This is a genomic window from Gluconobacter roseus (assembly GCF_046058915.1).
GTDB classification, from domain to species: Bacteria; Pseudomonadota; Alphaproteobacteria; order Acetobacterales; family Acetobacteraceae; genus Gluconobacter; species Gluconobacter roseus_A.
In genome coordinates this window covers 688,989-744,491 of the sequence record NZ_CP175538.1, presented here as the reverse complement: position 1 = coordinate 744,491, position 55,503 = coordinate 688,989, and the positions used below count along the sequence as shown (strand labels likewise).

Here is a 55,503-nt window from a genome sequence, read left to right as displayed (position 1 = left end):
CCCGGATGTCGGCGTCGTTCTGACGTCAGGTACGCGTGTTCAGGATCTGGGCCGATTGCCAGGTGGCACGATGTTTCTGGCCAAGCCCTATGAATGGGACGAGGTCTATCGCTGCCTGGAGCGGGTCAGGCACTGAATTGCCGACAGATTATAGAGAGGGGAAAGCAATGTGGTGCACCCGAAAGGACTTGAACCTCTAACCCCCAAATTCGTAGTCTGGTGCTCTATCCAGTTGAGCTACGGGTGCGGACACATTGTATAGGTCTTCATCAGGAGAAGACTGGTGCACCCGAAAGGACTTGAACCTCTAACCCCCAAATTCGTAGTCTGGTGCTCTATCCAGTTGAGCTACGGGTGCGCTGTGAGGCGGGGTTTTACAGAGGCTTAACTGACCTGACAACCCCGCTTTCGAAAAAATTTCAGTTTCGCGTCATGGTGATATGAGCCCGGCACGAAGGCGAGCCGAAAATGCCGCCAATGGCTTGTCCAACAGGGTAGCCGTTGAAGACGACGGCGGTCTCGTGATGGTTCATGTCCGTCATGGCAAGCTCGGCATGATAGTGATGATTTCCGGGCGTATAGGTTCCGTGCAGGACCTGTGAGCCGTCAGCGGGCGTAAAAAGAATTTCCTTGCCGCGGATGCGGAGCGTCGAGGGGCGCTCGGTCGGGCAGGTTCCCTGATCGGCAACGAGCGCGCCAACCCATGAGCCGGTTGGGTCATTGCCGGGGTCCGGAGTTCCGGCACAGGCCGCAAGCAGAGCCGTGGCGGAGAGGGCGAAAAGTGCTGGCAGGCGCATGTTGGTCCTGTTCCTTGTTGCAGAATGGATGACGCAGACGACACAACACCTTATAGGAGAGCCTCAAAAGGCACCATGAAACCGGAACGCGAGGCCATGACATTGACCCAGCAGGACGCCAGCACCGTCGAAAAGCTCGACGAAACCCTTCACGAAGACCGTATCCTCATTCTGGATTTCGGCAGCCAGGTGACGCAGCTTATTGCGCGCCGCGTCCGCGAAAGCGGCGTTTACTGCGAGATCTGGCCGTTCACGGCGACCGAGGAAAAGATCCGCGCATTCAATCCGCGCGGCATCATCCTGTCCGGCAGCCCGGCCAGCGTGCATGACGAGAATGCACCGCCGATTCCGGATGTGGTTTTCGCGCTGAACCGCCCCGTGCTGGGGATCTGCTATGGCCAGCAGGCGATGTGCCAGATGCTGGGTGGTAAGGTCGAGAGCCACGAGCACCGTGAATTCGGTCGCGCCTATATCGATATTGCCGAGGACTGCTCGCTGTTCCGGGGTGTCTGGGCGCGCGGCAAGCGCGAGCAGGTCTGGATGAGCCATGGCGACCGCGTCACGCAGCTTCCGCCGGGCTTCCGCGCCGTTGCTCATTCCGAAGGGGCTCCGTTCGCGATTATCGCGGATGAGGGGCGTCGTCTTTATGGCGTGCAGTTCCATCCGGAAGTCGTGCATACGCCGCATGGCGCTGCGCTGATCCGCAACTTTACGCACAACGTGGCCGGTTGCAGCGGAACCTGGACGATGGCGGGCTTCCGTGATCTGGAAATCGCCCGTATCCGCAAGCAGGTTGGTTCAGGTCGTGTGATCTGCGGTCTGTCCGGTGGCGTGGACAGCTCTGTTGCTGCCAAGCTGATCCATGATGCGATCGGCGATCAGCTGACCTGCATTTTCGTCGATCCGGGTATCATGCGCACGGGCGAGGCGGATGAAGTCGTCAAGACGTTCCGTGGCCGCTTCAATATCCGCCTTGTCCATCGTGACGCTTCCGAGCTGTTCCTGAAGGAACTGGCTGGCGTGACGGACCCCGAGGTCAAGCGCAAGACGATCGGCCGTCTGTTTATCGAGGTCTTCGAGGAAGAAGCTGCGAAGCTGGGCGGTGCGCAGTTCCTGGCGCAGGGCACCCTGTATCCGGACGTGATCGAGAGCGTGAGCTTCTCGGGTGGTCCGTCCGTAACCATCAAGTCCCACCACAATGTCGGCGGTCTGCCGGACCGCATGAACATGGAACTGGTCGAGCCGCTACGTGAGCTGTTCAAGGACGAGGTCCGCATGCTTGGCCGTGAGCTGGGTATTCCGGAGAGCATCGTCGGGCGGCATCCGTTCCCGGGCCCCGGACTGGCGATCCGTATTCCGGGAGACGTCACCAAGGAAAAGCTGGACCTGCTGCGCAAGGTGGACGCGATCTATCTTGAGGAAATCCGTCGCGCCGGTCTGTACGACGCGATCTGGCAGGCTTTTGCGGTTCTGCTGCCTGTGCGCACGGTCGGTGTCATGGGCGATGGCCGGACCTACGATCAGGCTTGTGCCCTGCGTGCCGTAACCAGCACGGATGGCATGACGGCGGAAGTCTATCCGTTCGACTTCGCATTCTTGAACCGGGTGGCCGGGCGTATCGTCAACGAGGTCCGCGGTATCAACCGCGTGACTTACGATATTACGTCCAAGCCGCCAGGCACGATTGAGTGGGAATGATCCTGCATTCAATCGGTCGATAGAAACTTTTGGGAACCCCGCAGCGATGCGGGGTTTTTCTTTGCCGTGATTTCCGAAGGGAGATGTCGGACTTGTCCGGATCTTCGGGGAGTGACAGTGTGAAATCTTTCAAAACAAGGATGATCCTGATGTCGATCCGGTTTCTTTCTTTTTCTGCTTCGCTGCTCGTGGCGGGTGTGGTGCTGATGCCGACGGCCATGGCGGCTGACGCTGCCGAGAAGCCCTGTGAGACCGATCTTTGCCGCAGCGTGCGTCAGTCCTGGGCTTCGGTCCGTCATGGGACGTCCGATGCTGCCGACTGGACGAAAAAGCAGAGCGTGAAGGGCTGGGATGCCACGAAGAATGGTGTCTCCCATGCAGCGCATTGGACGGGCAAGGAAGGCGAAAAGGGCTGGAAGGCGACCAAGAACGGCACCAAAGAGGCGGTTCATGCTACGGGCGCCTGGACGAAGAAGACGGCTCATGACCTTGATCCAGGACCTTCGGACAAGGCGCCGGACGCTAAAACCGACGCGTCAGGTCAATAAGGATATTTGTTTCGGGGTGAGAGGTTCATCTCAAGCTCCGGTCACGAAAAAGGCCTGCCCCGCAAGGGACAGGCCTTTTTTATGCGCGTGAGAAAAGCGCTTATTCCATGTGATGCTTGTGGCCGGTCATTTCGGTTGTGAGCTGGGCGCGGGCTTCTCCGTCCGGGTATTTCTCGGTGTGCAGGTTGATGTAGGTCTGCCCGGCTTGGACTTCCTTGACCTGATCGGGCGTGAGCTGGAGCGTGCCGGTCATGCGGGTTGTGTAAGGGCCGTTGATCGGGGCGAGGACGCCGGCGTCCTGACCGTCCGGAGCCGGGCCATGCAGATGGGCTGCCGTCACGGGACCAGAGAGGCCGTTATCTTCGAAACGGTAGGTCAGGGTATTTTTGGTGGTATCCAGCATTGCGGATGCCGAGCCCTTGATCGGGGCGGTCGCACCATGTTCGCCCTTGAACGGGCCGAAGAGATGCAGCGTTTCCGCAGAAGCGGGCAGGGCAGTCACCGACAGGCCGAGGGCCAGTGTCGTCAGCAGAAGTCCAGTACGCATGGAAGTCCATCCTTGCAGAAGTTGGACTGACTGAACGTGTGCTCAGGTTTCGAGTTCGGTATTCCAGTACAGATAATCGCGCCAGCTTTCGTGAAGATAATGCGGCGGGAAGGTCCGGCCGTTTTCCTGAAGGAGGCGGCTGCTGGGCTGAACGGGTTTGCGGTGCGGGTGCATGCCCAGTTCGCTTGGCAGTTTTGAGCCCTTGAGCAGGTTGCAGGGGCTGCAGGCAGTGACGACATTTTCCCAGGTTGTGCGGCCTCCGCGGGCGCGGGGGATGACGTGATCGAAGGTCAGCTCGTGCGTGGGCAATCGGTCATGGCAGTACTGACACGAAAAATTGTCCCGCAGGAAGACGTTGAAACGGGTGAAGGCCGGTTTGCGGGCTGTGGGAATGTAATCCTTCAGCGCGATAACGCTGGGCAGACGCATGCTCTGGCTGGGGGAGTGGACGACGGCGTCTTCATATTCGGAGAGGACCGAGACGCGGTCGAGGAAGACGGCCTTGACGGCTTCCTGCCAGGACCAGAGCGAGAGTGGGAAATAGGACAGCGGACGGAAATCCGCGTTCAGGACAAGAGCCGGAAAATGCTGACCGCTGACGGACACCACACGCATCCTTTCTGCAAGGACGACACATGCGGGGATTACGGCGCCGAATGAAAACGGGACAAACAGCGGGAAAACACGTGTCGTCGGCTTCTTTGAGAAAACTATTCCAGTAAACTGCGCGGACCGCAAGCAAACGCTGGTGACACATTCATGACTCCTCCCGCCACGACACGATTTGCGCCGAGTCCCACGGGATTCCTGCATCTGGGGCATGTGGTCTCGGGACTGTATTCGCGGATCATGGCCGGAGAGGCTGGAAAGTTTCTGATTCGTATCGAGGATATTGATACGACACGCTGTACGCCGGAACTGACACAGGCTTTGCGTGAAGATCTGGACTGGCTTGGGTTGTCGTCAGATGGGTCGGTCCGGCAGCAGTCGGAGCATCTGGCGGAGTATCATGTCGTGCTGGCCAACCTGCGGGAGCGGAGGCTGCTCTATCCGTGTTTCTGCACGCGGCGGGAGATTGCCGAGGCTGCAACACAGGTCGCGCCGGATGGGAGCCTTGTTTATCCCGGAACCTGTCGGCACGGCGCGGCACGGGAAGGGCAGGAGCGTGATCCGGTCTGGCGGCTCGATATGGGGCGGGCGCTTAATGTGTTGCAGGACGTGCCGGGCTGGCATGAGGTCGGGCATGGGCGTATTGCCGGGAAGGCTGATGCGTTCGGCGATATTGTTCTGGCGCGGCGGGATACGGGTGTGTCGTATCATCTGTGCGTCACGCATGACGATGCGCTTGAGGGCGTGACGACCGTAACGCGGGGGCGGGATCTGTATGAGGCGACGTCAGTTCAGCGTGTGTTGCAGGACCTGATGGGGTGGCCGGAGCCAGCTTATGCGCATCATGCGCTCATTCTGGATGCGGACGGACACAAGCTGTCCAAGCGGGATGGCGCGGAAGGTGTGCGGGTTCTGCGGGAGGCGGGCTGGACGGCCCGGCAGGTGCGGGAACATCCGCTGGTGCGGCAGGCTCTGGAGGCGAGCCTGCCGACAGGGGCTTATTCCGGCGGATAGACGCCCGGATATGTGATGTCCTGCGACGGGCCAGGGGCGTGCGGGGCGCCTTTCTTGCCGCAGGCGGTCAGGCCGAGAGCCATGACTGCCATGCTGACGAGCAGCAGTGTTTTCATGCGGTTTCTCCGAGTTTGGCGAGCCAAGCTTCGGCCTGATGCTTCACATTGGCCGGGGCGGTGCCGCCTTCGCTGGTGCGGGACGCCAGAGACGCCTCGACGGTCAGGACATCGAAAACGCCCTTGTTAATCTGCGGTTCGACGGACTGCATCTCTTCAAGCGACAGATCGGCCAGGTCGCAGCCTTTCTGCTCGGCCATTCCGACCAGACGGCCGGTGACATGATGGGCAGTGCGGAAAGGAACGCGCAGTTCGCGGACCAGCCAGTCGGCGAGGTCCGTGGCGGTGGAGAAGCCCATGCCCGCGACTTCGTGCATCCGGGCCGTGTTGGCTTTCAGGTCGCGGATCATGCCGTCCATGGCGGCTAACGAGAGCGTCATGGCCTCGGTGGCGTCGAAGACGGGTTCCTTGTCTTCCTGTGTGTCCTTGGCATAGGCGAGGGGCAGGCCCTTCATGACCGTCAGCAGGCCTACGAAATCGCCCATGATGCGGCCGATCTTCGCGCGGACGAGTTCGGCGGCGTCAGGGTTGCGCTTCTGCGGCATGATGGACGAGCCGGTCGTGAACGCGTCCGACAGCGTGATAAAACCGAAGGGGGCGGAAGCCCACATCACGATTTCCTCGGCCAGACGTGACAGGTGCATGGCCTGTAGCGACAGGGCGGAGAGGAACTCGAGCGCGAAGTCACGGTCCGAGACAGCATCGAGCGAATTGGCGGTCGGGCGGTCGAAATCCAGCGCTGCGGCCGTCATGCGGCGGTCGATCGGGAAGGACGTACCGGCAAGGGCGGCCGAGCCGAGCGGGCATTCGTTCAGACGGGCGCGGGCATCACGCAGGCGGCCGCGGTCGCGCGACAGCATCTCGACATAGGCCAGAAGGTGATGGCCGAACGTGACCGGCTGGGCGACCTGCAGATGGGTGAAGCCCGGCATCGGTGTGGCGGCATGTTCCAGCGCACGGGTGGCGAGGGAGCGCATCAGGGAGGCGGTCTGCTCCTGAAGGCCGTCGATGGCGTCGCGGACCCAGAGGCGGAAGTCAGTGGCGACCTGATCGTTGCGCGAGCGCGCCGTGTGCAGGCGCTTGCCGGCCTCGCCAATCCGCTCGGACAGGCGCGCCTCGATGTTCATGTGGATGTCTTCGAGGGCTGGAGAGAAGTCGAAGCGGCCTTCGCCGATTTCCTGTGCGATGTCGCCCAGGCCCTGACGGATTTCGGCCAGTTCGGTCTCGGTCAGCAGGCCGACTTTCTGGAGCATGGTAGCATGGGCGAGGGAGCCGCGGATGTCCTGTCGCCACAGGATCTTGTCAAATCCGATGGAGGCGTTGATCTCGCCCATGATGGCGGCCGGACCCGAGGCAAAGCGGCCACCCCATTGCGGATTGGCGGCTGTGCCTTCAAAGGATGTAGCGGCATCTGATTGTGTGTCGACAGGAGCGTTTTTCATGGGAACCGTAAACAGATGATTCGGAAGCAGATCGACCGGCGAACCCTTCTTGGAAGAGCCGCCAGCCTAGCCGCGGCGGCTTCCCTCTGCAATTGCGGGCTGGGAAATGTCGCCCGCGCCGCTGAGACGGAGGGCGTGCATCCGATGCTGCCCTCGCTCACGCCCGGCGCGCCGAAGCTTGAGCCCGTGAACTTTCAGTTCGTGGGTCCAGGTGGGACGTCTCTTGCGTTGTCCACGATGCGGGGGAGACCATTCATCCTGCATCTTTGGGCGACATGGTGCCCGCCATGCAGGCTCGAACTGCCTGCACTGAATGCGTTTCTTGAAAAAACCGGGGCAGCGGTTCCTGTGATCCCGGTCGCCGTGGCCAGTCCGCTGCCGAAGGTCATGATGTTTCTGGCGCAGGGCAATCTGCCGCATATCGCGCCATGGACGCTGGGGCAGCATGAGTTTTCCCAGTGGTTCACTTCCGGTGAGCCGAGCCTGCCCATGACCTGTGTGATTGATGCGCAGGGCCGTCTGCGGGCCAGCGTTGAAGGGGAAATGGCCTGGAATGCGCCGGACGCCCAGGCTGCACTGGAAAAAATCCTGTCCGGCCTTCAGGCGTCCAAGCCTGCATGAAAACGGCACCTGTCAGCCGGCGGAATGTTGTCTGGGGGACTGTGGGGCTGGCTGTTCTGGCGGGTTTCGGGGCGTCACGGCTGGCGGGTCTGGTGGTGCGTCATGGTGCGCCGGTCGCCAGTCTGGTTCCGGGGCGACCGATGCTGGAGCCTGTCGGGTTCGGTCTTGCCGGCCCGGACGGCGCGCGGGAATCGCTGCTTTCCCGTCGCGGGTCGTCTTTTCTGCTGCATGTCTGGGCGACATGGTGTCTGCCCTGTCGGCATGAGCTGCCGGCTCTGGCTGCGTTCATGCACGCATGGGGCGTGAACTGTCCGATCGTTCCGGTTGCGGTTTCCAGCGGTTCTCCTGAGGCGGTCCGGACGTTTCTGGTTAAAAACGATGTGCCCGGATTTCCTGCCTGGACGGTGGATGACAGCGCTCTGAAAGCATGGATGGGTCACGGGGAACTTGCCATACCCGTAACAATCCTGATTGATGGAGCAGGCCGCGTTCGGGCATCGGCCGCGGGATCTCTGGACTGGGCCGGTTCTGGTGCGGCGGCCGCCCTTCACAGGATCCTTGCCGAAACGCGTGGCTGAATTCTGCTGCCAATGAAAGAATGGACTTCCAACATGAGTTTTCCCCTGACGCGTCGTCATCTTCTGGGCGGGGCTGGAGCCCTTCTGGTTTCGGGGCGGGCCATCGCGGCAGCCGAGAAGGAAGAGGCTGGCAAGGGGCTGGCATTTGAGCCGAACTCTTTTGGCAAACTGGTCACGCCAAAGGTTTTGCCGTCGCTGAGCGTGCAGAACGAGCAGGGGCAGGACGTGCCGCTGTCGCACTGGTACGGCAAGCCGTTCATCCTGCATCTCTGGGCAACCTGGTGCCCGCCCTGCATCCGGGAACTGCCTTCGGTGAATGCAACGGCCAAGGCTCTGGGTGCAGATGGACCGCAGATCGTGGCCGTGGCTGTGCGTGGCAGTACGGTTCCGAAAGTCCGGGCGTTCTATGACGCGCACGGGATCGACGCCCTGCCGCTGCTGGTTGATCCGGTGTCTGGCGTGATGATGGAGACGGCGGATCAGACGGCTTTAGTGCAGTCCGTCCGGCAGGTTCGCCCGGATGACCTCAAGGAACTGACACCGGATATCATGTCCCTTCACGGTGTGCCGCGTTCGCTGATCCTGAACGGCAAAGGCGAGGTCGTGGCAGAGTCCATCGGGAACATGGACTGGTCTGCGGACGCTGTGAGGCATACTGTGCAGGCTCTGGCTGGATAGTAAGAGTGTGAAGTCCTGATGTCTGCTCCCCTTCTTGGCGCCCATGATCCGGCGCCCTTCCTTCTTTTTCCTGAAAAGACGCCGTCCCCGTTTGTGTTCGTGAGCGACCATGCCGGGCGGGCGGTTCCGGATGCGCTGGGAGACATGGGGGTGCAGTCCGAGGACTGGGAGCGGCATATCGCGTGGGATATCGGCATCGTGGGCGTGGGACGTATCCTGCACGAGAAGCTGGGTTCGGCGCTGATCGAGCAGGTCTATTCCAGGCTTGTGATCGACTGCAATCGCGCGCCGGGCCATCCGACGTCCATGCCTGTCATGAGCGACGGAACGCCTGTGCCGGCCAATCAGGCAGCGCAGGCCACATGCCGGGCCCGACGGGAACAGGAAATCCTGCATCCCTATCATGATACGATTGCCGAGGTTCTGGTGGAGCGCGGACCGCGTCCCACGGCGCTGATCGCCCTGCACAGCTTTACGCCGCAGATGAACGGGCAGGACCGGCCCTGGCAGATCGGGATTTTGCATAATCAGGACAGCCGCATGGCAGCCATTGCGCTGGATCTGCTGCGTGAGGATACGAGCTTGTGTGTCGGGGATAATGAGCCCTACGTTCTGACGGATACCTCCAACTACACGGTGCCGCGCCACGCCGAGGCGGCAGGATTGCCGTATCTGGAAATCGAGATCCGGCAGGATCTGATCGTCGAAAAGGCCGGGCAGCGGGACTGGGCCGAGCGTCTGGCGGTGCTTCTGCCGAAAGTCTGGGAGAGGCTGACGGAAGGAGCGGGCGCATGATTGACGGGCATACGAAACTCGCAGGCGTCATGGGATGGCCGGTGGAGCATTCCCGCTCTCCGCTGATGCATAATCACTGGTGCCGGGTGAATGGCGTGAACGGTGCTTATGTGCCGCTGCCAACGCGACCGGAAGGCTTCGATCAGGCCCTGCGTGGACTGGCTGCGGCCGGGTTTCAGGGCGTGAATGTCACCATCCCGCACAAGGAAGCGGCGATGCTGGCCTGTGATGAACTGACTCCGACGGCCAAGCGGGCTGGCGCGGTGAACACGATCTGCTTCGTAGCGGGGCGGATCATCGGTGACTGCACAGATGGGACGGGGTTCTGCGACAATCTGAGTGCGCATGACGTGGCGATTGCCGGTCGGGCCATGGTTCTTGGCGCAGGTGGTGCGGCGCGGGCCGTGGCGGCGGCACTTTTGGATCGGGGCTGCGAGGTCGTGATCGCCAACCGGACGCTGGAGCGGGCAGAAGCGCTGGTCGAGGCGCTGGGTGGTGGCGAGGCTGTGGCCTGGTACGAATGGCCGTCTTTGCTGTCGGGCTGTTCTCTATTGGTAAATGCCACGTCGATGGGTATGGGCGGCAAGGCTGGCCTGGACTGGGATGCGGCGCTTCGTGAGGCTGCGCCGGGGCTGTGCGTGACGGATATTGTCTATACGCCGCGCGAAACGCCGCTTCTGCTGGCCGCCCAGGCACGGGGGCTGCGGACGGTGGATGGTCTGGGGATGCTCGTTCATCAGGCGCGGGCCGGGTTTCGGGCATGGTTCGGCGTTGATCCGCAGGGGGACCGGACGACATTCGATCTGCTGGCGGCGAGCCTGCGCACTGACGCGTGAAAATCATTGGTCTGACCGGGGGGATGGCGGCCGGAAAAAGCACGGTCGCCGCGCTTTTCCGCAGGGAGGGCGTGCCGGTTTTTGATGCGGATGCGTGTGTCCGGGCGCTCCAGGGCGAACGGGGGAAAGCCCTGCCGCTGATCGGGCAGGCATTTCCCGGAACCGTGGCCGAGGGCCGTCTGGATCGTGCGGCACTTCGCGAGGCCGTGCGGGGGCGTCCCGAGGCGTTGAAGCGTCTGGAAGCCATCATGCATCCGCTGGTCCGGGCCGAGCGTGAGCGGTTTCTGAAGCAGTGCCGGGCGCGGCATGAACCGTTCTGCGTGCTGGATATTCCGCTACTGATGGAAATCGGCGAAGACCGCCGCTGTGATGTGGTGGTGGTGGCTGAAGCTCCGATGGGGACGCGTCTCTCCCGCATCCGGCAGCGCGGTCGCAGTGGGGGGCGCATGAGCGTGGCGGATGCCAAAGGATTGCTGGCGCGCCAGATGAGCGACCATGAGCGCAGACGCCGGGCCGACATCGTGATACGAACCGGCCTGTCGCGTGGTCAGGCCGTCAGGCAGGTCCATGCCCTGTTGCACCGGCTTCGTGAGGCGTCATGAAACGATCCATCCTGTTCGATACGGAAACCACGGGCTTTGACCCGGATATGGGCGACCGCATCATCGAGATCGCGGCCCTCGAACTGATCGATGATCTGCCGACGGGTGAGGCCTATCACGTCCTGATCCATCCCGAGCGCGATATTCCGACCGAGGCAACCAAGGTGCACGGGTTCCGGATCGAGGATCTGGAAGGAAAACCGATATTTTCCGAAGTGGCGGACAGGTTCCTTGAGTTCATCGGGGACAGTCCGATGATCGCGCATAATGCCCGGTTCGATTTCAAATTCGTCAATGCCGAGTTGAAGGCCTGCGGTCGCGAGCCGCTCGATTATGCCAGCCGGGCCATCGACACGGTGGAAATGGCGCGGAAGAAATACCCGGGTCTACCCGCCAGTCTCGATGCGCTGTGCCGACGCTTCGGCATCGACCTGTCGCAACGTGGAACCCATAACGCGCTTCTGGACTGCAAGCTGCTGGCCGAAGTCTACGTGGAACTGATGGGTGGGCGTCAGCGCGGACTGGGGCTGGCGGGGCCATCCCGCAGCCGCAGCATGACGGACGGGATCAACGCGCTCGCCAACCGAAAGCCGCGGAAAATGGCGCCTCCAACTGCGGAAGAGCTTCAGGCGCATGAGGCATTCGTCAGCACCATCAAGGATGCGGTCTGGCTTCGCGAATGATGCGGATCCTGTTCATCACGTCCAACCGTCTGGGCGATGCGGTTATTTCCACGGGTGTGCTGGATGCGTTGCAGAAGCGTTATCCGGCGGCGATGTTCACGGTGGTCTGTGGGCCTGTAGCGGCGGGGCTTTTCGAGGCTGATCCGCGTTGTGAGCGCATCATCACCATGGAAAAGCGCCGGCATGACCGGCACTGGATTGATTTGTGGCGTGACTGCTGCCGGACGCGCTGGTTCATGGTCGTGGATCTGCGCGGCTCGCTGATCGGACTGACGCTGCGGGCACGCCGTCGGATCATCGTGCGCGGTGGACGCCGTCCGGGTCGGCGGGTTGAGCAGCTTGGAGAGGCACTCGGATATCGCAGGACGCCCATGCCGCGTGTCTGGATCTCGGAAAAGCAGCGGGTGGAGGCTGTTGCGGTCTTGCCCGAGGGACGCTGGCTGGCACTGGGACCAACGGCGAACTGGGACGGGAAAATCTGGCCGCCCGAGCGGTTTGTGGAACTGGCTCAGGCGCTGAGGGGGGAAAATCTGCGTCCCGTCGTGTTCTATGGACCCGGCGAGGGAGAGCGCGCGCGGGCGGAGCCGGTGCTGAAGGCGCTGCCGGAGGCTCTGGACCTTGGCGGAGACAAATCGCTGGGCGAGGTTGCTGCTTTGCTTCAGCGCTGTGCGCTGTTTGTTGGGAATGATTCCGGGCTGATGCATCTCGCCGCAGCGGCGGGAACGCCGACGCTGGGGCTGTTCGGGCCGTCACGGGCCTCGGAATATGCGCCGGCCGGACGGCTCGCGCGGTTCGTGGAGACACCGGGGCCAGAGGGTCATGCGCCCATCGAAGGCTTAGGTGTTGCGGCTGTGCTGAAGGCTGCGGAAGAAATCCTGCGTGAAAAAGACGTGTGTGTTCCGGACAGGCGTTCGGACGGACTTGATGCCCTGTCGGTCATGGCCGATAGAAGAAAGATGAAGTCTGCATCGTCCAATGGATACCGGGGTCGTGTGGCCCATGTGATGGCTGGGGCTCCCAGGGGCGGCGCGGAGCTGTTCTTCGAGCGTCTGACAATGGCCCAGATGCGGGACGGCCGCCCCGTTCAGGCGCTGATCCGGCAGGATGAAGGCCGGGTTGCACGGCTTGAGGAAGCGGGCGTCGAGACGCAGTCTTTCCGGTTCGGTGGATTGCTGGATCTGCGGACCACACCGGGGCTGCGGTGCAGTCTCAAAGCGTTCAGGCCGGATGTTGTCGTCGCGTGGATGAGCCGGGCTGCACGGCTGGTGCCGTCAGGGCCGTGGCAGATCGCCGGGCGTCTGGGCGGCTATTACGATCTGTCGAATTATCGTCGCTGCGACCATCTGATCGGTAATACGCGCGGTCTGGCGGAGTGGATGCGGGCGCAGGGCTGGGCCGCTGACCGTGTGCACCATCTGCCCAATTTTGCGACGGATTTTTCGTCCGTGACGCCGCAGCGGCCTGCGTTCCTGCCGCCGGACGTGCCGTTTGCCCTTGCTCTGGGGCGCCTGCATGAAAACAAGGCCTTCGATGTGCTGATCCGGGCAATGAAGCATCTGCCGGGCGTGCATCTGGTGATTGCGGGCGAGGGGCCGGAGCGTGCTGCACTTGAGGCGCTGGCGAAGGCGGAAAATGTTGCGGATCGTGTCTATCTTCCCGGCTGGATCGCGCAGAGCGGGCCCTGGCTGCGAGCATGTGATGTTCTGGTCTGTCCGTCCCGTATCGAGCCGCTGGGCAATGTCGTGATCGAGGCATTGTCGGCCGGGGTGCCGGTTGTGGCGAGCAATATTCAGGGGCCGCAGGAAATCCTCGAAGGGACGCAGGACGGTCTGCTGGCCGAGGTCGAGAACGAGCGCGATCTTGCGGCGCAGATCGGCAGCGTTCTGGATGATGAGGCTGTGGCGCAGACTCTGTCCGCAAACGGGCGGGCGCGGTTCGAACGGGAGTTTGCCCAAGGCGTTGTCATGGCGCGATGGTCGGCTTTTCTGGACGGAGTGCGGGCCTGATGTGTGGAATTGCGGGTCTCTCCTGCCTGCCGGGACATCATCCGGATCAGGACGCGCTGGAGCGCATGTCGCAGGCCATTTTTCATCGCGGGCCGGATGGGGAAGGGCGGCTGGATCTGGGTGGCGCGGCCTTGCGTCACCGGCGGCTGTCCATCGTTGATATCGCAGGGGGCGCGCAGCCGTTCAGGCTCGGCGCGGCGGCCCTGATTGCGAATGGGGAAATCTATAACGATCCGGCTATTCGCAGGCGCTTTCCCAAAACCTGTTTTCAGACCCATAGCGACTGTGAACCGCCTTTGCATCTGTGGCTGCATGATGGTGCGGGATACACGCACGAATTGCGGGGCATGTATGCCATTGCGATCGTCGAGAACGAGCATGGGCGGCATGAGATGGTGCTGTCGCGTGATCCGTTCGGCATCAAGCCGCTTTATATCGCGGCGTATGAGGGCGGCATCGCGTTTGCGTCTGAGCCGCAGGCGCTGTTGGCGGGCGGGTTTGGCAAGCGCAGCATCCGGGATGGCGCGCGCGACGAGCTGATGCAGCTTCAGTTCACGACGGGGCAGGACATCATTTTCGACGGCATCCGCCGGCTTTTGCCCGGTGAGACGCTTCGGATCGTGGATGGACGAATTGTGGAATCGCGCCGGCGGCATGTTCTGCATGAAGCGCGGGATACGGTTCCGGCCCGTCTGACCGATGAGCAGGCGCTGGCGCGGCTGGATACGGCACTACTCGACAGCGTGTCGGCGCATTTGCGTGCGGATGTACCGCTGGGGCTGTTTCTGTCCGGTGGGATCGACAGTTCGGTCATTCTGGCGGCGGCGCATCGTCTGGGGCTACCGCATCCGCGGACCTGGACGGCGCGTTTTGATGCCGGGGCTGCGGATGAATCTGCTGATGCTGCAGCACTGGCGGCGTCTGTCGGGGCCGAGCATCATGTGCTGACCGTGACGGAAGACATGGTCTGGCGCGATTTGCCGTCCATCGTGGCGTGCATGGATGATCCTGCTGCCGATTATGCTGTCATCCCGACATGGTTTCTGGCGCGTGAGGCCCGGAAGGATGTCACAGTTATTCTCAGCGGTGAGGGCGGGGACGAGCTTTTTGCGGGCTATGGCCGCTATCGGCGCGTGATGAAGCCCTGGTGGAAGGGCGGTCGTGCGCCGTACCGGTCCGGGACATTTGGCAAGCGTTTTGCAGAGCATGGGCGGCAGTGGCGGCGCGGGATTGCCATGACGGAACTGGCTCTCGGGGTTTCGGGGCTGGAGGGGGCGCAGGCGCTGGATATTGCGGAATGGCTGCCTAACGATTTGTTGCTCAAGCTGGACCGGTGCCTGATGGCGCATTCGGTCGAGGGCCGTACCCCGCTGCTGGACCCGGTGGTCGCCAAGGCGATCTGGCCGCTGCCGGAGCACTTCAAGGTGCGGGATGGTTACGGCAAGTGGCTGCTGCGCCGCTGGCTTCAGGATGCGCTACCGCAGGCGCGTCCGTTTGCGCCGAAGCAGGGCTTTACCGTGCCGGTCGGGCCGTGGATCGAGAAGCAGGCGCACCGTCTGGGGCCACTGGTCGCACGCCAGCCCTGCATCCGGGCCATGATGCCCGCAGCCGACGTGGAGCGTCTTTTCGCCCGGGCCAGTCAGCGTGGTGTGGCGCGACAGGCCTGGACGCTGCTGTTTTTCGCGCTGTGGCATCGTCATCATATCGAAGGGGTTCCCGTGGACGGGGATACGTTCGAAACTCTCTCGCGCGCTTCATGAGTATCTTACTGATTTGCAAGGACGGAACATGCATTACGATCTGATCATCCGCGGCGGAATCTGTGTTTTTCCCTGGGGCGAGGCCGAAGCGGATATCGGTGTGCGCAACGGGAAGGTAGCGTCGCTGTCTGTCGGATCGGCGGATGAAGCGGACCGGGTGATTGATGCGCGGGGGCTGCATGTCCTGCCTGGGCTGATTGATGCGCATGTTCATCTGCGTGATCCGGGCAAGCCCGAGGTCGAGACGCTTGAGACCGGAACGCGGGCTGCGGCGCTGGGCGGTATTGCGACGGTTTTCGACATGCCCAACACGTCACCGAGTGTGACGGATGTCACGATGATCGACTGGAAACGCGATCATATCCGCAAGACGGCGCATGTGGATGTCGGCATCTATGTCGGCGCGACGCGGGAGAACACGCCGGATCTGGCAATGCTGGAGCAGCAGCCGGGTGTGTGTGCGGTAAAGGTGTTTGCCGGATCGTCCACGGGTAATCTGATGATCGAGGACGATGCGGGGCTCGAAGCGGTCATGCGCTCCGGGCATCGTCGTGTGGCCTATCATTCCGAGGACGAATATCGTCTTCAGGCCCGCAAGCCGATGTTCCATGAAGGTCAGCCTTACGAGACGCACAGCGTCTGGCGGGATGTGGAATGTGCGTTCCTCGGCACGCGCCGCATTATGGCGCTGGCCCGCAAGACCAACCGTCCGGCGCATATCCTGCATGTCTCGACAGCGGAAGAGCTGGATTATCTGGCGGATTACCGCGACATTTCTACCGTCGAGGTTCTGGTGAACCATCTCACGCAGGTGGCGCCGGAATGTTACGAAAAGCTCGGTGGGCTGGCCGTCATGAACCCGCCACTGCGGGACCGGTCGCACTGGGAAGCGAGCTGGCAGGCCGTGCGGGATGGCCGGGTGGACGTGGTTTCGTCCGATCATGCACCGCATCCGCTTGAGGCCAAAAAGCTTCCCTGGCCGAAATGCCCGGCGGGTCTGACGGGGACGCAGACGATCGTGCCGGTCATGCTCGATCATGTGAATACGGGGCGTCTGTCGCTGGCGCGTCTGGTGGATCTGATGGCTGCAGGGCCGGCACGGGTTTACGGCCTGCAGACGAAGGGACGCATGGCTGTCGGATTCGATGCCGATTTCACGCTCGTGGACATGAAGGCCGAGCGCGAGATCACCAATGACTGGATCGCTTCTCCGGCAGGCTGGACGCCGTTTGACGGGACGCGCGTGACGGGTTGGCCCATGGCGACGATCGTTCGTGGAACGGTCGTGATGCAGGACAATGAGGTTTCCGGTGGGCCGACCGGTGAGCCTGCCAAATTTGCGCCTTGATCTGGGCGTAGGGCGCGCAACGCTTCGAACAGGAAAGGGAGCTGTATGAGACGTTGCGTTGTCGCCATTCGTAAGGCGGCGCTGTTTGGTCTGGTGTTTGCAGGGATCGCCGGTGCCGGGTCGGCCAGTGCGGCCGAGGCGGCATGGACCGCGTCAAAATGTGGCGCCGAGCCGCAGGCGCCTGCGGTCAAGGCCGCGACGGTCGCGCAGTATAACGAGAGCGTGGATCGCGTGACGGCCTATGAAAAGGCAGCCCGCGTTTACAATGCGTGTGTTGCGGCGCAGGCCAACCGGGAAGAAACGGCCATCAGCCAGGAGGCGAGTGCGCGGATTTCCCACGTTCATGCAGGAAGCGCGGCCGTTCAGTCCCACATTGCGGCATCATTCCAGACGCTGTCTGCCAATCTGGCGGCTGCGGGACGCAAGCTCGGCCATCACTGAACGGTCAGCGCTGACAGGCTGTATCCTCATGGTACGGCCTGTGATCTTTACTGGCCCATGCGTTCCTGATTCTGGGCTGGGGTCAGGGTTGTGGGGCCGCCATAGGTCTGGCGGGCGACATTGGGCATGAGGTCGGGCCGCGCCCAGCAGGTCGTGCCCTCGAAACTTGTCGTGCAATATGGCTGGGGTGGGGGTGGCCCGACCGGCCGAGCACAGAAACTTTCATCATCGTACAGATAGGCCGTGTTGCAGTCCTTGCCCGTGACGGCGGACGCGATGCGGTCCGGCGCACAGCCTTCAAGCGCGCAGAACACCAGGGGAAGCAGCAGGAGCGGAACGGGCTTTTTCATGGCGTTCAGAATGCTTCCCGAGCCGTTAAGGAAGTCTGAATGTCGGCCGGTTTTTCTGCAGCTGTACTGTTTTTCACAGTTCCGGTCCGCTTTGGTGCTTCAATGATCGTGTGAAGCGTTTGCCGCGACGGTTCGGCACCTGTATGGTCAGGCAAAACAGTTTGAAGACCGATCCAGCAGGGGACCAGGTGGCAGACGATTTCATCACGCAGGTGAACGAAGAAATGCAGGCGCAGCGGTTGCGGGCCATGGCACGGCGCATTGGCGCCGTGGTGGGTGTCGTAGCCGTGATTGGAGCCATCGGGGGTGGCGTGTGGGGCTGGAACAGTCACGCCCGCCACGCAGCACAGCAGGCAGCGTCAGCGCGGTATTTTACCGCCACGACGGCCCTGACGGACCCCAAGCATGACGCCGCAGCCACCCAGAAGGCCACCGCGACCTTCCAGGATCTGGCGGAGCATGGCCCTGTGGGCGTGCGCTCCTATGCAGCGCTCCGTCTGGCCGATCTGCAGAGCCAGGCCGGTCAGACGGACGCGGCGCTGAAGACGTGGCAGGGTGTGGCAGATGATAACGCTGCCGAACCGGCCCTGCGGGATATGGCGCGCTATATGAGCCTGAACGCCCGGACCGCGACTGCCGATCCGAAGACGCTGCGTCCGGGGTATGAAGCCCTGGCGCAGGGTGGGGGTGCCTGGGCATCGCTGGCTCAGGAAGGCCTTGTTGCGCTGGATCTGCGTTCCGGCGCGACAGCCGACCAGCAGAAAGAAGCCCGGCGCATCCTGACGCAGATCGTTAGCAGTGAAAACGCGACCGAAGGGGTGCGTGCGCGTGCGCAAGCCCTGCTCGAGACATTTGGAGACGCCGGTTGATGCGCCGTCCTGTTCTTTCCCGCTCTTCCTTTTCCATGAACCGCCGTGGTCTTCTGCGGACGGCCTGCTCGGGTAGCGCGCTGGCCGTTCTGGGCGGGTGTAGCCTGTTTGAAGACGACAAGAAGCCGCCTCTGGCCGGGCATCGCGTGAATGTCCTCTCCACGGGGGCAGGACTGACGGTCGATCATGACGATCACACGCCGATCACGCTGGGCCCTGTCCAGCCGGTCCGCGAATGGCTGCAGGAGGGCGGACGTCCGTCCCATGTTGCCGTGAATGCGGCGTGGAATGGTCCGGATCTGGCCTGGAGCCATTCGGTCGGCGCGCAGACTGATCCGTCCAGCTTCCTGTCGATGATTGCCATCATGCCGACCAAACGTGGTGCGATCCAGTCGCCACCGGTTATCGGCAACGGCCATATCTTCACGACTGATGCACAGGGTGTGGTGAAGGCCTGGACATGGCCGGAGCGGCGTCATGTCTGGACCCGTCAGCCTGCCACGTCCAAAAGCCGTTCGACCAATATCGGTGGTGGCCTCGCTCTTGACGGGGACACGCTCTACATCGTGGACGGTGTGGCACAGGCTCTTGCCGTGGAAGCCCTGACCGGCAAGGTGAAGTGGCAAATCAGCACCGGGACGCCGGGCCGGTCCGCGCCGACGATCGCGGAAGGTCTGATGATCTTCGGCACGATTGACGAGCGTCTGATCGCGCTGAACGCCAATACGGGGCATCAGGTCTGGACGTATCAGGCCACGGCTTCCGATACGGTCATCTTCGGTCAGTCCGCTCCGGCCTTTGTGGATGGTGTCGTGCTTGCCGGTTTCGGCAGTGGCGATCTGGTGGCTCTCCGTGCGGCCTCGGGCGAGGTGGTCTGGAGTGACAGTCTCGGCGGCTCCAACGGCATGGGCGCCATGCTCGATTTCTCCTGCATCCGGGGTGCACCGGTCATTATGGATGGGACGGCCTATGCCGTATCCATGTCCCGCGTGCTGGTGGCGATCGACATGAGGTCGGGCCGTCGTCTGTGGGAACGTGAGGTCAGCGGGCAGAGTCCTATGGCGATCTGTGGCGACTGGATGTATGTCCTGTCCACGGATCAGCAGATCGCCTGTCTGGATCGTCTGTCCGGGCATGTGCGCTGGATCACCCAGCTGCGTCGCTTCATCCGTGAGGATGCGGAAAAGGACGCGATTGCCTGGGTGGGCCCGCTTCTGGTGAACGGCAAGCTGATCTGCTTCTCCACCTTTCCGAAAGAAGGCATGGCTGTCCTGAATGCCGTGACCGGGAAACTTGAACTGACCCGCAAGACCACCACCCCGTGTCAGGTTCAGCCGATCGTCTGTGACGGTCATGTGCTGACCCTGTCCCAGGATGCCGTTCTGCGGGCCTATGGCTGAACGAATGACCTCTGAGAACCTGCCCGTTGTTGTTATTGCCGGGCGCCCGAATGTCGGGAAATCCACTCTGTTCAACCGGCTTGTCGGCCGCCGTCAGGCGATCGTGTCCGACATGCCGGGTGTCACGCGTGACCGCAAGGAGGGCGAGGCCCTTCTGCGCGGCCGTCGTGTCCGGCTGATCGATACGGCCGGGCTGGAGGAAGCGGCACCGGATACGCTGTACGGGCGGATGCGGGTGTCTTCCGAATCCGCTGTTGCCATGGCGGATCTGGTGCTGTTCTGCATTGATGCACGTTCGGGCATTACGCCTGCGGATGCGCATTTTGCGAGCTGGCTGCGCCGTCAGAACCGTCCGGTCCTGCTGATCGCCAACAAGGCGGAAGGGCAGGCCGGGACGAATGCGGCTCTTGAAGCCTATTCGCTGGGCCTGGGAACGCCTCTGGCGCTGTCCGCCGAGCATGGTGAGGGCATTGCCGATCTCATGGGTGAGATTGCCGAGCGTCTGCCGCCTGCGGAAAAAACCCGCCGTCATGAGGCCCCGAAAGCTGAAGGTGAAGACGGGGAGGACGAGCGTCCTGCCGGACCGCTGCGTCTGGCCATCATCGGTCGTCCGAATGCGGGCAAGTCCACGCTGCTGAATTGTCTGCTGGGCGAAGAGCGGATGATCACGGGGCCTGAAGCGGGCCTGACGCGTGATTCCATCACCGTCGAACTGCGTGACGAGCAGGGCCCCATTCAGCTGGTTGATACGGCCGGGATGCGCAAGCGCGCCCGCGTCGAGCAGCATCTGGAGAAAATGTCCGTCTCGGCCTCCATCGAAGCCCTGAAAATGGCGGAAGTGGTCGTGCTGGTGATCGATGCGACGCTTGGCGTGCATGAACAGGATCTCCAGATCGGCCGTCTGATCGAGCGTGAGGGACGGGCCTGCGTTATCGCGCTGAACAAGTGGGATGCCGTCGAGGACCGGAACGCGACCAAAAAGGCGATCCTGGACCGGCTGGAAATCTCGCTGGCCCAGGTCCGCGGTATTCCGGTCGTGACGTTCTCGGCTCTGACGGGCGCGGGCGTGCATCGTCTGCTGCCTGCCGTGCGCAATGTTTACGAGATCTGGAACTCGCGTGTCTCCACGGGTGAACTGAACCGGTGGTTTGAGGATGCTCTTGAGCGTCATCAGCCGCCGCTCGTGGACGGCCGTCGTCTCAAGCTGCGTTACATGACGCAGGTGAAGGCCCGTCCGCCGACATTCCTGCTGTTTGGCACACGGGCGGAACAGTTGCCCAATTCCTACAAGCGCTATCTGGTCAACGGACTGCGCGAAACATTCCATATGCCGGGTGTTCCGGTGCGTCTGCAGCTGCGTGGAACGAAAAATCCTTACGCGGAAAAGTGATTTTCTGTTCGTTTGGATATAGACCACACCCCTGATGGATCATTAATACAGGACCAGCTACTTCCGGTTTCGGAACGTTTGGTCCTGTACCCCTCGATATGAAGAGGGACTGTGTTTCGGGTGAGGTGACTACGGGTATGGCTGAGATTGCTTCGTCTTCCAGTGAGGGGCTGTCCACGGAACAGCCCCGCAGCACGGCACGGGCGACAACCCTTGGTATTCTGGCAGCGCTGGCCGGGCTGATGTTCGGCCTTGATACCGGCGTCGTCGCGGGCGCACTGCCTTTCATTGCGACCGATTTCCATGCAGGTGACGCCCTGCAGGGTTGGATCGTCTCATCGATGATGGCCGGTGCGACGGTTGGATCACTATTCGCAGGACGGATTTCGGTGCGGTTCGGGCGTACGGGCGCCATGCTCGGGGCGGCCATTTTGTTCCTGATCGGGACATTGTTCTGCGCTTTGGCGCCGGGTGCCGCGATCATGATTGTAGGCCGTCTTTTCCTGGGACTGGCGGTCGGTGTGGCCGCCTTTGCTGCGCCGCTCTATATTTCCGAAATCACGGTTGAATCCGTCCGTGGCGCCATGATTTCATTTTACCAGCTCATGGTGTCCTTAGGCATTTTCCTCGCTTTCGTCTCCGACAGCCTGCTGGCTCCAGGCGGGCACTGGCGCTGGATGCTGGGCGTCATGGCCGTACCAGCCAGCTGTTTTCTCGGCATTGTTCTGATCCTGCCCCATAGCCCGCGCTGGCTCATGATGCGTGGTGAGAAGGACCGTGCGCGGCGCGTGTTGCAGAGCCTGCGGTCCGATGAGGAAGTGGCCGAAGCCGAACTGGTTGATATCCAGTCGCGCCTGCAGAAAAGCAGCGATGCGGGTGTGGGACTTTTCAAGAGCAATCCCAATTTCCGCCGGACGGTTTTTCTGGGGATGCTGCTTCAGATCATGCCAGCAGCTCTCGGGGATCAATGCGCTTCTGTATTATGCCCCGCGCGTCTTTCAGGCGGCGCATTTCGGAACGAATGCCTCGATCTGGGCCACGACACTCGTGGGGCTGACCAATATGGCGCTGACGGGTGTGGCGATCGCCTGTGTGGATCGGTGGGGGCGGCGCCCGCTTCTGATTCTGAGCTGCGCGATTGCGGCATTTTCGCTGGCCGGGGTCGGGACGTTGCTGGCTGTCGGGGCATCGAGTTTTGCCTCCCAGCTGCTGCTTTGCGGGTTTGTTCTCCTGTTTGTGGCGGGATTTGCCATTGGTGAGGGGCCACTGGTCTGGACATTGTGCTCGGAAGTTCAGCCGACGCGCGGGCGGGATTTTGGCATTGGCTGCTCCACGGTGACCAACTGGGCTGCCAACTGGGTGATTTCCAACCTGTTCCCACTGGGTATGGCCATGATGGGAGCCTCCACGACGTTCCTGATGTTTGCTGTCTTCAATGGTCTTTTCATTCTTGTGACCCTATGGTTCGTTCCGGAAACGAAAGGCGTCTCGCTCGAAAGGCTTGAGGCCAATCTTTTTGCAGGCACCCGCCTGCGTGATCTGGGACGCTGAGACGATGACGGCTACGACGGAAGACGGTCCACAAGAAGAATACGATCCGAAACGCCACGCCGGGCTGTACGGGGCCCAGCGTCTCAAGGCGATGTCGGCCGTATTGCTGGCCCTGCTTCTGTCGGTGCTGGATTATGCGATTGCCAATGTGGCCCTGCCGCTGATTGCGCAGGATCTGCATGCATCGTCTTCGCGTGCCATCTGGGTCGTCAATGCCTATCAGCTCGCCAATCTGTCCTGCCTTCTGCCGCTGGCGTCACTCGGGTCACGTGTCGGGTTTGCGCGACTGAGCCAGCTTGGAATTTTTCTGTTCCTGATCGCATCCGTGGCCTGTGCGCTGTCACAGAACCTGCTGGAATTGACGCTGGCCCGCGCCCTGCAAGGTATGGGCGGTGCCTGCATCATGAGCGTGAACATCGCGCTTGTCCGTTTCATCTATCCGCATAAGGAGTTGGGGCGAGGGATTGCCCTGAACGGGCTGTTCGTTGGGCTCGGTGTGGCGCTTGGCCCATCTCTGGGCTCGCTCATCCTGTCCGTGGCGAGTTGGCCTTGGATTTTCTGGATCAATCTGCCGCTGGCTCTGGCGGCTCTGGCGCTGGCCCATGCTGCACTGCCGCAGACACCTCGGAGCGATATTCCGACCGATATGGTCGGCTCTCTTTTGACGGTCGCGTCATTTGCTCTGACCGGCGTAGGGCTCGACGGGTTGATGCACGCCGATTTCCTCTCTGGTGGTGCAGTGACGGTTGCGGGTGTGCTGTGCTGGGCGATGCTCCTGCATTACCAGCGCGAGCGGCTGGAGCCGATCGTGCCGGTTGATCTGCTGGCGCGCCGACCGTTTCTTCTGGCCTGTCTGGTCGGATTTCTGGGCTTCGTGGCCTCCAATCTCTACATCGTGGCCATGCCGTTCACACTGGCATCCGCATTCCATCGTTGTGCGGGAACGATCGGGCTTCTGATCGCGCCCTGGGCTGTAGGTGTGGCGACGATGTCATTTGTGGTCAGTCGTCTGGCAGACCGTTTCCCGGCCTCGGTTCTGTCCTCCATTGGACTGGCGATCACGGCGAGCGGATTCTGTCTGCTGTGGTTCCTGCCGACGGATGCCAGCAACTGGGCCATTGCCTGGCGGACGCTGTTTGCCGGATGCGGGTTCGGGCTGTTCCAGCCGCCCAATAACCGCGCGATAATGGTCACGGCCCCTCCGGGGCGTGAGGGCGGGGCAAGTGGCATGCTTTCCGTTGCGCGTCTGGCGGGCCAGACGACCGGAGCCCTGCTTGTGGCGGGACTTTTCACGGTCTTTCCCCATCCGGCTTTCATTTGTCTGGGTGCTGCGATGGTTGCGGCGCTGACGGGTTCTGCGCTCAGTCTGGGGCGGAAATATCTCGCAGCCTGAAAAGGGTGGTGGCGCGCTGGTCCGCGCTTTCCAACTCCTGCGTGACGGGAACAATCTGTTGGGTCAGCACTTCGAGCGGCATTGATGGTGCGTAGTGCCGGCCCGGATCGCAGAGCCAGACTTCGCAGGTTTTCGAACATTCCAGCAGCCATGGCACGATCCGCGCCGCCATGGCCTCGTTGTAACAGACGTCTCCGATCACCAGCAGGTCACAATCGGGGAGTGTTCCGATCAGGTCTCCGGGAACGGGGGCGATAGTCACGCTGTTGAGACGCGCATTCAGAACCGTGGCTTCCAGCGCCATGGGATCGATGTCGTTGGCCTGCACATCGGAGGCTCCGGACTGGGCAGTGGCAATAGCGGCGAGACCGCATCCACAAGCGACATCCAGCACGCGGCGACCGCGAACGTATTCGGGATTATCGAGAATGAAGCGCGCAATGAGCTGGCTGCCTGGCCATGCAAAGGCCCAGAAGGGCGGTTCGATGCCAATCTGTTCGAGATAGGCTTCGCTGGCCTGCCAGATGGGTGTGATTTCGGTCGCCAGATGCAGGGAAATTTCAGGCACAAGCGTGGCCTGGGCGACGGTGGTATTGGCGCGGATGAAGCCGGATGGATCGTGCAGAGCCGTGCTCATCCGAAAAATCTTGCGGCGACGAATCCTGCGGCCAGCACAAATCCGATAGGCACGTTGCGGCGGAATTCCCTGAGACAGGCTGGGGCATCATACGGGTTCAGCACGCGGACCTGCTGGAGCAGCATAGCTGTCGCGACGGCGAGGAACGGCCAGAAGGTCCAGTGCAGATGTGCGTGGATCGCGACGAGGGCCAGTGCCAGCAGCATGAGGCTGTAGCAGGTGGCGATGAACGGGCGGGCGCTCTTTTCCATCAGGCGGGAGGTGGAGCGGACGCCGATGCGGGCGTCGTCGTCCATGTCCTGAAAGCCGTAGATCGTATCAAATCCGAGCTGCCAAAGAATGACGGCGCCATAGAGCAGCAGGCCGTTGCCATCCAGTGTGCCGGCGGCCGCGGCGTAGCCCATGGGGGCGCCGAATCCGAAGGTGAAGCCCATGACCAACTGCGGCCACCAGGTGACGCGCTTGGCTGCTGGATACAGGGCGACGAGCAGAAGCGCGAGCGGGGCGAGCGCCCAGCAGACGGGCGGCAGGCAGACGAGAACGCCCAGCCCGATCAGCAAAAGGACGGCAAGCAGGAGCAGGCCCTGTTTCAGGGAAAGTGCGCCGCTGGCGAGGGGGCGGCCTGCGGTGCGGGCGACTTTGGCGTCGATGTCGCGGTCCCAGATGTCATTCACCACGCAGCCGGCCGAACGCATGACGAGCGAGCCGAAGGCGAACAGGGCCGTGTCGATCAGGCGGGTCTGAAGCGACGCATGGGGTGCGAGGAACAGTCCCCACACGCCGGGCAGGAACAGGAGCCATGTTCCGACCGGACGGTCGAGACGGGCGAGCAGGGCATAGGAGCGCCATGGCTCGGGCAGGCGCGCAATGCGGCCGGTCAGCTGGATATCGGTATGGGCGCGGGTGTGGCTCATGGGAGATGTGATGCTGTGCGGACATGCTTCCGTCAATGGGCGAGGCGCGCTATCGGAAAAGGATGAGCCGATCCGACCCCCGTCTTTACGTCCCTGCGTCTGAAACAGCCTTCGCGGAAGGCCAGACCATCCCGCTTCTACCAGGGCAGGCGCATTATCTGGGCAACGTCATGCGGCAGGGTGTGGGAAGCGCCGTCCGGGTGTTCAATGAACGCGACGGAGAGTGGGCGGCGGAAATCGCGGCCCTGAAAAAAGACCGCGGAAGCGTGCTGCTCCAGCGTTGCGAACGGACTCCAGCACCGACACAGGGTGTGGAACTTCTGTTTGCGCCGCTCAAGCGGGATGCGACGGAGCTCGTCATCCGCATGGGGACCGAACTCGGCGTAACGCGCTTTCGGCCGGTCGTGACGGAGCGGACCAATACGCACCGGCTCAATCTGGAGCGACTGTCGGTCATTGCGACCGAAGCGGCCGAGCAGTGCGAGCGGCTGGATGTTCCGGAGATCCTGCCGCCGGAGTCTCTGAAAGTAGTGCTGGCGGTCTGGCCCGAAGACCGGCCGCTTTATGCGGCACTGGAACGACGACCGGGAGAAGAGGCGCGGCCGGAGGCGGCTGCGCTGCTGATCGGACCGGAGGGGGGATTTTCGGAAACGGAGGTCCGGACCCTGCGTTCCCATAAGGCCGTTCATCCGCTCAGCCTCGGGCCGCTGGTGCTTCGGGCGGAGACGGCGGTCTGTGCCGGACTGTCCCGTCTGGCGCTTGCCGGCGGCCGGTGAGGGTGACAGGACCGACGGACCTGCTACAGTTCAATCATTGTCGAACAACGAATTCAGACCGAGGCCAAACGCCATGTCCAATCCCGGCACGTCCAATACTGCGTCGATCGAAAGCCGGGCGCAGCTCGTCGAGGCTATCGCGCGTGGTTGCAAACCAAAATCGGAATGGAAGATCGGCACCGAACACGAGAAATTCGGTTTCGTCCTCCCCCATGCTGATGACGGCCGCGAACCCTTGTCGCCCCCGCCTTACGAGCCGCGCGGAATTGGCGCATTGCTGGAGAAGCTTCAGGGTCCGGACTGGGCGCCGATCATGGATGGTGAGAACCTGATCGGTCTGAAGGGCCAGAACGCACAGGCCGGACGGGCGATCTCGCTTGAACCGGCCGGGCAGTTCGAGCTTTCGGGCGCACCGGTTGTCTCGCTTCAGGATACGGAAGCGGAAATGCAGGCGCATTTCGATCAGGTGCGTGGTCCGGCTGCGGAACTCGGGCTTGGCTTCCTGCCGTTCGGCTTCCAGCCGCTCTGGCCGCGCGATGCAATGCCGTGGATGCCCAAGAGCCGCTATGCGATCATGCGCAACTACATGCCGAAGGTCGGTTCGCTCGGCCTCGACATGATGACGCGGACCTGCACGGTTCAGGTCAATCTCGATTTCAGCGATGAAGCCGACATGGCGCGCAAGATGCGCGTGTCGCTGGCACTTCAGCCTGTGGCAACAGCGCTGTTTGCGAACTCGCCTTTCGTCGAGGGCAAGGCCAATGGCCTGCTGTCCAACCGGGCCCGGATCTGGACCGATACGGACAACCAGCGTTCGGGGCAGCCTTCGGTGTTCTTCGAGGACGGGTTCGGTTTCGAGCAGTATGTGGACTGGGCGCTGGATGTGCCGATGTATTTTGTCTCGCGGGACGGGAAGAACATTGACGCTGCGGGCTGTTCGTTCCGGCGCTGGCTGGCTGGCGATGTTCAGGAACCCCTGAAGGGCCTGACGCCGACGGTCGGAGATTTTGAAGATCATCTGACGACGGTGTTCCCGGACGTGCGTCTCAAGCAGTTTCTTGAAATGCGTGGCGCGGATGCGGGCAAGCTGGAAATGATGGTGGCACAGTCGGCTCTGTGGGTCGGCCTGCTTTACGATCCTGCCACGCTGGAAGCGGCCGAGAAGCTGGTGCGTGAGCAGCCCTGGAGCGTGTATCAGCAGCTTCGCGCCGAGGTGCCGCGTTTGGGGCTGGATGCCGCGTTCCCGGGCGGTCTGAAGCCGTTTGCCAAGCGTGTGGTCGAACTGGCCGAGCAGGGGCTGCGGGCGCGTGTGCGCAATGAGGCCGGGTATCTCGATCCGCTGCATCTGATCGCGGATGGCGGTCCGAATCAGGCTCAGTACTGGCTGGATCTGTATAACGGCGCCTGGGGCCAGAGTGTGAAGCCGCTCTTTACCGAAGCCGCCATCTGATTTTACGAGACGGGATCTGCTGCCTACGTGACAAAACTTTCCGATCTGACCGAACGCGAAATCCTTGCGCTGGCCATCGCCAGCGAGGAGGAGGATGGTCATATTTACGCGGATTTCGGCCAGATGCTGGCGGAGGATTATCCCGACAGCGCCGCCATCTTCCAGGACATGGCGGAAGAGGAAAACCACCATCGCCGCGCGCTGATCGATCTGTTCGTCCGGCGGTTCGGTAATCATATTCCGCTGGTCCGCCGGCAGGATGTGCAGGGTTTTCCATCCCGCAAATCCGCCTGGCAGATACAGAATCGCGGGATCGAGGCGATCCGGGCGCAGGCGGCCGATATGGAGCGGCAGGCCGCGCGGTTCTATCGTCAGGCCGCCGGACAGACCAATGATGCGGAAATCCGCAAGCTGCTGGGTGATCTGGCGACCGAGGAAGACCGACACCAGCGTGAAGCGCGGCGGCTTGAAGACGCGCATCTGAATGATAACACCCGTGACCGGGAGGATGAGCACAGCCGTCGGGATTTCGTCCTGCGGGTCGTGCAGCCTGGGCTGGTCGGGCTCATGGATGGCTCGGTCTCGACGCTGGCGCCTGTCTTTGCCGCGGCCTTTGCAACGCATAGCCCGCATGCGGCTTTTCTGGTCGGGCTTGCGGCGTCGCTGGGAGCCGGGATTTCCATGGGGCTGGCCGAAGCGCTGGCGGATGATGGCAAGCTGTCCGGACGTGGCGCGCCGCTACTGCGCGGTCTGATCTGCGGCGCCATGACCTTCGGGGGCGGCATCGGGCATACGCTACCGTTCCTCGTGCCGGATTTCCGTCTTGCCTTTGGTGTCGCGATTATCGCCGTGGCGATCGAGCTTCTGCTGATTTCCTGGATCCGCTGGCGGTATCAGGACACGCCATTCGGCTCGGCTCTGGTGCAGGTCTTCCTCGGCGGGGCTCTCGTTTTTGCAACCGGTGTGCTGATTGGCAGTTCCTGAGACATGATGAACCGTTCTTTTTTCCGCGCTGCCGCTCTGGTGGCGCTGCTGCCCGTTGCACTGCTGTCCATGGCGTTTGCGCAGGCAACTCCTGCCCAGCTTCGTCCTGCGGATCAGGGCTGGATTTCACGGATCGAGGACGCGCTGGGGCAGGTCACGACCCTTCAGGCGCGCTTCAGACAGACGGCGGCGGATGGCAGCACGACGGTCGGAACAGCGACGCTCGACCGGCCGGGCCGGATGCGTTTCGATTACGACAAGCCGAGTCCGCTGCTGCTGGTCGCCAATGACGGGCGCGTGGTGTTTCAGGATCGCAGCGTCGATCAGGTCACGACCATTCCGCTGGACCGCACGCCGCTGGGGCTTCTGCTGCGTCCGGAACTCAAGCTGTCGGGCGATGTGACGGTGACGGGCTTCGAGCACAGCAACGGACAGATCCGGGTGCAGGTTGTGCGGACGCAGAGTGCGGGGGAAGGCACCCTGACGCTCGTCCTGTCCGATGCGCCGCTCGGGCTTCTGGGCTGGACGGTCGTGGATGCACAGGGCCGTACGACCACGATTGCCCTGTCCGATGTGCGACTGGGTGGGACCGTGCCTCAGTCCCTGTTCGTACTCCCCAAGGCAGACTGAGGCTTCAGTTTTTCAGTTCGCGTGAAAGCTCCAGCGCGCGCGCATAGACCGTGCGTTTGGGCAGCTTGACGATTCCCGCCACGAGAGCGGCGGCATCCTTGACCGAATGGGTCGTCAGGGCCTCGCGCAGATGCGTGTCCAGATCGGCGGCGCCACTGTCATCTTCGGCAGAGGGACCGATCAGAAGCGTGATTTCGCCCCGCGGTGCTGTGGTGCGGAAATGTTCCAGAACCTCTGTCAGCGTGCCGCGCACCATTTCCTCGAAACGCTTGGTGAGTTCACGGCCGACTGCGGCTTCCCGGTCCGGACCAAAAACGTCGATCAGGTCTTCCAGTGTTTCGATCAGGCGATGCGGGGCCTCGTACCAGATCAGGGTGGAATGCAGCCCGGTCTGTTCGGCGGCGCGCAGGGTGGCGAAACCGGTTTTGCGGGCTTCGCTTCGGGGTGCAGGAAAGCCCAAAAACATGAAGGGCAGGGGCGGCAGGCCTGATAGTGTCAGGGCTGTGACGACGGCATTCGGGCCGGGAATGGCCGTGACATGGATGCCGGCCGCGATGGCGGCGCGGACCAGCCGGTATCCGGGATCGGAGACCAGTGGCGTGCCCGCGTCGGAGACGACGGCATAGCGCGCGCCGTCCTGCAGCTTTTCGATCAGGAACGGAGTACGGTCCTGCTCGTTATGGTCGTGCAGCGTTCGGGTCGGTGTGGCAATATTGCGCGAAAGCAGGAGCTTTGCCGTGACGCGCGTGTCCTCGCAGAGGATCGCGTCCACGGTGTTCAGCGCCTCGATCGCGCGTTCGCTGATATCGGCCAGATTGCCGATCGGCGTTGCAACCAATATCAGACATCCACCTTCGGCCTGGCCCTGCGCTGGCAGGGGGGCGGCCGGTAACGTTTCAGCCGCATCGCTCAAGGGAGTTTCAGCGGAACATGACTTTTCGGACATCTGCATCCTCGGTGACAAACTCAGGGGGGCATTGTCGCCCGTTGAGCCGTCTGCGCAAGGGTGTAAGCACCGGCCTTGCCGCAGGAACCTTCCTGACCCTCGCTGCCTGCTCGGGTGGCGGGTCGTCTTCTGTACCGGGAGTGGGCGGCATTCCGGGCGTTTCCGAAGGGCCGGGCGCACATGATGTCGGACTGATCCTGCCCCTGACGGGACGCAATGCTGCCTATGGCGCACGGATGCGGGATGCGGCGAAACTGGCGCTCTCCACCAAGGGCTCCCCTGCGCTCGACGTGCATGACACGAATGGTCCGGGCGGTGCGGCGCAGGCGACGCGTGATGCTCTGGCGCGTGGGGATGCGATTCTGCTGGGGCCCCTGACGGCCACCGAGACCTGGATGGCGGCACCGCTGGCCATTAATGCAGGTAAGCCTGAACTGGCTTTCACCAGCGACTCCACGCAGGCCCGTCCGGGCGTCTGGGTCATGGGTCTGACGCCGGAGCAGCAGGTGCGCCGGATGGTGGATGCGGCGCGGGCGACGGGACGCAAGACTTTTGCGGCGTTCCTCCCGGACAATGCTTTTGGGCATGCGATGGGTGACGGGCTGGTGCGGGCCTGCCGGGATGCGGGTCTGACGGAGCCGCAGATCGTGTTCCATACGATGGATGCGCAGAACATTGATGACGGGATGAAGTCGCTTTCCGCCATCGAGACACGTCAGCCTCCTGCGGCACCGGCTGCAGATGTGCCCGCCGGGCCGTCCGCGATTGATCCGACGGGAGAAGCGGCACCTGATACAGCCACGGCGGGAGCGCCGGGAACCATCCCGCCCGCGACCACGCCGGGAACGCCTGCTGCGACACCGACGCCCGCAGCACCGCCCGCGCCGGTTCCTCCGCCACCATTCGACGCTCTGGTGCTGGCCGATACGGGGCTGGAACTCGGACGGATCATCACGGCGCTTCAGGCCGATCACATTGATTCGTCACAGGTCCAGATCATGGGACCGGCGCTGTGGAAGGCGTTTGATGGCAAGCTCGGCGCCCTGCATGGGGCCTGGTATGCGGCGTCTGATGCGCATGACCGCATGGGATATGTCGCGCAGTACCGGGCGCTGTACAAACAGGCGCCGTCTCCTGTTACGGATTTCGCCTATGATGCTGCGGCTCTGGCCGGCAGTCTGATCCGTCAGGGTGGCGTGACGACCGAAGCGCTGACGCGGCCGGACGGCTATATGGGTGTGGATGGTCTGTTCCGCCTGCGTCCGGACGGACATGTGACGCGGGCTTTGGCGATCTATCAGATCCAGCGTGGCGGCGGCGCACGTGTTGTGGTGCCGGCTTCCCGGGATGTGGCGATCCGGCCGAGCTGATCGTTACTTCTCAAGAAAAAAGCGCGTCCGTTCTTTGAACGGCGCGCTTTTTTATGTCAGATCGAGGAAATCCGGGCGCAGATTCAGGCGGCGCAGGTCTCGGCGAGGGGTAGGACCGGGCGGATGACGTGCAGGGCGAGTTCGAAGCTGGCATAGCTTCCAAGCTCGTGCTCGCGGATCTGGTCGATCAGCACCCAGCGCATTCCTTGCGGGCGCAGCATGTAAGCCGGATCGGGGTTTTCGCGCACCCAGACCAGAACGTGATCGACAGGCGCAGTACCATCCACATTGACAACGTCATGGGCAGCCGGAGCAATTTCCGCGTCGAACACGCCCATCCGCTGTCCGGCTTCCAGCCAGCGCAGAAGATACTCGCGGTGACGGGGCAGAAGGCCCTGGCGCAGAGGCACGATATTGCCTGCGCTGCGGCCATGAGGGAGGTCGTGAAGGTGAGTCACCTGCGCCATCAGGAAGTCCTCATCAAAAAGCCGGGCAAGACACCCGGGTCGTGGTGATGAGTTCAGGCTAGGGTCCGAAAGGGGCGATTCACAATCTTTAATAACGTCTGAAGCGGGTTTCGCGACACAAACCGTCCCCACTGTGACAAATCTGCCATGCTCTAAACGCATAGCTCAACATTATGTTGTCATATTCCGGTACAGTGATTTGTCCCAGCGCCGGTGCAGCCAGAGCCATGAGCCCGGGATTTCGCGGATCCATGATTCGAGGCGGTCATTGAACCGCTGCGTCAGGGCGTGGGTGTCTTTCGCGCGGTCGTCACTCTTCTTGGGCAGGAAAGGCGGGTCCACGACCAGCACGAGTTTGGCCGGGCCATCGCGACGGACGTGTCCGGTCACGATCACGGCGTCATGTCTCAGGGCGAACACGGCTGCGGCGGAGGCCGTCATGGCAGGGCGACCGAACAGCCGGGCCTCGATCCCGTCATTCATTTTCTGATCGCCCAGCACGCCCAGATGGCCGCCCTTGGACAGGTATTTCAGGGCCGAGCGTGCGCCTTTTGCGCCTTTGGGAAACATCGGGACGTCCTGTCCCATGGCATCCTGACGCAGTTGATGGATTAGTCTGTCAACGCCGGGGTTGCTGGCCGCACGATAGAAGGAGGCGAATGGCATACCGTAGCGGGCGACGACCGGCGGCATGAGCTCCCAGTTGCCGATATGGCCTGAAAAGAAGATGACCGGTCGGCCCGTAGCTTTTGCAGCCTCAAGGTGTTCGGCACCCTCAACGCTCCAGCCTGCGCCGGAAGGTGTGTCCTGTTCCAGATGGCCGATATGGGGAAACTCTCCAACGGTGCGGCCCAGATTTTCCCAGCAGTCGCGGACGATCTGCCTGCGGGCGGCGGCATCATATTCGGGAAGGGCCAGTTGCAGGTTCTGGTCGGCCACTCTGGAGACGGGCAGCAGCGGGCCGATCGTGCGGGCGACGAAGCCTCCGACATTGGAGGATGCTGCGGGGGGCAGAGCGCGGATTGCGGCAAGCAGGCTCCGGACGAGCAGGGTTTCAGCGCGGTACAGAAAAGATGTCACGAGGCGGCGAACAGCAGGTCGAGCAGGCGTTCGGGGGATTGCGGATCGGCCCAGAGCAGTTCCACGCCAATGATTTTGACCTGTGTCCGGAAGGGGAATGGCAGTTTCACGGCATCCTTTGCGGTTGTGACCAGCGTGGTGCCCGATTCCCGGCTGAGGGTCTCGAGGCGCTGGATGTCACGGGGCGTATAGAAATGGTGGTCCGGGAAAGGCAGGGCCCGGATGGGAGCGACGCCGGCGTCCCGCAGCATGTCAAAAAACTTTTCCGGCCGTCCGATCCCGGCGAAGGCGACAATGCGCCGACCCTGAAGTTTCCGGATTTCCGGCCCGGGAACCAGCCTTGCCTGTGCGGTCAGAAGACTGGGCGGGAAGCTTGGCAGCAGATTGTGTCTGTCCTCCCCGATGATGACGGCGGCCTGCGCGCGCGGAAGGGCATCGGCGAGCGGTTCGCGCAGGGGGCCGGCGGGCAGAACGCAGCCATTCCCGAAGCCGGAAGGTCCATCCACCACAAGAACAGAGACATCCTTGTGAAGCGTCGGGTTCTGGAAGCCGTCATCCATGATCAGGCAGTCGGCGCCCTGGGCGATGGCCAGACGTGCGGTTTCGGCGCGGTCCGCACCGATCCATGTGGGAGCAGCCTGGGCAAGGAGAAGCGGTTCGTCGCCGACATCGCGGGGCGTGCTGTGTCCGGGATTGACCGCGATGGGGCCACGTTCACGCCCGCCATGACCGCGGCTCAGGATGTGGGGATGATAGCCGCGATCCTTAAGACGCTGGACAAGATCGAGAGTGAGGGGAGTTTTGCCCGTTCCGCCAGTAGTGATGTTGCCGCAGCAGAGGACCGGGACGGAGGCATGAAAGGTTGGCTGTCTGAGACGGCGGCGGGTGAGTGTCGTGGCGATAAGCGAAAAGGGACGCAGAAGGCGGGCTGCGAGACCGGGGGCGGGACGAAGCCAGAAACGGGGCGGGCGACGTTTCATCGTTCAACCGTGTCCAAGATGCGATCCCGCAGAACGCTCACTACGGAGCGCTGCAATCCTTCTGTCCTGACGGGCGGGAGGGGGGATTCGAGCCATCGTGTCAGACATTCCACATCGTTCACGATCTGGAGTGTATCAGAAACAGCATCCATTGCCTCCCGCCAGTTCTCCATCCGGGGGCCTGTCACCGTCGGAAGACTCAGACGCAATGGTTCGAACGGATTGTGGCCGCCACCTTTTCCGGCAAGGGAATTGCCAAGGAAGCAGCGATCGGCCAGCCGGTAGAACAGGCCAAGCTCGCCGAGTGTATCCGCCAGCCAGACAGGGGTGTGTGGGGTCGGGTCCTGACCTATGGAGCGTCTGGGGAGGCTGAAACGGGCTGCCAGTTCCGCGCCCCGGGCCGGGTGGCGCGGGACGATGATGGTCAGCAGATCGGGCCGGAGCCTGCGGGCATTCCCGGCGGCCTGAAGCACCAGCTCTTCTTCACCCGGATGGGTGGAAGCGGCCACGAAGACCGGGCGGGTGCCGATCAGGGCCTTCAGGCGCGCATATTCGGCTTCATCACAGGGAAGGGGCGGTGCATCCTGTTTCAGGTCGCCGTCCTCATAGACCGGAGAGGCACCGAGCGCACGGAACCGGGCCGCATCTTCCGGTCCGCGTGCCGCAACCCAGGTCAGGCGCTTCATCATGCGTTGCGCCGGGCCACGCAGGTGGCCCCAGCGCCGGGCCGAGCGGTCTGACAGACGGCCGTTCACGAGCATGACCGGAATATCCCGGCGCGAGCACGCGGCGATGATGCCGGGCCAGAGTTCGCTTTCGACGAAAATGGCGCCTTCCGGCTGCCACAGATTCAGGAAGCGCCGGAGCCAACGGGGAACGTCATGGGGAATGAAGCGGTGAATGATCCGCTGTCCATACAGGGGATGCCGGGCCACGATCTCGCTGCCGGTGACGGTGGCGGTCGTGAACAGAAGGCGCATGTCCGGTCTGGCGTCCAGAAGGGCATCGGCCAGCGGCAGGGCGCAGAGGGTTTCGCCGACACTTGCGGCATGGATCCAGAGCAGTTGCCCGGTCGGACGGCGGCCACTGCCCAGCCCCATCCGTTCGCGCAGACGGCCGGGGAGTTCGCGCCCACGATGCAGGCGGATGCGCAGCATGACCGTAAGAGCCGGTGCCAGTACGGTGCCGGCGATACGCCATGCGCGATCGGCGAGATTGGACTGCCGGTGCCGGACAACGCTTTCGGCCCGTCGGGAGACATCATTCAATGCGCTCTGGAGAGCTGTCGCGTCAGGCTGGAACAGGGGTTCGCCCATGATCAGGGCACCGCGTCCGAAAGGGAGCGGGAAGATCAGTCCATCCCATGATGGCAGAGGCAGGCCCGTGCTGGCCAGTCCGACAGGAACAACCGCGCAGCGTGCAAGCCGCGACAGCGCGACGGCTCCGGGCTGCACTTCTTCCGCCGGGCCGCGGGGACCATCGGGGGTGATCGCGACCAGCGAGCCTGTTTCGAGTTCTTTCAGAGCCGTGCGAAGCACTGCCGCGCCGCCCTTGTTCTTGCCTTTTTTTCCGGATGACCCGTGAATGCCGATGATGCCCCATGGACGCACGACATCGGCGATCAGCATGCCGTCCGGATTGCGGGAGATCAGCACCCGAAGTGACAGGCGGGGCTCCAGTGTCCGGGCCCAGAACCACAGGGCCGGGCTCAGTGTCAGGGAGCGGTGCCAGAACGCGACAACCGTGCCCTGATCCGCGGTCGTCAGGGTCTCAAGGGCGCGGGGAGAGCCGCTGACCTGCCAGCGCGTGGAGCGCAGGCAGGCCCCCAGCCACAGGCGCAGGAGGCGCGGAAGCAGTGTCATGGCGTGTCGGGTAGCACGCGGCGTTACAGGCGGCAAAGGCTGTGCATGTTTTCACTCGGCGCTGCGGCCATCACGGCGCCGGATGACGGACATCAAGGGATGTGAAGGTCACGCGGGCCATGTCACCGTGACAGGGCATGTGCCATCCGGTCTGTCCTGCCACGGCCTCGAACCACATGACTGGCGCTGTTGCGGCGACGGGCATGGGAAGCATGTTGCGGGTTCCGTTGACGACAATCTGGAGCGTGCCGCTGGGGCGGGACGAAATCGTGTAGCTGATATGGCGGTCCGGATAGATCGTCCCGGCGATGATACGGCGCGTGCTGGTACCGTCATGGATGATGGCGGTCACCTGCGAATGATGGCCGTCTGCAACCAGTTCGGCGACGGGGCCATGCGGACTCTGGATACGCCCGATGATGACGCGCTGGTCGCTGGGCCAGGTGTCGATATGCAGGCTGGCGCTCATATCGGCTGGAGTCTGCTGGAAATACCAGGCCGTGCCTTCACGCAGGACCGTTGCAGGGGCCGTCTGTCCCTGAATGGAGGGCTGGAGCCCATCTGTCTGCAGGGTGATCGCACCTGTCGCGGTATTCTGTTGGTAGAACGGGCTGCGATACCCGGCTGCAAGCGTGTTGCCCGGAATGAGGCGCAGCTTCAGGCGCGCGGCCGGTTCCTGAAGGGTGAAATTGCCTGCCTGTGGAGGCTGCGGCGTATCCATGCCCCATGCGGGCGTCAGGGCTGGACCTGCCAGGGCAAGGGTCAGGCAGGTAGCACAGACGAGGCGGGACAGGGACATGATGGATCCTTCAGGAAAACGGGCAGGCGGGAAAAATATCTTCAGCGGCTCATGAGAACGGTCAGCTGAGCCTTTTCGAGAATGTGACGGGTCACGCCACCCAGAATCATCTGACGCAGGCGGGAATGGGAATAGGCGCCCATGCCCAGCATATCGGCATTGAACTCCGTGGCCGCTTTCAGCAGGCCGGCACCGATGTCGCGGTTGATAGCCCCGAACTCGCGGGTCGTGGCGGAAATGCCGTGCATCCGCAGATAGGTCACGACCTCGTCCGCACCCGGACCACGACGCTGATAATCCTGACAGGTCAGGACTTGCACGGCTTCGGCCTTGTGCGCCCAGGGCAGGATGCAGCGCAGGGCCAGCGAGGCTTCCGGTGTTCCGTTCCAGGCGATGGCTATCCGCTTGCCGACCGTCTTCGGCGGTGTCGGTGGTGCGATCACCAGCGGGCGTCCACTGTCAAAAAGAATGGCGTGCAGTGTTTCGGAAGCACGCGGATCACCGTCCTTGGCAAGGTTCGGGACCAGCGTCATGTCGGCCAGACGCGAACGCCATGTCAGGGAATCGTGCTCGGTCCCGTTGAGGACGTCGAGGCTGGCGCTGACGCCATCGCCTGCGGAGGAGCCGATCTTCGAGGGCTCGATGCGACGGATGCCGTGTTCATGGATGAAGCTGTCGAAAGCCTTGCGGATCGAGATCGCGCGGCGCTGGGCTTCGGTCGTCGCCGTGTCGATCATTTCATTGACCATGCCGGCCGAAATGCCTTCGCCTGCAAGTGTCGCGACCTCGGACGGGTCCGAGCCCACCACGACGGCCGACAGATGGGCATCGAAACGGCGCGCGAAATCGAGCGCGACCTGCATGACGGCTTCAAGGTCACCGGAGCCGTTCAGGGGGAGAAGGATATTCTTGATATCAATAAGCATGGGTAAAGGCTCCCCGGCCAAAATCTTTGTACGTCGTTCTGATGTATTTACGGATAAAGTCGCGTGACGTTCCATCCGTTTCCATCACGTGTCCACACAGCCCGGTCATGCAGGCGATAGGGCCGGTCCTGCCAGAATTCGATGGCCTCGGGGACCACGCGGAATCCGGACCAGTTGGCGGGGCGGGGGATCGGACCATCGCCATATTTTTCGTCCGCGGCCTTCAGGCGGTCCTCGAACGTGCTGCGATCATCCAGCGGGCGGGACTGGTCCGAGGCGATGGCGCCAAGACGGGACATGCGTGAGCGGCTTGCGAAATAGGCGTCGGCTTCTTCCGTGCTGACAGCCTCGACCGGCCCTTCGATCCGGATCTGGCGGCGCAGGGACTTCCAGTGGAACAGCAGGGCGACATGTGGGTTGGCCAGAAGCTCGAGCCCCTTGCGGCTTTCGAGATTGGTATAGAAGACAAAGCCCCGCTCATCCGCGCCCTTGAGCAGCAGCATCCGCACGGAAGGACGTCCGTCCGGCGTGGCGGTTGCGACAGCCATGGCATTGGGATCGTTCGGCTCGGACTTTTCCGCATCCGACATCCAGGCCGCGAACAGGGCAAAGGGATCGGCCTTGAGGTCAATCAGGGGAATGTCGGACATGGGAGTCTCCTTGGTAACAAGATCGGCGCGGCAGGACCGGGCCGCCACTTTCGCAGTCATAGCGCGTCCCGTCGGGTCCAACCATGTGGAGAGTTTAAGACCACCCTGCCGGTCATGCCTTGATCTGGGACAGTGCACGAAAAATAAGTACGGTCTGTTAAGACAGGTGCTTTCCGCACGTCCCAGTGATGCCTTAATGCCCAGTTTGCGGGCAAAAAACGGCGCAATGGTCGCAAAGTCTTGTCTGTAACGGGCGCTTGTGCAACCACGGCCCTCAATACGCCAACGCAATTCAGGAAATCACCATGTCTGAAACGGAAGACAATATCCCGGCTCCAGTGACCGGCACGCTCATGAAGGGCAAGCGCGGTGTGATCATGGGTGTTGCCAACAAGCACTCCATTGCTTGGGCCATTGCCAGCGCCTGTGCGGCACAGGGTGCGGAACTTGCATTCACCTATCAGGGCGAGGCACTGGGCAAGCGCGTCCGTCCGCTGGCCGAGAGCGTGGGCTCCTCGCTGGTCCTGCCCTGCGATGTGAGCAATGACGACGCCATCAACGCGACGTTCGACGAGATCGAAAAGAGCTGGGGCAAGATCGACTTCGTGCTCCACGCCATCGCCTTCGCCGACAAGCAGTATCTCCGTGGCCGCTATATCGATACGCCGCGTGATGCGTTCCTGCAGGCCATGGACATCTCCTGCTATTCTTTCGTGGCCGTTGCACGCCGTGCATCCGCGATGATGAATCCGGGTGGGTCGTTCCTCAGCATGACCTATCTCGGTGCCGAGCGCGTCATGCCGCATTATAATGTAATGGGTGTGGCCAAGGCTGCTCTGGAAGCCTCCGTGCGTTACATGGCTGCCGATCTGGGCCGTGACGATATCCGTGTGAACGGCATCTCGGCTGGTCCGATCATGACGCTGGCTGCCAACGGGATCAGCGATTTCCGCTACATCCTGCGCTGGAACCAGCTCAATGCTCCGATGGAGCGCAACGTGACCCTCAAGGACGTTGGCGGTTCGGGCATGTACCTGCTCTCCGACCTCTCCAGCGGTGTGACGGGCGAGATCCATCATGTGGATTGCGGCTACCACACGGTCGGCATGAAGAACCCGGACGCTCCGGACATCGCAGCGGTCGGTTCCGGGAACTGACATGTCGGACAACAGCTTCGGGAAGCTTTTTCGCGTCACAACCTGGGGTGAGAGTCACGGACCGGCCATCGGCTGCGTCATCGATGGCTGCCCACCCCGCCTGAAGCTGTCCGAAGAGGACATCCAGCCCTGGCTCGACCGTCGTCGGCCGGGTCAGTCCCGCTTTACCACGCAGCGGCGGGAGCCGGATCAGGTCCGGATCCTGTCAGGCGTGTTTGAAGGGCAGACGACTGGAACGCCCATTTCGCTGATGATCGAGAACACCGATCAGCGGTCGAAAGATTACGGCGATATCGCAACCCGCTATCGCCCCGGTCACGCCGACATCGCCTACGACATGAAATACGGCATCCGCGACTATCGCGGGGGCGGACGCTCCTCGGCGCGCGAGACGGCCATGCGGGTCGCAGCGGGTGCCGTGGCGCGTGTGCTGCTCAGAACGCTGGTGGGTGAGGGCGTGAAGATCCGTGCGGCCCTGACAGGAATCGGGGGCCAGACCATCGATCCGTCCCGCTGGGACTGGAACGAGGTCGAGCGTAATCCGCTGTGGTGTCCGGATGCGGAATCCGTGGGGCCATGGGAAGCTCTTCTCAACTCCATTCGCAAGGATGGATCGTCGATCGGAGCGACTGTCGAAGTCGTAGCGGAAGGTCTGCCTGCCGGACTCGGCGCGCCTGTCTATGGCAAGCTCGATGCTGATCTCGCCGGGGCCATGATGGGTATCAATGGCGTGAAGGGTGTTGAGATCGGGGACGGATTTGCCGTAGCCGCTTTACGCGGTGAGCAGAATGCTGATCCGATTGCGCCGGGGCCGCAGTTCGCGTCCAACCATGCCGGCGGCATTCTGGGCGGCATTTCAACGGGACAGCCCATCGTGGCGCGCTTTGCGATCAAGCCGACTAGCTCGATCCTTACGCCTGTTCCGAGCATCACGCGCGATGGCGAGTCTGTCGAAGTGATGACGAAGGGGCGGCATGATCCCTGTATCGGCATCCGGGCCGTACCAGTCGCCGAGGCGATGATGGCCTGTGTGCTGGCCGATCATCTGCTGCGCGATCATGCGCAGTGTGGCTGGGAGCGCTAAGGCCCCAGCCTTTCGATGTCAGGCGCCTCAGCCTTCGAAGGTGGCGTCCAGCGTGATCTTGGCCTTGATGACCTGTGACAGCGGGCAGCCTTCCTTGGCCTTGTTGGCAATGTCCAGAAACTGCGTTTCCGATGCGCCGGGAACCTTGCCTCGCAGCGTCAGGTGAGACTCCGTGATGGCAAAGCCTTCACCGGACTTGTCCAGAGACACCGTGGCTTTCGTCTCCAGGGATTCCGCCTTGAAGCCAGCCTGTTCGAGCATCATGGACAGCGCCATGGTAAAACAGCCGGCATGGGCCGCGCCGAGCAGCTCTTCGGGGTTTGTGCCGGGCTTGTCTTCAAAGCGCGTATTGAAGCCATAGGGTTGGTTCTGCAGGGCGCCGCTCTGCGTGGAAATCGTGCCTTTGCCGTCCTTGAGACCGCCACTCCAGTGTGCCGAAGCTGTCTTCTTGATCGTCATGATGGGCTCTTCCATGTTGTGGGCTCGCCTGTTCAAACGTGACATGTCATGGATCGTTGCCCGCGTCGGTGTTCACGAAATTTCCCAATCCTGTGACCGCCATCACACAGTGGAAAAAGCGCCTTGGGAAAACTCTTGGGATAACAGTCTGATAGGGGCGGTTTTCTGCGATCAGCACTATATCTAGGGGCATTCACGAAATCCTTCCCTAGATATAGGCGGGGTCAAATTCACAGCTCTTCCGATTTTGCAAGCGAACTTCGTGCTTGCGATCGGGTTCGGTCTGATGGAAATGAGAGCTCAAGAATTCAAAAAATAGATGCCCGGCGGAGAGAGCAATGACCCTTCATGACGTGACGATGGACGTGTCCGACAAGGCCCACCGCGCCCATGACGTGCGTCCGCCGCTCGACCATCCCATCGGTGAGGCGCCGCTTCCGGGCGATGCCGATTCCGCGGACATGTTCGATGATGTCGTGCAGCTTCCGGGCCATCATGCCGTACGAGTGGATCGTTCGCGCGACTCCCTGCTGACGGATTTTGGCAAGGCGACTCTGAACAACCGCTACCTGCTGCCGGGCGAGGATTATCAGGCGCTTTTTGCGCGTGTGGCCTCCTATTACGGCGCCGATGCGGGCCATGCGCAGCGGATTTATGACTATATTTCCCGCCACTGGTTCATGCCGGCCACGCCTGTGCTGTCCAATGGTGGCACCGAGCGCGGTCTGCCGATTTCCTGCTTCCTGAACGAGGCCGAGGACAGCCTTTCGGGAATCGTGGGGCTGTGGAACGAGAATGTCTGGCTGGCGTCCAAAGGCGGCGGCATTGGCTCCTACTGGGGCAATCTGCGTTCCATCGGCGAGAATATCGGTCGTAACGGCAAAACGTCCGGCGTCATTCCCTTCATTCGCGTCATGGACAGCCTCACGCTGGCCATTTCGCAGGGCTCGCTCCGTCGTGGCTCGGCGGCTGTGTATCTGCCGGTCTGGCATCCGGAAGTGGAAGAGTTTGTTGAGATGCGCCGCCCGACGGGTGGCGATCCCAACCGCAAGGCCCTGAACCTGCATCACGGCGTGCTCGTGACGGACGCCTTCATGCGTGCGGTTGAAGCGGACGAGGAATGGGCGCTGCTGTCCCCCAAGGATCACAGCACGATCCGCAAGGTGTCAGCCCGTGCGCTGTGGATACGCATCCTGACGGCGCGGATGGAGCAGGGCGAGCCCTACATCATCTATTCCGATCATGTGAACCGCGCCCGTCCGGAGCATCACAAGCTGGCCGGGCTGGAAGTGAAGACGTCCAATCTCTGCGCCGAGATCACGCTGCCGACCGGCATTGATCATCACGGCAAGAACCGCACGGCCGTCTGCTGCCTGTCCTCGCTCAATCTCGAGACCTGGGACGAGTGGAAGGATGATCCGCAGTTCATCGAGGACGTGATGCTGTTCCTCGATAACGTGCTGCAGGACTTCATCGACCGCGCACCGGACGATATGGCGCGGGCGAAGTATGCCGCCGCGCGTGAGCGTTCGGTCGGTCTGGGCGTGATGGGATTCCACTCCTTCCTTCAGGCCCGGATGATTCCGTTCGAGTCCGTGATGGCGAAGGTCTGGAACCGGAAGATTTTCGAACACATCCGCAAGCAGGCCGATGCTGCATCGAAGCATCTGGCGGAAGTGCGCGGTCCGTGCCCCGATGCTGCCGAATACGGCTTCATGGAGCGTTTCTCGCACAAGCTCGCCATTGCCCCGACGGCCTCGATTTCCATCATCACCGGCAATGCCAGCCCCGGCATTGAGCCGATCAGCGCGAATGTGTTCCTGCAGAAGACGCTTTCGGGCTCTTTCTCAGTGCGTAACCGCCACCTGAAGAAAATTCTGGAAGAGCGCGGTTATGACACGGACGAAGTCTGGTCGGCGATCACGCTGAACAAGGGCTCCGTGCAGAACCTCGACTTCCTGACGCAGGACGAGAAGGACGTGTTCAAGACGGCGTTTGAACTCGACCAGCGCTGGGTCGTCGAACATGCTGCCGACCGTGCGCCGTTCATCTGTCAGGCGCAGTCGGTGAACCTGTTCCTGCCGGCCGACGTTCACAAGCGCGACCTGCATCAGATCCATTTCCAGGCGTGGAAGAAGGGCCTGAAGTCCCTGTACTACTGCCGCTCCCTGTCCGTGCAGCGCGCGGATGCCGTGTCCAACCTCGCGGTGAAGAGCGACATTCTGGAAGACGAAAAATACGAAGCCACGGCTCAGGCCGCCCCGCGCGGCGAAATGAGCAGCGGCGATTACGAAGAGTGCCTGTCCTGCCAGTAATGGCGGGATGTGAAAGGACGCGATCATGAGCGATACGACCCCGACCACCGGTTCTCAGGCGGAGCAGCATTTCGACCTGATGACCGCCAATCCGGTCTACAAGCCGTTCCGCTATCCTTGGGCCTATGACGCCTGGCTGACCCAGCAGCGCGTTCACTGGCTGCCGGAAGAAGTGCCGCTGGCCGATGACGTGAAGGACTGGCACCGGACGCTGACGGAAGCCGAGCGTCATCTCGTGACGCAGATCTTCCGCTTTTTCACGCAGTCAGACGTGGAAGTGAACTCCGCGTACATGAAGTATTACAGCCAGGTCTTCAAACCGACCGAAGTGCTGATGATGCTGTCTGCGTTCTCAAATATCGAGACGATCCACATCGCTGCGTATTCCCATCTTCTTGATACTATCGGGATGCCCGAGACCGAGTATTCGGCCTTCCTGAAATACAAGGAGATGAAGGACAAATACGATTTCATGCAGTCGTTCAACATCGACAACAAGCGTGAAATCGCCAAGACCATGGCGGCCTTCGGGGCGTTCATGGAAGGGCTTCAGCTTTTCGCGTCCTTCGCGATCCTGCTGAACTTCCCGCGTTTCAACAAGCTCAAGGGCATGGGACAGATTGTCTCCTGGTCGGTGCGTGACGAGACGCTGCATTGCCTGTCCATGATCCGCCTGTTCCGCACCTTCGTGCGTGAAAACAGTGAAATCTGGACGCCGGATTTCCGCGAGGAACTGACGCAGATCTGCCGCACCACGGTCGAGCATGAAGATGCGTTCATCGATCTGTGCTTCGAGATGGGCCCGGTCGAGGGCATGTCCTCCGAGGACGTGAAGCGTTACATCCGCTTCATTGCCGACCGTCGCCTGACGCAGCTGGGTCTGGACCCGGTCTATGGGCAGGAAAGCAATCCGCTGCCGTGGATCGACGACATGCTGAATGCTGTCGAGCACGCCAACTTCTTCGAGAACCGCTCGACCGAATATTCTCGTGCATCCACGTCCGGGACCTGGGAAGAAGCGTTCGAAGGTAACGTCTTCAGCTAAGACCCTTCATGTGGAGAAGCTCTAGCCTTCGGGCAGGGCTTCTCCGTCACGCAGGACACGTTCGGCCGCAGCGGTAAAGCGGCCGTCTGCTTCATGCAGAATTAATCCGGCCCGCAGCCGGAAAATCCCGCGGCCTCCATGCACCGTGCGGACCAGAACCAGCTTCGCTTCACGTCCCTGACGGGGCCAGAAGGGATAGAACTGGATCGAACCACATCCGTTTTCCAGCAATGTCTGACATGCCCGGTCCGCAGCGGCAGCGGAGAGGACAAATGTCAGTGTTCCGCCCGGTAGCACCCATTTCGTCAGGGTTCGGATCCACTCCTCCGGCGCAGTCGTCTCCGCACTCAGGGCAAGCCGTCGTCTGGTATCGGGCGAGGGCGTTCCATGCGGGCTGTGCCAGGGCGGATTGGCCATGACATGATGAAAACGGCCGTTTGCGGTTGGCGTGAAGGCACGCAGGGTTTTGGGAATGTCGGGTAGGTGGGCCTGAAGGATCTGGAGCCTTGGAAGGGCGGTCGGACCTGAATTGTTTCGGATATTCTGCTCGGCCAGTTTTATCGTCTCGGAATCGGCTTCCAGTCCGACTCCATTCACACCTGGAATGCGGGCTGAAAGACACAGAAGTGCGGCACCGGCGCCACAGCCGGCTTCCAGAACCGTTTCGCCCGGTCTCGCTGGAATGGAGGCAGCCATCAGGACCGGCTCAAGCCCGGTCCGGTAGCCCTTGCTGAACTGGTCGTAGCGGACCCGTCCTCCCAACAGTGAGCCTTCCTCCTGTGCGGGGCAAAGCGTGATAAATGAGCCATCGGGGAGGGGCTTCGGGGGTTGCAATGGGTTGACCGTCTTCCTGCTGCCGCTCATATGGTCTTTCCAACCTGTCGTCCGGCGTTACATGGCCCGTTCGTTCTTCCCGCGACAGGAAAGAAAGAAGCGGGCCACGCCACATCATATCGTGCCCGTGCGGTCCTGGGCCAGTCTCCGGGTCCGCTGCGGGAACTGGAGTAATGACCCTTGGATTCTGCCGCACCGGACGTTTCTGCGACCGTTGACAAAGCTGTGGTCAGGGATGCAGGGGGCGAGAGCGCCCTTTCCGCTCTGTCCGCCTACCTGGAACAGGACATGCAGGCCTGCAACCGTGCGATCATTGCGCGGATGGAGAGCCCGGTCCCGCTCATTCCGCAGCTTGGCGCCCATCTTGTCGCAGCTGGCGGCAAGCGTCTGCGACCCCTGCTGACACTCGCCTCCTCCCGTCTGTGCGGCTATCAGTCGACTCCTGAAAACCAGCGTCATGTTGGTCTGGCGGCCTGCGTGGAGTTCATCCACACCGCAACGCTGCTTCACGATGATGTGGTCGATGAGAGCAATCTGCGTCGTGGTCTGGCCTCGGCCAATGCCGTGTTCGGCAACAAGGCCTCCGTCCTGGTGGGTGATTTCCTGTTCGCGCGGTCTTTCCAGCTGATGACGGCAGATGGCTCGCTCAAGGTCATGGCGATTCTGTCCGATGCCTCGGCAACCATTGCCGAAGGCGAAGTTCTGCAGATGGTGACGCAGAACGACCTGTCCACGCCGGTCGATCGTTATCTTGAAGTCATCCACGGCAAGACGGCCGCCCTGTTTGCGGCAGCCTGTCGTGTCGGTGCGGTGGTCGCGGATCGTCCGGAAGCGGAAGAGCTGGCACTGGACCGTTTCGGGACTAATCTAGGCATGGCGTTCCAGCTGGTCGATGATGCACTGGATTACGCAGCCGATCAGCAGGTCCTCGGCAAGACGGTTGGCGACGACATGCGCGAAGGCAAGATCACCCTGCCGGTTCTGGCCGCCTATGAAGCCGGCTCTGCGGAAGACCGGGCGTTCTGGGAGCGTGTGATCGAGAAGGGCGAGCAGACGGAAGCAGACCTGCCGCATGCTCTGGATCTGATCGAGAAGACCGGTGCGATTGCCACGACCATTGCCCGCGCCCAGGCCTATGCGGCCGAGGCCGTGGATGCGCTGTCCATTTTCCCGGAAAGCGAACTGCGTCGCCTGATGATCGAGACGGTTCAGTACACTGTCGATCGCGCACGCTAAGATGCTCTGATACGCCCTGCTGCTAACACCGGCAGGGCAATTTTTCAGGCTTCCGCTGTCTGTAAGGCGGGAGCCGTGAACAGCTCCCATTCATTGAAACCGAGCCGCTTAGCCGCAGCTTCCAGCCTTGCCGCTTCATGGGGCGCACGGGTCATGAGAAGCCTGCCGGCCTGCGATGATTCAGACAGGCGTTCGGCAGTCTGCAAAACGGTCCTGACCTGACGGGCAACGGCGGGGGCGGGATCCAGCCAGGTGACGCCATTCGGTGACAGGCGCTCGAAGGCGTCCATCAGAAATGTGTAGTGGGTGCAGCCCAGTCCGACCGTGTCGATCTCATCGCCATGAGGTTGGCTGAAAAGACAGTGCAGTTCGTGCTCTACGTCTGCATCCGCGATGGTCTCGCCCAGAAAGGCGCGCTCGGCCAGATCGGCCAGCCTGCGAGCGCCATGCGTGATCAGGCGACAGTCTGATGCGAAGTCCCGGTGAAGCTGGAGAATGTAGGGACGTCGTGCGGTCGCGGATGTTGAAAGCAGGCCGATGACCCGGCTTGTCGAGACGCGTCCGGCCCAGCGGATCGGGGGTACGCATCCGACTACCGGAATCTTCAACTGTTCCCGAAGGGCAGGAAGGGCAATCGTGCTGGCGGTGTTGCAGGCGATGACCAGCACATCGGGCTGAAGCCGCTCGCAGGCGCAGACCAGAAGGCTGACGATCCGGGAGGTCAGCAGGTCGTCCGGCTGTTCGCCATAGGGGAACAGGGCCGTATCGGCGAGGTAATCGATATGGAGGGCGGGGAGGAGATCGCGCAGGGCCTGCACGACACCCATCCCGCCAATGCCGGAGTCAAAAACCAAACTCCGGCCGGCTGGCACGGATGCGCCAGTATCCATCAGGCTTCGGCTTTGGCCTTGAGAGCCAGCGCTTCTTCCGCGCTGCTCACGCCGCCATGTTTCTTGGACCAACCGCACGGGTCTTCCAGGAAGCGGCGGACTTCGGCGCTGTCCTTTTCGGAGAAGTAGTCACCGCCGGCACAGGCTTCCAGAACGTCCCACCAGGTGCAGAGCGAATGGAGCGAGATGTCCATGTCCGCCAGCGTTTTATGAGCGCCGGGGAACACACCATAGAAGAAGACGACAAAGGTGTGGTTCACGATAGCGCCTGCGTCACGCAGGGCGTTGGCGAATCGGATCTTGGAGGCGCCGTCCGTCGTCAGGTCCTCGACCAGCAGGGTGCGCATGCCTTCGGGCACATCACCTTCGATCTGCGCGTTGCGGCCGAAGCCCTTGGGCTTTTTGCGGACATAGGCCATCGGCGTCATCATCCGGTCCGCAATCCAGGCGGCGAACGGAATACCGGCGGTCTCACCGCCGACGACAGCGTCGATGCTTTCATAGCCGATATGGCGGCCGATCTTCTCGACGGCCAGTTCCATGATCTTGGTGCGGGCGCGGGGGAAGAAGATGATCTTGCGGCAGTCGATATAGACCGGGGACTTCCAGCCGGACGTCAGGGTGTAGGGCTCTTCCGGACGGAAATTGATGGCCTTGATTTCAAGCAGGATACGGGCCGTGGTGAGGGCCGCGTCACGGCCCCACTGGGTACGGCCCGCCATCGGGCTATCGGCGAACTGGGTCATGCTTGTCTCCGCTGACGTCGTTTTCTCGTGGTTTACCGGGCCGCTGCCGCGAAGGGTAGGGGCAATATGGCCCGGTTTCGGAACGGATGAACTTTAATCGGACCTGTCAGTGTCTTCGGTCCCGTCGATCTTCGTGCTTGCATGGGAAGCCGTGGAGTTCTAGGGAGAGATATCGATATTCATTCTCATTTACGGCAGGATCAGAAGTGAGCATAGAGACCAGCCGGATCGGCCGGAAATGCGAACGCGCTGTTGTGACGGCCTATCAGGAACTGCGGGAAGTCGGACAGCCGGACATGCAGGCCTTTGCCGCCTGCACGACGCTGTATCGTATCCATCATCCCGAGTCCTCCGTGAAAGAGGCCAGACGGCTCGTGGCCGAATGGATCGACCATCACGTCGTCCGTCAGGCCCGCGGCCAGACGCCAGGCTGCGACTGCTGAATTCTGCAGAGGAGCCTCAGCTCCTCTCGCTCATCGGGACGAAACTTCGTTCCGCTGCGCCGATATAGAGCTGCCTCGGGCGGCTGATGCGCACGGACGGCTCCTCGATCATTTCCTTCCATTGACTGACCCACCCAACTGTCCGCGCGACCGCGAACAGAACGGTGAACATGCTCTTGGGAATCCCAAGCGCCTTGAGGATCAGTCCGGAATAGAAATCCACATTCGGATAGAGACGGCGGCTGACGAAATAATCGTCCTCCGTGGCTACACGCTCCAGCTCCATCGCCAGATCCAGCAGCGGATCACGCTTGAGGCCCAGTTCTTCAATGACCTCGTGGCAGGTCGCCTGAAGGATCTTCGCGCGCGGATCGAAGTTCTTGTAAACGCGATGACCAAAGCCCATCAGGCGCACGCCGGAATTGCGGTTCTTGACCTGCTCAAGGAAGGCCGAGATGCCGTCACGGGTGCCGATGGATTCCAGCATGCTGAGCGCGGCTTCGTTTGCCCCGCCATGTGCCGGTCCCCAGAGTGCTGCAATACCCGCCGCAATGCAGGCATAGGGGTTCGCACCCGTTGAGCCGACAAGGCGCACGGTCGTCGTGGAGGCGTTCTGCTCATGATCGGCATGCAGCAGAAGGATGCGATCCATGGCACGCGCCAGCACCGGATTGACCCGGTAATGATTGCCCGGCCGGGCAAACAGCATGTGCAGGAAGTTCTCGGAGAATGACATTTCCTCATCGGGATAGATGAAGGGCTCACCGATGGAATATTTGTAGGCCCAGGCGGCGATGGTCGGAACCTTCGCGATCAGGCGGCGGGCGGACAGATCGCGGGTTGCAGGCTGCGAAATGTCCACATCATCATGATAAAAGGCCGAAAGCGCGCCGACCGTACCGCACAGGATGGCCATGGGATGTGCATCACGGCGGAAGCCGTTGAAGAAGTTCCGGATCTGCTCGTTCAGCAGCCGGTGGGTGTTCATATCCGTCCGGAACGCCTGATACTGTGCGGCGGTTGGCAGTTCGCCATAGAGCAGCAGATAGGCCGTCTCGGTGAAGCTGGCGTTGAGAGCCAGATCCTCGATCGGATAGCCACGGTGCAGCAGCACGCCCTTGTCACCGTCAATATAGCTGATGGCGCTGGTGCAGGTGGCCGTGCTCCCCAGTCCCGGATCATAGGAAAACATGCCTGTTTTCTGGGACAGGGCACGCATGTCCACGACGTCCGGACCGATTGTCCCTTCCAGAACTGGAAACTGACGGCTGAGGCCATCGAGACCAAAGGTTGCGGAACGTTTTTCGGACATAGGGATGATAAACCGGCCTGAGAGTAAGGATATTATTCTGTTTTACGTCCGAAAGGTTTTTTATGTCCAGAGACGCCCTTCGGATGATATTTTCAGGGTTGCAGCAGTCTGACGGGCTGGACCGTGGACGGTCGGACGTCCAGCCACTCTCCCGGAACATCAAAGACCGTCAGCCCTGCCAGCGGATAGCTCCGGTTGAGTGCTGAGAACTGCGCAGCCTGAAGGGCCGGACCGAGGAGGTCACAGGCAAATTCGCTAATGGTGGGGTTATGGCCGACGATCAGCAGCGTTTGAACGGCTTCGGACGTGGCGTGGATTAGGCCGTAAAAATCATCTGCCACGGCGGAATAAAGGCTGTCTTCGATCGTGAAGGCAGGCGCATTGCTCAATGCATCCAGCACGCCCTGTGCGGTCTGCCGGGCGCGTGCAGCGGGGCTGCACAGGATCTGCATGGGGCTGGGCAGGTCAAGCGTGGCAATCTGCCGGCCAATGCTGGCGGCCTGCTCCTGTCCTTTCGGGGTGAGCACACGGGCGCGGTCGCCGCTCTCCGTCCGGACGTGAGGAACGGCTTCGGCATGGCGCAGAAGAAGGAGGCGGCGCATGGACATCAGCCCTCCGATGCCTGACGGGCGTTTGCGGCGATGGCTTCGTGATGGCGGATAACTTCACGGATGACGAATGCCAGGAATTTTTCGGCGAAATCGGGGTCCAGATGCGCATCCCGTGCAAGCTGGCGCAGGCGTTCGATCTGCCGCGTTTCCCGGGAAGGATCAGCGGGAGGAAGATGGGCGCGGGCCTTGAGCTTCCCGACTTCCTGCGTGCAGCGGAAGCGCTCTGCCAGCATGTGGATCAGCGCGGCGTCGATATTGTCGATGCTGGCGCGCAGGCGCTCGAGTTCGGCCAGTGCAGGATCGGAGCCGGCGGGATCAGGATTTCGGGGCGTGGAAGGGACAGGCTTAGGGTTCATTCAGATCGATCCATGCAAGATGGCCACCTTTTCCGGCACCGAGATCGGTGAAGATGGCCGTACCGCCCAGACGACCCGTCCGGCGCCAGGGGCGGCCGTCCGTCGAGCGGCGGTCATGGCCAACATAGACCATCATTCCTTCGGGAATGCGGTTGATCCAGGTCAGGCGGCGTTCGGGATAGCCATCCGGCTGCATGCGGCCGGTGGTTTCCCCAAAAAGGGCGCGGGAAAGCGGCGCGGACATTTCGCCCAGACCCGGCACGGGGGAAAGGGACAGCATCGCCGTATGGAAGCCGCCATGCACGAACAGGGAGCGTCCGATCCGCAGCCATGTCGGGGCCTTGTCGATCGCCTCGTAGGCGCGTTCGGGAAGGCCCTCATATTCGGGCAGCGAAATCTGACGCAGGGTTTCCTCAAGGGGCGGGTCACGGCGCAGGCGGCGACCTTCGAGGGCGCGGCCAAGCTTGCGGTCGTGATTGCCCAGAATGAACAGACCGCGCTGCTGTTCCAGCAGTTCGAGCATCAGCTCCAGTACACCGGCGCTGTCCGGTCCGTGATCCACAAGGTCTCCGAGCTGGATGACGAAGCGGTCCGTTGCCGTTGCATGCCGGAAAGCGTTGAAATCACCATGTACGTCTCCCACCACGCGGATGCCGTGTTCACGGATTCGCGTCATGACGGGGTCGGGAAGGGGTGGATCAACGAAGATGGCGCGTGCTTTCTGGTTTTCCTTCTATCAAAGGGCCAGAACGGTCCAACGTCAATTTATCTGTTTGAGAAAATTAACCTCAGCCGTCCACAAGCGCAGTGGCGCGCCCCAGATCGACTGACAGAACCCGGCTTACACCACGTTCCTGCATTGTGACACCATAAAGTCGATCCATATGCGCCATTGTCAGCTGATGATGCGTCACGACCAGAAACCGCGTGCCGGCTTCTTTGGTCATGTCCGATAGCAGGGAGCAGAAACGCTCGACATTCGCATCATCAAGCGGCGCATCAACCTCATCGAGTACGCAGATCGGGGCCGGATTGCAGCGGAAGGTTGCAAAGATCAGCGAAAGCGCCGTCAGGGCCTGCTCGCCACCCGAAAGCAGAGACAGCGTCGAAAGCTTTTTGCCTGGCGGCTGGGCAAAGATTTCCAGCCCGGCTTCCAGCGGATCATCGCTGCCGACCATACCCAGATGCGCGCGTCCGCCACCGAACATGCGGGCGAACAGGGACTGGAAATGCCGGTCCACTTCCGTGAAAACTGCCAGAAGCCGCTCACGCCCCTCACGGTTGATTGTACCGATCCCACCGCGCAGCCTGTTGATGGCGGCAGTCAGCTCGGCATGTTCGCGGGCGATGGTTTCGGCCGTTTCGCGGGCTTCCTCGAACTCGGCTTCCGCCCGAAGATTGACGGCGCCAAGCTCTTCACGCTCGCGGTTCAGCCGTGAGAGGCGCCGGCGGGTGGAGGTCTCGGCCTGCTCGGACAGATCGGACGGATAGGCGCCTCCCTGAGCGCTGCCCTGTGGCGGCTCGCTGTCGGCCAGCAGGCGCTCGCGGGCGGCAACCGCCTGTTCGGCGCGTTCGGTCAGGCGTGCGATCGCTTCGCGTCCGGCCGCGAGTGCGAGGTCGGCATTGCGTCGCTGTTCCTGCGCTTCCAGCCCGGCAACCCCTGCGGCCTCGTCACGGGCGCGCGCCGCATCGTACGCATTCTGGGCCTCCGTCAGGGTCTGATCGTGACCGGCAAGTTTGCGTTCCAGCTCGGCGGGGAGAGCGCTCGCGGTCTGGAAGCTCTCCTGCAATACATCGTGGCGGGCGCGGAGTTGGGCGAGGCTGGCCTCTTCCGTGGTGATCCGGCTGGCGAGTGTTTCAAGACGGGCGCGGACGGCAGTCAGGGCTCCGGTCAGGCGTACTTCTTCAAGGGACAGGCGGCTGCTCTCGGTCCGCGCCTCTTCCAGCAGGTGGCGCGTCTGCTGGAGAGGGGCGGCAGCTTCCAGAACAGCCTGTTCCAGCACGGCGGGTTCGGGACGTTCAGCCAGTTCAGCCGTTCGTCTGGCATGATCGTCCCGAAGGCGTCCGACCAGCGACTGAAGATCCGTCCGGCGGGGTTCGAGGGCGGAGCGGCGAGCCTGGGCCGTTGCGGCGGACTGATCGAGTGCCTGAAGCTCCCGCAGCAGACGGGCCGCCTTTTCGCGGCTCTCCCGCGCAGTATGTGACGCCGCATCGGCCGCAGAGCCGGCGGCATCAAGAACGTCCTGTGCGGCCCGTGCGGTGGCTGTCAGGGCAGCCATGTCGGGGCGGTTGTTCTGCTGCTGAAGCGAGACCCGCTGAGCCGCGAGTCGTGCATGCTCGTCCTCCAGACGTGCCAGCCCATCGTCCAGATCCTGTAAGCGAGAGCGTGCGGCGTCATGACGCAGGATGGCCTGATCGAGGGCACGGACGGCAGTGTCCGCAATGCTCCGTGCTTCCTGCAACCGGGTGTTGGCTGCCCGGAGTGCATTACGGGCATTTTCGGCATCTTCCGCACAGGCCGTGGCTCTGGCCTGAAGATCATCGGGCGCGGGATGGGCCGCCAGTTCTGCTTCAGCCTGCGTCGCGGCGGTTTGTGCCAGTGCCAGCGCTTCTTCGGCTTCCTGTCGGCGCTGTGTGGCCTGCTCCCACTGGGTTCGGACCAGTGCGGCTTTCTGCTCGAGTTTGGAAGCGACGGTTCGAGCTTCGGACAGTTGTGGCTCCAGCGTTGCGCGATCCCGGCGCAATGCCGCAAGGGCCGCTTCGGCCTGTTCACGGGCGTGGATGGCGGAGGCGCGGCTTTCGCTCAATGCGGGCTGCGAAGCCTCATGCGACTGGAGAAGGGCGCGGGCTTCCGTCAGGCGTCGCCGCTGTTCGAGCCGCACCGCACCAGCGTCCGGAGCATCGGCTGAGCGCGTAAACCCGTCCCAGCGCCACAGTGCGCCGCTGCGACCGACGAGGACCTGACCCGGCTGGAGCGCTTTCTGCAAGCGGGTCCCTGCGGACTCATCCTCAAGCAGAAACGCTGCATCCAGACAACGCATCAGGGCTTCGGGTGCTTCAATGAGTGTGGAAAGTGCCCGGCAGGATGGCAGCTCCGTCACGCCTATCCGGTCCAGTGTGCGCCAGCGCCGGTCGGCAGGCGTGGTATCGGGTGCGAGCGAGGCGTCCAGACCATCAGCCAGCACGGCTGCGACGGCCCGGGCCATGTCCGCCGGGAGATCCAGTGCATCCTCCAGCGGGTCAGGCTGGGCGACTACCGCATTCAGGCTCTGTTCCAGCCCTTCACATTCTCCCTGCGTCCGCAGGATCAGCGTTTCCAGTTCCGAAAGAGCGGAGCGGGCGTGATTTTCCTGTTCGCGCCTCTCCGCGAGATTGGCCTCGGCTTCCGTCAGTGCATCCTGCAGACCGTTCAGGCGATCTTCGATCCGGGCAACGGCACTGGTCGCCTCCTGAACACTCTGTTCAGGCACGAGCGCCGTTCTGGCTTCTGCTTCAGCGGTCGCAGCAGACGCAGCCTTCTGCCGGGCCTGATCGAGAGCGTATCGGTTCTGCTCCACAGTGCGCAGAAGGGCTTTCTGACGCTGCGTGCCCTCTTCGGTTGCCGCGCGGGATTCGAGCCACAGCGTGCCAAGCCGCTCCTGTTCCTGTCGCGCCTGCTCTTCGCGCTCGCTCGCTTCGTTCAGGGCCAGCACTGCTGCATCGCGGGCCGTCTCGAATTCGGTCCGGGCCTGTTCGCTCAGGAGCGCGGTCTGGGCCGTCTCGCGCGTGGTCCGGTCCTGACGGATCTGGTTTTCGGTCGTCTGAAGACGCCGGTCCAGATCGGCTTCAGACGCCTGCAGGGTTTCAAGGCGGTTTTTTCCTTCTGTCAGGGCGCGACCGTCCAGTTCGGCTTTCAGCCGCGCATCCTGCAACGCACTGGCGCAATCCTGTTCGCGTCGGCTGGCAGTCTCTGACTGTTCCTGCATCGATGCTGCGTTCTGACGCAGTGTGTTGAGCGTCGCGTTATCGGGGGTCGCCTGATCCAGCGCTGTGATTTCTGCTGTGAGTGCTTCCAGTGCCCCGACTTCTGCATCCAGACGGATGGTCAGGGCATCCAGCCCTTCCATGACGGCATCCCGTCGAATGGCTTCGGCGTCACGCAGGCGGGTTGCCTCTTCAAGAGCGCTAGCCTGATGCGTTTCAAGCGCGGCAAGGCGGTCGCATTCAGCCGCGCACGCGGTGCGTTGTGCGGGAAGAGCGGCGGCCTTGGCTTCGAGGGCGGAACATTCTTCCGTCGCGGCTGTATGGGCCTCGCGATCGGCTGCAAGGCTGGCCTCGCTCCGGGCAAGGTCACCCTGGGCCTGTTCCAGCCGTGCGCGGGTTTCAAACTCGGTCTGCCGGGCGCGTTCAAGATCCTGACGCAGGGTTTCAGACTGGACCTTCAGTCGCTCGAGAGCACTGCGCAGGCGGTCCGTTTCCTCGCGGGCGTCGGG

55 protein-coding genes, 2 tRNA genes and 2 pseudogenes (2 of these 59 running past the window's edge) are annotated in these 55,503 nt (G+C 62.4%); 32 read left to right on the top strand and 27 right to left on the bottom strand.

Annotated elements, in window-relative coordinates:
• Positions 1-136: the end of a response regulator gene (locus tag ACJ2A4_RS03520; protein WP_408874088.1), read on the top strand. It extends 299 nt beyond the left edge of the window; 136 of the gene's 435 nt are visible here — the last part of the coding sequence; its start codon lies off the left edge, out of view; it ends in the stop codon at positions 134-136.
• 34 nt (positions 137-170) lie between these two features.
• Here the strand turns inward: ACJ2A4_RS03520 and ACJ2A4_RS03515 are convergent.
• The 3 genes from ACJ2A4_RS03515 to ACJ2A4_RS03505 all read right to left on the bottom strand — a co-directional run bounded on the left by ACJ2A4_RS03515 (position 171) and on the right by ACJ2A4_RS03505 (position 797).
• A tRNA-Arg gene (locus tag ACJ2A4_RS03515) sits at positions 171-247 on the bottom strand.
• A gap of 34 nt (positions 248-281) precedes the next feature.
• A tRNA-Arg gene (locus ACJ2A4_RS03510) sits at positions 282-358 on the bottom strand.
• A gap of 61 nt (positions 359-419) precedes the next feature.
• Positions 420-797 carry a hypothetical protein gene (locus tag ACJ2A4_RS03505; protein ID WP_194258653.1) on the bottom strand — a complete coding sequence of 126 codons (378 nt, stop codon included), beginning with the start codon at positions 795-797 and terminating at the stop codon, positions 420-422.
• Between the two features lie 96 nt (positions 798-893).
• Here ACJ2A4_RS03505 and guaA point away from each other — a divergent pair, with 96 nt between their 5' ends.
• Together guaA and ACJ2A4_RS03495 are read left to right on the top strand one after the other, a co-directional pair.
• Complete coding sequence (gene guaA / locus ACJ2A4_RS03500; protein ID WP_062509428.1) at positions 894-2,495, top strand: glutamine-hydrolyzing GMP synthase; 1,602 nt, start codon at positions 894-896, stop codon at positions 2,493-2,495.
• Positions 2,496-2,644: 149 nt separating this feature from the next.
• Entirely contained in the window at positions 2,645-3,043 is a 399-nt protein-coding gene (locus ACJ2A4_RS03495) for a hypothetical protein (RefSeq protein WP_408873636.1), read from the top strand.
• A 100-nt stretch (positions 3,044-3,143) separates the two neighbouring features.
• Here the strand turns inward: ACJ2A4_RS03495 and ACJ2A4_RS03490 are convergent, their stop codons facing one another.
• Both ACJ2A4_RS03490 and ACJ2A4_RS03485 read right to left on the bottom strand, forming a co-directional pair.
• Positions 3,144-3,590, bottom strand: coding sequence for a CHRD domain-containing protein (locus ACJ2A4_RS03490; protein WP_062509332.1), 447 nt, complete (start codon positions 3,588-3,590; stop codon positions 3,144-3,146).
• A 42-nt stretch (positions 3,591-3,632) separates the two neighbouring features.
• On the bottom strand, positions 3,633-4,205 hold the full coding sequence (locus tag ACJ2A4_RS03485; protein ID WP_034953612.1) for an HNH endonuclease: 573 nt from the start codon (positions 4,203-4,205) through the stop codon (positions 3,633-3,635).
• Between the two features lie 144 nt (positions 4,206-4,349).
• On the opposite strand from ACJ2A4_RS03485, the gene gluQRS reads away from it, so the two are divergent.
• Positions 4,350-5,213, top strand: coding sequence for a tRNA glutamyl-Q(34) synthetase GluQRS (gluQRS, locus tag ACJ2A4_RS03480; RefSeq protein WP_408873635.1), 864 nt, complete (start codon positions 4,350-4,352; stop codon positions 5,211-5,213).
• Here the strand turns inward: gluQRS and ACJ2A4_RS03475 are convergent.
• Both ACJ2A4_RS03475 and argH read right to left on the bottom strand, forming a co-directional pair.
• On the bottom strand, positions 5,198-5,329 hold the full coding sequence (locus ACJ2A4_RS03475; RefSeq protein WP_263635378.1) for a hypothetical protein: 132 nt from the start codon (positions 5,327-5,329) through the stop codon (positions 5,198-5,200). The genes gluQRS and ACJ2A4_RS03475 overlap by 16 nt on opposite strands.
• A complete protein-coding gene (argH, locus tag ACJ2A4_RS03470) occupies positions 5,326-6,771 on the bottom strand; it encodes an argininosuccinate lyase (RefSeq protein WP_408873634.1) in 1,446 nt (481 codons plus the stop codon). Before argH ends, ACJ2A4_RS03475 begins: the two co-directional genes overlap by 4 nt.
• 15 nt (positions 6,772-6,786) lie before the next feature.
• Here argH and ACJ2A4_RS03465 point away from each other — a divergent pair, with 15 nt between their 5' ends.
• From ACJ2A4_RS03465 to ACJ2A4_RS03410, 12 genes and pseudogenes are all read left to right on the top strand, one after another.
• Positions 6,787-7,392 carry a TlpA family protein disulfide reductase gene (locus tag ACJ2A4_RS03465; RefSeq protein WP_408873633.1) on the top strand — a complete coding sequence of 202 codons (606 nt, stop codon included), beginning with the start codon at positions 6,787-6,789 and terminating at the stop codon, positions 7,390-7,392.
• Positions 7,389-7,970, top strand: coding sequence for a TlpA family protein disulfide reductase (locus ACJ2A4_RS03460; protein WP_408873632.1), 582 nt, complete (start codon positions 7,389-7,391; stop codon positions 7,968-7,970). Before ACJ2A4_RS03465 ends, ACJ2A4_RS03460 begins: the two co-directional genes overlap by 4 nt.
• Positions 7,971-8,003: 33 nt before the next feature.
• Positions 8,004-8,648, top strand: a complete 645-nt coding sequence (locus tag ACJ2A4_RS03455) for a TlpA disulfide reductase family protein (protein WP_408873631.1) — start codon at positions 8,004-8,006, stop codon at positions 8,646-8,648.
• An 18-nt stretch (positions 8,649-8,666) separates the two neighbouring features.
• On the top strand, positions 8,667-9,443 hold the full coding sequence (locus ACJ2A4_RS03450; protein ID WP_408873630.1) for an N-formylglutamate amidohydrolase: 777 nt from the start codon (positions 8,667-8,669) through the stop codon (positions 9,441-9,443).
• Positions 9,440-10,279 (top strand): shikimate dehydrogenase, encoded by an 840-nt coding sequence (locus tag ACJ2A4_RS03445; protein ID WP_408873629.1) that lies wholly within the window; start codon positions 9,440-9,442, stop codon positions 10,277-10,279. The genes ACJ2A4_RS03450 and ACJ2A4_RS03445 overlap by 4 nt, the downstream gene beginning before the upstream one ends.
• Positions 10,276-10,881 (top strand): dephospho-CoA kinase, encoded by a 606-nt coding sequence (coaE, locus tag ACJ2A4_RS03440; RefSeq protein ID WP_408873628.1) that lies wholly within the window; start codon positions 10,276-10,278, stop codon positions 10,879-10,881. The genes ACJ2A4_RS03445 and coaE overlap by 4 nt, the downstream gene beginning before the upstream one ends.
• A complete protein-coding gene (gene dnaQ, locus ACJ2A4_RS03435; RefSeq protein ID WP_408873627.1) occupies positions 10,878-11,564 on the top strand; it encodes a DNA polymerase III subunit epsilon in 687 nt (228 codons plus the stop codon). The genes coaE and dnaQ overlap by 4 nt, the downstream gene beginning before the upstream one ends.
• A pseudogene (locus tag ACJ2A4_RS03430) lies at positions 11,564-12,451 on the top strand (glycosyltransferase family 9 protein); the annotation flags it as partial. The gene dnaQ and the pseudogene ACJ2A4_RS03430, both read left to right, overlap by 1 nt.
• Positions 12,452-12,502: 51 nt before the next feature.
• Positions 12,503-13,570 carry a glycosyltransferase gene (locus ACJ2A4_RS03425; protein ID WP_408874087.1) on the top strand — a complete coding sequence of 356 codons (1,068 nt, stop codon included), beginning with the start codon at positions 12,503-12,505 and terminating at the stop codon, positions 13,568-13,570.
• Positions 13,570-15,330 (top strand): asparagine synthase (glutamine-hydrolyzing), encoded by a 1,761-nt coding sequence (gene asnB, locus ACJ2A4_RS03420; protein WP_408874086.1) that lies wholly within the window; start codon positions 13,570-13,572, stop codon positions 15,328-15,330. The genes ACJ2A4_RS03425 and asnB overlap by 1 nt, the downstream gene beginning before the upstream one ends.
• A 28-nt stretch (positions 15,331-15,358) precedes the next feature.
• Positions 15,359-16,678 carry a dihydroorotase gene (locus ACJ2A4_RS03415; protein WP_408873626.1) on the top strand — a complete coding sequence of 440 codons (1,320 nt, stop codon included), beginning with the start codon at positions 15,359-15,361 and terminating at the stop codon, positions 16,676-16,678.
• 45 nt (positions 16,679-16,723) lie between these two features.
• Entirely contained in the window at positions 16,724-17,119 is a 396-nt protein-coding gene (locus tag ACJ2A4_RS03410) for a hypothetical protein (protein ID WP_062509312.1), read from the top strand.
• Between the two features lie 47 nt (positions 17,120-17,166).
• Here ACJ2A4_RS03410 and ACJ2A4_RS03405 read toward each other — a convergent pair whose 3' ends face one another.
• Complete coding sequence (locus ACJ2A4_RS03405) at positions 17,167-17,469, bottom strand: hypothetical protein (protein WP_194258668.1); 303 nt, start codon at positions 17,467-17,469, stop codon at positions 17,167-17,169.
• A 188-nt stretch (positions 17,470-17,657) separates the two neighbouring features.
• Here ACJ2A4_RS03405 and ACJ2A4_RS03400 point away from each other — a divergent pair, with 188 nt between their 5' ends.
• The 5 genes and pseudogenes from ACJ2A4_RS03400 (at position 17,658) to ACJ2A4_RS03380 (ending at position 24,072) form a co-directional block, all read left to right on the top strand.
• On the top strand, positions 17,658-18,338 hold the full coding sequence (locus tag ACJ2A4_RS03400; protein ID WP_408873625.1) for a tetratricopeptide repeat protein: 681 nt from the start codon (positions 17,658-17,660) through the stop codon (positions 18,336-18,338).
• A complete protein-coding gene (locus ACJ2A4_RS03395) occupies positions 18,338-19,738 on the top strand; it encodes a PQQ-binding-like beta-propeller repeat protein (protein WP_408873624.1) in 1,401 nt (466 codons plus the stop codon). The genes ACJ2A4_RS03400 and ACJ2A4_RS03395 overlap by 1 nt, the downstream gene beginning before the upstream one ends.
• Positions 19,739-19,742: 4 nt before the next feature.
• On the top strand, positions 19,743-21,128 hold the full coding sequence (der, locus tag ACJ2A4_RS03390) for a ribosome biogenesis GTPase Der (protein WP_408873623.1): 1,386 nt from the start codon (positions 19,743-19,745) through the stop codon (positions 21,126-21,128).
• A gap of 137 nt (positions 21,129-21,265) precedes the next feature.
• Positions 21,266-22,679: pseudogene (locus ACJ2A4_RS03385) on the top strand (sugar porter family MFS transporter).
• Between the two features lie 4 nt (positions 22,680-22,683).
• Entirely contained in the window at positions 22,684-24,072 is a 1,389-nt protein-coding gene (locus ACJ2A4_RS03380) for an MFS transporter (RefSeq protein WP_408873622.1), read from the top strand.
• On the opposite strand, the gene ACJ2A4_RS03375 is transcribed toward ACJ2A4_RS03380, so the two are convergent.
• On the bottom strand, positions 24,041-24,709 hold the full coding sequence (locus ACJ2A4_RS03375) for a class I SAM-dependent methyltransferase (RefSeq protein WP_408873621.1): 669 nt from the start codon (positions 24,707-24,709) through the stop codon (positions 24,041-24,043). The two genes, ACJ2A4_RS03380 and ACJ2A4_RS03375, sit on opposite strands and share 32 nt — an antisense overlap.
• Positions 24,706-25,623, bottom strand: coding sequence for a 4-hydroxybenzoate octaprenyltransferase (gene ubiA / locus ACJ2A4_RS03370; protein ID WP_408873620.1), 918 nt, complete (start codon positions 25,621-25,623; stop codon positions 24,706-24,708). The genes ACJ2A4_RS03375 and ubiA overlap by 4 nt, the downstream gene beginning before the upstream one ends.
• 35 nt (positions 25,624-25,658) lie before the next feature.
• Here ubiA and ACJ2A4_RS03365 point away from each other — a divergent pair, with 35 nt between their 5' ends.
• The 4 genes from ACJ2A4_RS03365 to ACJ2A4_RS03350 all read left to right on the top strand — a co-directional run bounded on the left by ACJ2A4_RS03365 (position 25,659) and on the right by ACJ2A4_RS03350 (position 29,463).
• Positions 25,659-26,399 carry a 16S rRNA (uracil(1498)-N(3))-methyltransferase gene (locus tag ACJ2A4_RS03365; protein ID WP_408874085.1) on the top strand — a complete coding sequence of 247 codons (741 nt, stop codon included), beginning with the start codon at positions 25,659-25,661 and terminating at the stop codon, positions 26,397-26,399.
• Between the two features lie 73 nt (positions 26,400-26,472).
• On the top strand, positions 26,473-27,849 hold the full coding sequence (locus tag ACJ2A4_RS03360; protein WP_408873619.1) for a glutamate--cysteine ligase: 1,377 nt from the start codon (positions 26,473-26,475) through the stop codon (positions 27,847-27,849).
• A 27-nt stretch (positions 27,850-27,876) separates the two neighbouring features.
• Positions 27,877-28,833, top strand: coding sequence for an iron exporter MbfA (gene mbfA / locus ACJ2A4_RS03355; RefSeq protein WP_408873618.1), 957 nt, complete (start codon positions 27,877-27,879; stop codon positions 28,831-28,833).
• Positions 28,834-28,836: 3 nt separating this feature from the next.
• Positions 28,837-29,463 carry a LolA family protein gene (locus tag ACJ2A4_RS03350; RefSeq protein WP_408873617.1) on the top strand — a complete coding sequence of 209 codons (627 nt, stop codon included), beginning with the start codon at positions 28,837-28,839 and terminating at the stop codon, positions 29,461-29,463.
• 4 nt (positions 29,464-29,467) lie between these two features.
• Here ACJ2A4_RS03350 and rsmI read toward each other — a convergent pair whose 3' ends face one another.
• The gene (gene rsmI / locus ACJ2A4_RS03345; protein WP_408874084.1) at positions 29,468-30,301 is read right to left on the bottom strand and encodes a 16S rRNA (cytidine(1402)-2'-O)-methyltransferase; all 834 of its coding nucleotides are present in this window, start codon (positions 30,299-30,301) and stop codon (positions 29,468-29,470) included.
• Between the two features lie 149 nt (positions 30,302-30,450).
• Between rsmI and ACJ2A4_RS03340 the strand changes: the two genes are divergently transcribed.
• Positions 30,451-31,779, top strand: a complete 1,329-nt coding sequence (locus tag ACJ2A4_RS03340; protein WP_408874083.1) for a penicillin-binding protein activator — start codon at positions 30,451-30,453, stop codon at positions 31,777-31,779.
• A gap of 83 nt (positions 31,780-31,862) precedes the next feature.
• Here ACJ2A4_RS03340 and ACJ2A4_RS03335 read toward each other — a convergent pair whose 3' ends face one another.
• The 7 genes from ACJ2A4_RS03335 to pdxH form a co-directional block, all read right to left on the bottom strand.
• On the bottom strand, positions 31,863-32,246 hold the full coding sequence (locus ACJ2A4_RS03335; protein ID WP_408873616.1) for a hypothetical protein: 384 nt from the start codon (positions 32,244-32,246) through the stop codon (positions 31,863-31,865).
• 171 nt (positions 32,247-32,417) lie between these two features.
• Complete coding sequence (locus ACJ2A4_RS03330) at positions 32,418-33,326, bottom strand: lysophospholipid acyltransferase family protein (protein WP_408873615.1); 909 nt, start codon at positions 33,324-33,326, stop codon at positions 32,418-32,420.
• Positions 33,323-34,306 carry a tetraacyldisaccharide 4'-kinase gene (lpxK, locus tag ACJ2A4_RS03325; protein ID WP_408873614.1) on the bottom strand — a complete coding sequence of 328 codons (984 nt, stop codon included), beginning with the start codon at positions 34,304-34,306 and terminating at the stop codon, positions 33,323-33,325. The genes ACJ2A4_RS03330 and lpxK overlap by 4 nt, the downstream gene beginning before the upstream one ends.
• Positions 34,303-36,168, bottom strand: a complete 1,866-nt coding sequence (locus tag ACJ2A4_RS03320) for a glycosyltransferase N-terminal domain-containing protein (protein WP_408873613.1) — start codon at positions 36,166-36,168, stop codon at positions 34,303-34,305. Before ACJ2A4_RS03320 ends, lpxK begins: the two co-directional genes overlap by 4 nt.
• Positions 36,169-36,238: 70 nt before the next feature.
• Positions 36,239-36,967 carry a polysaccharide lyase family 7 protein gene (locus tag ACJ2A4_RS03315; protein WP_408873612.1) on the bottom strand — a complete coding sequence of 243 codons (729 nt, stop codon included), beginning with the start codon at positions 36,965-36,967 and terminating at the stop codon, positions 36,239-36,241.
• A 41-nt stretch (positions 36,968-37,008) separates the two neighbouring features.
• Positions 37,009-37,893 (bottom strand): universal stress protein, encoded by an 885-nt coding sequence (locus ACJ2A4_RS03310; RefSeq protein WP_408873611.1) that lies wholly within the window; start codon positions 37,891-37,893, stop codon positions 37,009-37,011.
• Positions 37,894-37,940: 47 nt separating this feature from the next.
• Positions 37,941-38,543, bottom strand: coding sequence for a pyridoxamine 5'-phosphate oxidase (pdxH, locus tag ACJ2A4_RS03305; RefSeq protein WP_408873610.1), 603 nt, complete (start codon positions 38,541-38,543; stop codon positions 37,941-37,943).
• Between the two features lie 305 nt (positions 38,544-38,848).
• Between pdxH and fabI the strand changes: the two genes are divergently transcribed.
• Complete coding sequence (fabI, locus tag ACJ2A4_RS03300) at positions 38,849-39,700, top strand: enoyl-ACP reductase FabI (RefSeq protein WP_011253503.1); 852 nt, start codon at positions 38,849-38,851, stop codon at positions 39,698-39,700.
• Position 39,701: 1 nt separating this feature from the next.
• A complete protein-coding gene (gene aroC / locus ACJ2A4_RS03295) occupies positions 39,702-40,784 on the top strand; it encodes a chorismate synthase (protein ID WP_408873609.1) in 1,083 nt (360 codons plus the stop codon).
• A 27-nt stretch (positions 40,785-40,811) separates the two neighbouring features.
• Here aroC and ACJ2A4_RS03290 read toward each other — a convergent pair whose 3' ends face one another.
• Positions 40,812-41,243 (bottom strand): OsmC family protein, encoded by a 432-nt coding sequence (locus ACJ2A4_RS03290; protein ID WP_408873608.1) that lies wholly within the window; start codon positions 41,241-41,243, stop codon positions 40,812-40,814.
• A gap of 461 nt (positions 41,244-41,704) precedes the next feature.
• Here ACJ2A4_RS03290 and ACJ2A4_RS03285 point away from each other — a divergent pair, with 461 nt between their 5' ends.
• Both ACJ2A4_RS03285 and ACJ2A4_RS03280 read left to right on the top strand, forming a co-directional pair.
• Complete coding sequence (locus ACJ2A4_RS03285) at positions 41,705-43,558, top strand: ribonucleoside-diphosphate reductase subunit alpha (protein ID WP_407646339.1); 1,854 nt, start codon at positions 41,705-41,707, stop codon at positions 43,556-43,558.
• Positions 43,559-43,583: 25 nt separating this feature from the next.
• Positions 43,584-44,603 carry a ribonucleotide-diphosphate reductase subunit beta gene (locus ACJ2A4_RS03280; RefSeq protein ID WP_408873607.1) on the top strand — a complete coding sequence of 340 codons (1,020 nt, stop codon included), beginning with the start codon at positions 43,584-43,586 and terminating at the stop codon, positions 44,601-44,603.
• Between the two features lie 21 nt (positions 44,604-44,624).
• On the opposite strand, the gene ACJ2A4_RS03275 is transcribed toward ACJ2A4_RS03280, so the two are convergent.
• Positions 44,625-45,467, bottom strand: coding sequence for a tRNA1(Val) (adenine(37)-N6)-methyltransferase (locus tag ACJ2A4_RS03275; protein ID WP_408873606.1), 843 nt, complete (start codon positions 45,465-45,467; stop codon positions 44,625-44,627).
• A 150-nt stretch (positions 45,468-45,617) separates the two neighbouring features.
• Here ACJ2A4_RS03275 and ACJ2A4_RS03270 point away from each other — a divergent pair, with 150 nt between their 5' ends.
• Positions 45,618-46,673 (top strand): polyprenyl synthetase family protein, encoded by a 1,056-nt coding sequence (locus ACJ2A4_RS03270; protein WP_408873605.1) that lies wholly within the window; start codon positions 45,618-45,620, stop codon positions 46,671-46,673.
• Positions 46,674-46,717: 44 nt separating this feature from the next.
• Here ACJ2A4_RS03270 and ACJ2A4_RS03265 read toward each other — a convergent pair whose 3' ends face one another.
• Positions 46,718-47,500, bottom strand: coding sequence for a glutamate racemase (locus ACJ2A4_RS03265; protein WP_408874082.1), 783 nt, complete (start codon positions 47,498-47,500; stop codon positions 46,718-46,720).
• Positions 47,501-47,562: 62 nt separating this feature from the next.
• On the bottom strand, positions 47,563-48,309 hold the full coding sequence (locus ACJ2A4_RS03260) for an orotate phosphoribosyltransferase (protein WP_408873604.1): 747 nt from the start codon (positions 48,307-48,309) through the stop codon (positions 47,563-47,565).
• A gap of 206 nt (positions 48,310-48,515) precedes the next feature.
• On the opposite strand from ACJ2A4_RS03260, the gene ACJ2A4_RS03255 reads away from it, so the two are divergent.
• A complete protein-coding gene (locus ACJ2A4_RS03255; protein ID WP_024716776.1) occupies positions 48,516-48,752 on the top strand; it encodes a hypothetical protein in 237 nt (78 codons plus the stop codon).
• 16 nt (positions 48,753-48,768) lie between these two features.
• Here the strand turns inward: ACJ2A4_RS03255 and ACJ2A4_RS03250 are convergent, their stop codons facing one another.
• The 5 genes from ACJ2A4_RS03250 to ACJ2A4_RS03230 all read right to left on the bottom strand — a co-directional run.
• Positions 48,769-50,064 (bottom strand): citrate synthase, encoded by a 1,296-nt coding sequence (locus ACJ2A4_RS03250; RefSeq protein ID WP_408873603.1) that lies wholly within the window; start codon positions 50,062-50,064, stop codon positions 48,769-48,771.
• A gap of 92 nt (positions 50,065-50,156) precedes the next feature.
• Positions 50,157-50,666, bottom strand: coding sequence for a SixA phosphatase family protein (locus ACJ2A4_RS03245; protein WP_408873602.1), 510 nt, complete (start codon positions 50,664-50,666; stop codon positions 50,157-50,159).
• 5 nt (positions 50,667-50,671) lie between these two features.
• Positions 50,672-51,031: a chorismate mutase gene (locus ACJ2A4_RS03240; protein ID WP_408873601.1), complete on the bottom strand. Its 360-nt coding sequence runs from the start codon at positions 51,029-51,031 to the stop codon at positions 50,672-50,674.
• A complete protein-coding gene (locus ACJ2A4_RS03235; protein ID WP_194258693.1) occupies positions 51,021-51,707 on the bottom strand; it encodes a metallophosphoesterase in 687 nt (228 codons plus the stop codon). The genes ACJ2A4_RS03240 and ACJ2A4_RS03235 overlap by 11 nt, the downstream gene beginning before the upstream one ends.
• Before the next feature lie 112 nt (positions 51,708-51,819).
• Positions 51,820-55,503, bottom strand: the 3' portion of a protein-coding gene (locus ACJ2A4_RS03230) for an AAA family ATPase (RefSeq protein WP_408873600.1). Its footprint extends 852 nt past the window's final position; 3,684 of the gene's 4,536 nt are visible here — the last part of the coding sequence; its start codon lies beyond the right edge, outside the window; it ends in the stop codon at positions 51,820-51,822.

Coding starts and splice junctions, on each gene's coding strand:
- ACJ2A4_RS03505 (WP_194258653.1), bottom strand. CDS start 797: ATGCGCCTGCCAGCACTTTTCGCCCTCTCCGCCACGGCTCTGCTTGCG.
- guaA (WP_062509428.1), top strand. CDS start 894: ATGACATTGACCCAGCAGGACGCCAGCACCGTCGAAAAGCTCGACGAA.
- ACJ2A4_RS03495 (WP_408873636.1), top strand. CDS start 2,645: ATGTCGATCCGGTTTCTTTCTTTTTCTGCTTCGCTGCTCGTGGCGGGT.
- ACJ2A4_RS03490 (WP_062509332.1), bottom strand. CDS start 3,590: ATGCGTACTGGACTTCTGCTGACGACACTGGCCCTCGGCCTGTCGGTG.
- ACJ2A4_RS03485 (WP_034953612.1), bottom strand. CDS start 4,205: ATGCGTGTGGTGTCCGTCAGCGGTCAGCATTTTCCGGCTCTTGTCCTG.
- gluQRS (WP_408873635.1), top strand. CDS start 4,350: ATGACTCCTCCCGCCACGACACGATTTGCGCCGAGTCCCACGGGATTC.
- ACJ2A4_RS03475 (WP_263635378.1), bottom strand. CDS start 5,329: ATGAAAACACTGCTGCTCGTCAGCATGGCAGTCATGGCTCTCGGCCTG.
- argH (WP_408873634.1), bottom strand. CDS start 6,771: ATGAAAAACGCTCCTGTCGACACACAATCAGATGCCGCTACATCCTTT.
- ACJ2A4_RS03465 (WP_408873633.1), top strand. CDS start 6,787: ATGATTCGGAAGCAGATCGACCGGCGAACCCTTCTTGGAAGAGCCGCC.
- ACJ2A4_RS03460 (WP_408873632.1), top strand. CDS start 7,389: ATGAAAACGGCACCTGTCAGCCGGCGGAATGTTGTCTGGGGGACTGTG.
- ACJ2A4_RS03455 (WP_408873631.1), top strand. CDS start 8,004: ATGAGTTTTCCCCTGACGCGTCGTCATCTTCTGGGCGGGGCTGGAGCC.
- ACJ2A4_RS03450 (WP_408873630.1), top strand. CDS start 8,667: ATGTCTGCTCCCCTTCTTGGCGCCCATGATCCGGCGCCCTTCCTTCTT.
- ACJ2A4_RS03445 (WP_408873629.1), top strand. CDS start 9,440: ATGATTGACGGGCATACGAAACTCGCAGGCGTCATGGGATGGCCGGTG.
- dnaQ (WP_408873627.1), top strand. CDS start 10,878: ATGAAACGATCCATCCTGTTCGATACGGAAACCACGGGCTTTGACCCG.
- ACJ2A4_RS03425 (WP_408874087.1), top strand. CDS start 12,503: ATGGCCGATAGAAGAAAGATGAAGTCTGCATCGTCCAATGGATACCGG.
- asnB (WP_408874086.1), top strand. CDS start 13,570: ATGTGTGGAATTGCGGGTCTCTCCTGCCTGCCGGGACATCATCCGGAT.
- ACJ2A4_RS03415 (WP_408873626.1), top strand. CDS start 15,359: ATGCATTACGATCTGATCATCCGCGGCGGAATCTGTGTTTTTCCCTGG.
- ACJ2A4_RS03410 (WP_062509312.1), top strand. CDS start 16,724: ATGAGACGTTGCGTTGTCGCCATTCGTAAGGCGGCGCTGTTTGGTCTG.
- ACJ2A4_RS03405 (WP_194258668.1), bottom strand. CDS start 17,469: ATGAAAAAGCCCGTTCCGCTCCTGCTGCTTCCCCTGGTGTTCTGCGCG.
- ACJ2A4_RS03395 (WP_408873624.1), top strand. CDS start 18,338: ATGCGCCGTCCTGTTCTTTCCCGCTCTTCCTTTTCCATGAACCGCCGT.
- der (WP_408873623.1), top strand. CDS start 19,743: ATGACCTCTGAGAACCTGCCCGTTGTTGTTATTGCCGGGCGCCCGAAT.
- ACJ2A4_RS03380 (WP_408873622.1), top strand. CDS start 22,684: ATGACGGCTACGACGGAAGACGGTCCACAAGAAGAATACGATCCGAAA.
- ACJ2A4_RS03375 (WP_408873621.1), bottom strand. CDS start 24,709: ATGAGCACGGCTCTGCACGATCCATCCGGCTTCATCCGCGCCAATACC.
- ubiA (WP_408873620.1), bottom strand. CDS start 25,623: ATGAGCCACACCCGCGCCCATACCGATATCCAGCTGACCGGCCGCATT.
- ACJ2A4_RS03365 (WP_408874085.1), top strand. CDS start 25,659: ATGGGCGAGGCGCGCTATCGGAAAAGGATGAGCCGATCCGACCCCCGT.
- ACJ2A4_RS03360 (WP_408873619.1), top strand. CDS start 26,473: ATGTCCAATCCCGGCACGTCCAATACTGCGTCGATCGAAAGCCGGGCG.
- ACJ2A4_RS03350 (WP_408873617.1), top strand. CDS start 28,837: ATGATGAACCGTTCTTTTTTCCGCGCTGCCGCTCTGGTGGCGCTGCTG.
- ACJ2A4_RS03335 (WP_408873616.1), bottom strand. CDS start 32,246: ATGGCGCAGGTGACTCACCTTCACGACCTCCCTCATGGCCGCAGCGCA.
- lpxK (WP_408873614.1), bottom strand. CDS start 34,306: ATGAAACGTCGCCCGCCCCGTTTCTGGCTTCGTCCCGCCCCCGGTCTC.
- ACJ2A4_RS03320 (WP_408873613.1), bottom strand. CDS start 36,168: ATGACACTGCTTCCGCGCCTCCTGCGCCTGTGGCTGGGGGCCTGCCTG.
- ACJ2A4_RS03315 (WP_408873612.1), bottom strand. CDS start 36,967: ATGTCCCTGTCCCGCCTCGTCTGTGCTACCTGCCTGACCCTTGCCCTG.
- ACJ2A4_RS03310 (WP_408873611.1), bottom strand. CDS start 37,893: ATGCTTATTGATATCAAGAATATCCTTCTCCCCCTGAACGGCTCCGGT.
- pdxH (WP_408873610.1), bottom strand. CDS start 38,543: ATGTCCGACATTCCCCTGATTGACCTCAAGGCCGATCCCTTTGCCCTG.
- fabI (WP_011253503.1), top strand. CDS start 38,849: ATGTCTGAAACGGAAGACAATATCCCGGCTCCAGTGACCGGCACGCTC.
- aroC (WP_408873609.1), top strand. CDS start 39,702: ATGTCGGACAACAGCTTCGGGAAGCTTTTTCGCGTCACAACCTGGGGT.
- ACJ2A4_RS03290 (WP_408873608.1), bottom strand. CDS start 41,243: ATGACGATCAAGAAGACAGCTTCGGCACACTGGAGTGGCGGTCTCAAG.
- ACJ2A4_RS03285 (WP_407646339.1), top strand. CDS start 41,705: ATGTTCGATGATGTCGTGCAGCTTCCGGGCCATCATGCCGTACGAGTG.
- ACJ2A4_RS03280 (WP_408873607.1), top strand. CDS start 43,584: ATGAGCGATACGACCCCGACCACCGGTTCTCAGGCGGAGCAGCATTTC.
- ACJ2A4_RS03275 (WP_408873606.1), bottom strand. CDS start 45,467: ATGAGCGGCAGCAGGAAGACGGTCAACCCATTGCAACCCCCGAAGCCC.
- ACJ2A4_RS03265 (WP_408874082.1), bottom strand. CDS start 47,500: ATGGGTGTCGTGCAGGCCCTGCGCGATCTCCTCCCCGCCCTCCATATC.
- ACJ2A4_RS03260 (WP_408873604.1), bottom strand. CDS start 48,309: ATGACCCAGTTCGCCGATAGCCCGATGGCGGGCCGTACCCAGTGGGGC.
- ACJ2A4_RS03250 (WP_408873603.1), bottom strand. CDS start 50,064: ATGTCCGAAAAACGTTCCGCAACCTTTGGTCTCGATGGCCTCAGCCGT.
- ACJ2A4_RS03245 (WP_408873602.1), bottom strand. CDS start 50,666: ATGCGCCGCCTCCTTCTTCTGCGCCATGCCGAAGCCGTTCCTCACGTC.
- ACJ2A4_RS03240 (WP_408873601.1), bottom strand. CDS start 51,031: ATGAACCCTAAGCCTGTCCCTTCCACGCCCCGAAATCCTGATCCCGCC.
- ACJ2A4_RS03235 (WP_194258693.1), bottom strand. CDS start 51,707: ATGACGCGAATCCGTGAACACGGCATCCGCGTGGTGGGAGACGTACAT.